General features: G+C 59.7%; 38 protein-coding genes (1 of these 38 cut by a window edge). 20 read left to right on the forward strand and 18 right to left on the reverse strand.

What is annotated here, in order from left to right; all coding sequences use genetic code 11:
* From infB to JMV15_RS17430, 6 genes are all read left to right on the forward strand, one after another.
* On the forward strand, positions 1-1,648 hold the 3' portion of the coding sequence (infB, locus tag JMV15_RS17405; RefSeq protein WP_003194185.1) for a translation initiation factor IF-2. The gene continues 869 nt to the left of window position 1, outside the view; only the last 1,648 of its 2,517 coding nucleotides appear in the window; the start codon falls outside the window, past its left edge; its stop codon occupies positions 1,646-1,648.
* Between the two features lie 159 nt (positions 1,649-1,807).
* Positions 1,808-2,203: a 30S ribosome-binding factor RbfA gene (gene rbfA, locus JMV15_RS17410; RefSeq protein WP_003176137.1), complete on the forward strand. Its 396-nt coding sequence runs from the start codon at positions 1,808-1,810 to the stop codon at positions 2,201-2,203.
* A gap of 3 nt (positions 2,204-2,206) precedes the next feature.
* Positions 2,207-3,124: a tRNA pseudouridine(55) synthase TruB gene (truB, locus tag JMV15_RS17415; RefSeq protein WP_019817949.1), complete on the forward strand. Its 918-nt coding sequence runs from the start codon at positions 2,207-2,209 to the stop codon at positions 3,122-3,124.
* A 116-nt stretch (positions 3,125-3,240) separates the two neighbouring features.
* The gene (rpsO, locus tag JMV15_RS17420) at positions 3,241-3,510 is read left to right on the forward strand and encodes a 30S ribosomal protein S15 (protein WP_003177875.1); all 270 of its coding nucleotides are present in this window, start codon (positions 3,241-3,243) and stop codon (positions 3,508-3,510) included.
* Between the two features lie 195 nt (positions 3,511-3,705).
* On the forward strand, positions 3,706-5,811 hold the full coding sequence (gene pnp, locus JMV15_RS17425; protein ID WP_038451499.1) for a polyribonucleotide nucleotidyltransferase: 2,106 nt from the start codon (positions 3,706-3,708) through the stop codon (positions 5,809-5,811).
* A 294-nt stretch (positions 5,812-6,105) separates the two neighbouring features.
* Positions 6,106-6,726: a BON domain-containing protein gene (locus tag JMV15_RS17430; RefSeq protein WP_014719949.1), complete on the forward strand. Its 621-nt coding sequence runs from the start codon at positions 6,106-6,108 to the stop codon at positions 6,724-6,726.
* A 298-nt stretch (positions 6,727-7,024) separates the two neighbouring features.
* Here JMV15_RS17430 and JMV15_RS17435 read toward each other — a convergent pair whose 3' ends face one another.
* From JMV15_RS17435 to dksA, 13 genes are all read right to left on the reverse strand, one after another.
* On the reverse strand, positions 7,025-9,946 hold the full coding sequence (locus tag JMV15_RS17435) for a DUF748 domain-containing protein (RefSeq protein ID WP_038451497.1): 2,922 nt from the start codon (positions 9,944-9,946) through the stop codon (positions 7,025-7,027).
* An 88-nt stretch (positions 9,947-10,034) separates the two neighbouring features.
* Positions 10,035-11,051, reverse strand: coding sequence for a class I SAM-dependent rRNA methyltransferase (locus JMV15_RS17440; RefSeq protein ID WP_014719947.1), 1,017 nt, complete (start codon positions 11,049-11,051; stop codon positions 10,035-10,037).
* A gap of 92 nt (positions 11,052-11,143) precedes the next feature.
* The gene (gene acs, locus JMV15_RS17445; RefSeq protein WP_038451495.1) at positions 11,144-13,081 is read right to left on the reverse strand and encodes an acetate--CoA ligase; all 1,938 of its coding nucleotides are present in this window, start codon (positions 13,079-13,081) and stop codon (positions 11,144-11,146) included.
* 105 nt (positions 13,082-13,186) lie between these two features.
* On the reverse strand, positions 13,187-14,851 hold the full coding sequence (pgi, locus tag JMV15_RS17450) for a glucose-6-phosphate isomerase (protein WP_003194166.1): 1,665 nt from the start codon (positions 14,849-14,851) through the stop codon (positions 13,187-13,189).
* Positions 14,852-15,075: 224 nt separating this feature from the next.
* Positions 15,076-15,927, reverse strand: a complete 852-nt coding sequence (gene panC / locus JMV15_RS17455; protein WP_014719945.1) for a pantoate--beta-alanine ligase — start codon at positions 15,925-15,927, stop codon at positions 15,076-15,078.
* The gene (gene panB, locus JMV15_RS17460; RefSeq protein WP_014719944.1) at positions 15,924-16,724 is read right to left on the reverse strand and encodes a 3-methyl-2-oxobutanoate hydroxymethyltransferase; all 801 of its coding nucleotides are present in this window, start codon (positions 16,722-16,724) and stop codon (positions 15,924-15,926) included. The genes panC and panB overlap by 4 nt, the downstream gene beginning before the upstream one ends.
* Positions 16,725-17,088: 364 nt before the next feature.
* Entirely contained in the window at positions 17,089-17,574 is a 486-nt protein-coding gene (folK, locus tag JMV15_RS17465) for a 2-amino-4-hydroxy-6-hydroxymethyldihydropteridine diphosphokinase (protein WP_038451493.1), read from the reverse strand.
* A gap of 2 nt (positions 17,575-17,576) precedes the next feature.
* Positions 17,577-18,980: a polynucleotide adenylyltransferase PcnB gene (locus tag JMV15_RS17470; protein WP_003194157.1), complete on the reverse strand. Its 1,404-nt coding sequence runs from the start codon at positions 18,978-18,980 to the stop codon at positions 17,577-17,579.
* Between the two features lie 697 nt (positions 18,981-19,677).
* Complete coding sequence (locus JMV15_RS17475) at positions 19,678-21,114, reverse strand: sigma-54-dependent transcriptional regulator (RefSeq protein ID WP_014719942.1); 1,437 nt, start codon at positions 21,112-21,114, stop codon at positions 19,678-19,680.
* Between the two features lie 22 nt (positions 21,115-21,136).
* Positions 21,137-24,091 carry a sensor histidine kinase gene (locus JMV15_RS17480; protein WP_003194154.1) on the reverse strand — a complete coding sequence of 985 codons (2,955 nt, stop codon included), beginning with the start codon at positions 24,089-24,091 and terminating at the stop codon, positions 21,137-21,139.
* Entirely contained in the window at positions 24,075-24,251 is a 177-nt protein-coding gene (locus JMV15_RS17485; RefSeq protein ID WP_003176118.1) for a hypothetical protein, read from the reverse strand. Before JMV15_RS17485 ends, JMV15_RS17480 begins: the two co-directional genes overlap by 17 nt.
* A gap of 62 nt (positions 24,252-24,313) precedes the next feature.
* Positions 24,314-25,201 carry a tRNA glutamyl-Q(34) synthetase GluQRS gene (gluQRS, locus tag JMV15_RS17490; RefSeq protein ID WP_014719941.1) on the reverse strand — a complete coding sequence of 296 codons (888 nt, stop codon included), beginning with the start codon at positions 25,199-25,201 and terminating at the stop codon, positions 24,314-24,316.
* An 83-nt stretch (positions 25,202-25,284) separates the two neighbouring features.
* On the reverse strand, positions 25,285-25,728 hold the full coding sequence (dksA, locus tag JMV15_RS17495) for an RNA polymerase-binding protein DksA (RefSeq protein ID WP_003194150.1): 444 nt from the start codon (positions 25,726-25,728) through the stop codon (positions 25,285-25,287).
* Positions 25,729-26,048: 320 nt separating this feature from the next.
* On the opposite strand from dksA, the gene JMV15_RS17500 reads away from it, so the two are divergent.
* Both JMV15_RS17500 and sfsA read left to right on the forward strand, forming a co-directional pair.
* On the forward strand, positions 26,049-27,221 hold the full coding sequence (locus JMV15_RS17500; RefSeq protein WP_014719940.1) for a pyridoxal phosphate-dependent aminotransferase: 1,173 nt from the start codon (positions 26,049-26,051) through the stop codon (positions 27,219-27,221).
* A complete protein-coding gene (sfsA, locus tag JMV15_RS17505) occupies positions 27,221-27,934 on the forward strand; it encodes a DNA/RNA nuclease SfsA (protein ID WP_014719939.1) in 714 nt (237 codons plus the stop codon). The genes JMV15_RS17500 and sfsA overlap by 1 nt, the downstream gene beginning before the upstream one ends.
* On the opposite strand, the gene JMV15_RS17510 is transcribed toward sfsA, so the two are convergent.
* Entirely contained in the window at positions 27,931-28,248 is a 318-nt protein-coding gene (locus tag JMV15_RS17510; RefSeq protein WP_014719938.1) for a Rieske (2Fe-2S) protein, read from the reverse strand. The two genes, sfsA and JMV15_RS17510, sit on opposite strands and share 4 nt — an antisense overlap.
* Positions 28,249-28,404: 156 nt before the next feature.
* On the opposite strand from JMV15_RS17510, the gene JMV15_RS17515 reads away from it, so the two are divergent.
* Genes JMV15_RS17515 through JMV15_RS17525 form a run of 3 tightly spaced genes read left to right on the forward strand, consistent with a single transcriptional unit; the run spans position 28,405 to position 31,084 of the window.
* Positions 28,405-29,283: a heme/hemin ABC transporter substrate-binding protein gene (locus JMV15_RS17515; RefSeq protein ID WP_014719937.1), complete on the forward strand. Its 879-nt coding sequence runs from the start codon at positions 28,405-28,407 to the stop codon at positions 29,281-29,283.
* Entirely contained in the window at positions 29,280-30,317 is a 1,038-nt protein-coding gene (locus tag JMV15_RS17520) for a FecCD family ABC transporter permease (RefSeq protein WP_014719936.1), read from the forward strand. Before JMV15_RS17515 ends, JMV15_RS17520 begins: the two co-directional genes overlap by 4 nt.
* The gene (locus tag JMV15_RS17525; RefSeq protein WP_014719935.1) at positions 30,317-31,084 is read left to right on the forward strand and encodes a heme ABC transporter ATP-binding protein; all 768 of its coding nucleotides are present in this window, start codon (positions 30,317-30,319) and stop codon (positions 31,082-31,084) included. Before JMV15_RS17520 ends, JMV15_RS17525 begins: the two co-directional genes overlap by 1 nt.
* A 243-nt stretch (positions 31,085-31,327) precedes the next feature.
* Here JMV15_RS17525 and JMV15_RS17530 read toward each other — a convergent pair whose 3' ends face one another.
* The 3 genes from JMV15_RS17530 to JMV15_RS17540 form a co-directional block, all read right to left on the reverse strand.
* Positions 31,328-31,600: a TfoX/Sxy family protein gene (locus tag JMV15_RS17530; RefSeq protein ID WP_003194139.1), complete on the reverse strand. Its 273-nt coding sequence runs from the start codon at positions 31,598-31,600 to the stop codon at positions 31,328-31,330.
* Positions 31,601-31,804: 204 nt separating this feature from the next.
* Positions 31,805-32,149, reverse strand: a complete 345-nt coding sequence (locus JMV15_RS17535; RefSeq protein ID WP_014719933.1) for a pentapeptide repeat-containing protein — start codon at positions 32,147-32,149, stop codon at positions 31,805-31,807.
* A gap of 92 nt (positions 32,150-32,241) precedes the next feature.
* Positions 32,242-33,798, reverse strand: a complete 1,557-nt coding sequence (locus JMV15_RS17540) for a bifunctional aminoglycoside phosphotransferase/ATP-binding protein (protein ID WP_014719932.1) — start codon at positions 33,796-33,798, stop codon at positions 32,242-32,244.
* A 118-nt stretch (positions 33,799-33,916) separates the two neighbouring features.
* Here JMV15_RS17540 and mrcB point away from each other — a divergent pair, with 118 nt between their 5' ends.
* The 9 genes from mrcB to msrQ all read left to right on the forward strand — a co-directional run bounded on the left by mrcB (position 33,917) and on the right by msrQ (position 43,735).
* The gene (gene mrcB, locus JMV15_RS17545) at positions 33,917-36,241 is read left to right on the forward strand and encodes a penicillin-binding protein 1B (protein WP_014719931.1); all 2,325 of its coding nucleotides are present in this window, start codon (positions 33,917-33,919) and stop codon (positions 36,239-36,241) included.
* Positions 36,242-36,257: 16 nt separating this feature from the next.
* Positions 36,258-36,992: a tetratricopeptide repeat protein gene (locus JMV15_RS17550; protein ID WP_014719930.1), complete on the forward strand. Its 735-nt coding sequence runs from the start codon at positions 36,258-36,260 to the stop codon at positions 36,990-36,992.
* The gene (locus JMV15_RS17555; RefSeq protein WP_014719929.1) at positions 36,992-37,321 is read left to right on the forward strand and encodes a YqcC family protein; all 330 of its coding nucleotides are present in this window, start codon (positions 36,992-36,994) and stop codon (positions 37,319-37,321) included. The genes JMV15_RS17550 and JMV15_RS17555 overlap by 1 nt, the downstream gene beginning before the upstream one ends.
* 432 nt (positions 37,322-37,753) lie before the next feature.
* Positions 37,754-39,478, forward strand: coding sequence for an acetolactate synthase 3 large subunit (locus JMV15_RS17560; RefSeq protein WP_014719928.1), 1,725 nt, complete (start codon positions 37,754-37,756; stop codon positions 39,476-39,478).
* Between the two features lie 2 nt (positions 39,479-39,480).
* The gene (gene ilvN / locus JMV15_RS17565) at positions 39,481-39,972 is read left to right on the forward strand and encodes an acetolactate synthase small subunit (RefSeq protein ID WP_003176102.1); all 492 of its coding nucleotides are present in this window, start codon (positions 39,481-39,483) and stop codon (positions 39,970-39,972) included.
* A gap of 47 nt (positions 39,973-40,019) precedes the next feature.
* Positions 40,020-41,036, forward strand: a complete 1,017-nt coding sequence (gene ilvC / locus JMV15_RS17570) for a ketol-acid reductoisomerase (protein WP_003194132.1) — start codon at positions 40,020-40,022, stop codon at positions 41,034-41,036.
* Positions 41,037-41,180: 144 nt separating this feature from the next.
* The gene (gene pssA / locus JMV15_RS17575; protein ID WP_014719927.1) at positions 41,181-42,038 is read left to right on the forward strand and encodes a CDP-diacylglycerol--serine O-phosphatidyltransferase; all 858 of its coding nucleotides are present in this window, start codon (positions 41,181-41,183) and stop codon (positions 42,036-42,038) included.
* Between the two features lie 63 nt (positions 42,039-42,101).
* A complete protein-coding gene (gene msrP / locus JMV15_RS17580; protein WP_014719926.1) occupies positions 42,102-43,115 on the forward strand; it encodes a protein-methionine-sulfoxide reductase catalytic subunit MsrP in 1,014 nt (337 codons plus the stop codon).
* Positions 43,115-43,735, forward strand: a complete 621-nt coding sequence (msrQ, locus tag JMV15_RS17585) for a protein-methionine-sulfoxide reductase heme-binding subunit MsrQ (RefSeq protein ID WP_014719925.1) — start codon at positions 43,115-43,117, stop codon at positions 43,733-43,735. Before msrP ends, msrQ begins: the two co-directional genes overlap by 1 nt.
* A gap of 28 nt (positions 43,736-43,763) precedes the next feature.
* On the opposite strand, the gene JMV15_RS28395 is transcribed toward msrQ, so the two are convergent.
* Positions 43,764-44,034, reverse strand: a 271-nt coding sequence (locus tag JMV15_RS28395) for a hypothetical protein (protein ID WP_235991958.1), incomplete at its 5' end; no start/stop codon positions are given.

Below are 44,034 nucleotides of genomic sequence, written 5' to 3' on the forward strand. Positions count from 1 at the left end.
TCCGGCCACCATCAACCAGGTACTGGACCAGGAAACTGCCCAGTTGGTTGCTGAAGAGCTGGGCCACAAAGTGACCCTGGTCAGCGACACCGCCCTGGAAGATTCCCTGGCCGAGTCCCTGAAGTTTGAAGGTGAAGCGGTTTCCCGTGCGCCGGTCGTGACCGTAATGGGCCACGTTGACCACGGTAAGACTTCCCTGCTCGACTACATCCGTCGTGCCAAGGTTGCCGCAGGCGAAGCCGGTGGTATTACCCAGCACATCGGTGCATACCACGTTGAAACCGAACGCGGCATGGTCACCTTCCTCGACACCCCAGGTCACGCCGCGTTTACCGCAATGCGTGCCCGTGGTGCCAAGGCGACCGACATCGTCATCCTGGTGGTTGCAGCGGACGACGGCGTAATGCCGCAGACCATTGAAGCCGTCCAGCACGCCAAGGCTGCCGGTGTTCCTCTGGTCGTTGCCGTGAACAAAATCGACAAGCCGGGCGCCGATCTCGATCGCATCCGTAGCGAACTGTCGGTTCACGGCGTGACGTCCGAGGAATGGGGTGGCGAGACGCCATTCGTATCGGTCTCGGCGAAAATGGGTACCGGCGTTGACGAACTGCTCGAAGCGGTCCTGTTGCAAGCCGAAGTCCTGGAACTGACCGCTACTCCATCGGCTCCTGGCCGTGGCGTCGTGGTGGAGTCCCGTCTCGACAAGGGCCGTGGCCCGGTTGCCACCGTGCTGGTCCAAGACGGTACCCTGCGCCAAGGCGACATGGTACTGGTCGGTTCGAACTACGGCCGTGTACGTGCCATGCTCGACGAGAACGGCAAGCCAATCAAGGAAGCAGGCCCTGCTATCCCAGTCGAGATTCTCGGCCTGGACGGTACGCCGGACGCTGGCGACGAGATGAGCGTAGTGGCTGATGAGAAGAAAGCCCGTGAAGTGGCTCTGTTCCGTCAAGGCAAGTTCCGCGAGGTCAAGCTGGCCCGTGCTCACGCCGGCAAGCTGGAAAACATCTTCGAGAACATGGGCCAGGAAGAGAAGAAGACGCTTAACATCGTCCTCAAGTCTGACGTTCGTGGTTCCCTCGAAGCGTTGAACGGCGCCTTGAACGGCCTGGGTAACGACGAAGTGCAAGTGCGCGTTGTCGGTGGCGGTGTCGGTGGTATCACCGAATCCGACGCCAACCTGGCACTGGCTTCCAACGCTGTACTGTTCGGCTTCAACGTGCGTGCCGATGCTGGCGCTCGCAAGATCGTCGAGCAGGAAGGCCTGGACATGCGTTACTACAACGTCATCTACGACATCATCGAAGACGTCAAGAAGGCCCTTACCGGCATGCTTGGCAGTGACGTCCGGGAGAACATCCTGGGTATCGCCGAGGTGCGTGACGTGTTCCGCTCGCCGAAATTCGGCGCGATTGCCGGCTGTATGGTGGTTGAAGGCACTGTGTACCGTAACCGTCCAATCCGTGTACTGCGTGAAGACATCGTTATCTTCGAAGGCGAGCTGGAATCCCTGCGCCGCTTCAAGGATGACGCTGCCGAAGTACGTGCCGGCATGGAATGCGGTATCGGCGTCAAGAGCTACAACGACGTCAAGGTTGGCGACAAGATCGAAGTCTTCGAGAAGGTTCAGGTTGCTCGCAGCCTCTAACTCGCGCACTTCAGGAGCCGCGCAGCGTGTGGGCATGCAGATGCCCCGCGCAGCGTCAGGACTCTAAACGCAACGCCCGGTCTGGCTTTTGTCAGGCCGGGCGTTTGCCGCTTTCAGACCCCACGGGTTTCACCGTGTGGCAGTAACAGGTAACAAGACATGGCAAAAGAATACAGCCGTACCCAGCGTATCGGCGATCAGATGCAGCGTGAGCTGGCCCAACTGATCCGCCGCGAAGTCAAAGACCCACGCGTTGGCCTGGTCACCATTACCGCTGTTGAAGTGAGCCGTGACGTGGGTCACGCCAAGATCTTCATCACCGTAATGGGGCAGGACAACAGCGAAGAAATTGCGCAAAGCATCAAGGTGCTCAACTCTGCTGCAGGTTTCCTGCGTATGCAGTTGGCCCGTGAAATGAAGCTGCGCAGCGTTCCACAGTTGCACTTCCACTACGACGAAAGCGTCGTGCGTGGCGCGCACCTGTCGGCCCTGATCGAGCGCGCCGTGGCTGAAGACAGCCAGCATCCGTCCACACCTGAAGACGCCAAGGAGTAAGCGGTGGCTCAGGTCAAACGTATTCGTCGCAACGTCAGTGGCATCATTCTGCTCGACAAACCCATTGGCTTTACCTCCAATGCCGCGTTGCAGAAGGTTCGCTGGCTGCTCAACGCCGAGAAGGCCGGGCATACCGGCAGCCTTGATCCATTGGCCACCGGTGTATTGCCGTTGTGCTTTGGCGAGGCCACCAAGTTTTCGCAATACCTACTTGATTCCGACAAGGGTTACGAAACCCTGATGCAACTGGGCAAGACCACCACCACGGCGGATGCCGAAGGTGATGTTTTGCGGGTTCGCGACGTGACCGTTGGTCGTGCGGATATCGAAGCTGCCTTACCCGCTTTTCGTGGGCAAATCAGTCAGATACCGCCGATGTACTCGGCACTCAAGCGCGATGGCCAGCCACTTTACAAGCTGGCACGTGCGGGCGAAGTAGTGGAGCGCGAACCGCGTTCTGTTACTATTGCGCGCTTGGAATTGCTCGCTTGTGAAGGCGACACTGCCCGTTTGGCCGTGGACTGCAGCAAAGGCACCTATATCCGTACCCTGGTGGAAGATATTGGTGAAAAGCTCGGTTGCGGCGCGTACGTTGCAGAACTGCGACGCACCCAGGCCGGGCCTTTCAGCCTGGCCCAGACGGTCACGCTGGAAGAGTTGGAAGCGGTACACGCCGAGGGCGGCAATGAAGCGGTTGATCGCTTCCTCATGCCATCGGACAGCGGTTTGCTCGATTGGCCGCTGCTGCACTTCTCGGAGCACAGCGCGTTCTACTGGCTCAACGGCCAGCCGGTACGCGCCCCGGATGCCCCGAAGTTCGGCATGGTGCGAGTACAGGATCATAACGGTCGCTTTATCGGTATCGGTGAAGTGAGCGAAGACGGGCGCATCGCGCCGCGTCGGCTGATTCGGTCAGAATGACCGAACGAGTGTGGCTGTTAACAGGCATGGTCAACACTCATTTTTAGATACAGGGATTTGTCCCTGGCCTGTTGAAACTGCCCTTTGGGTGGTTTCCTTAAAAAAAGGATTGCCTCATGGCTCTCGACGTTCAAGAAAAAGCACAAATCGTAGCTGACTATCAGCAAGCTGTTGGTGACACTGGTTCGCCAGAAGTGCAAGTTGCACTGCTGACCCACAACATCAACAAACTGCAAGGTCACTTCAAGGCCAACGGTAAAGACCACCACTCCCGTCGTGGTCTGATCCGCATGGTAAACCAGCGCCGTAAGCTGCTGGACTACCTGAAAGGCAAGGATCTGGGTCGTTATCAGACTCTGATCGGTCGCCTGGGTCTGCGTCGCTAATAAGCGATTGCGCTAGAGGTTGGTTGTCTGCCGCGTGTCATCGGGATTCCCGGTGGCCCGTGGTAGGCTCCCAGCCTCAAGTTTTATCTGGATACACGTTTTACCCTGGACGAGCGTCGGGCCGATTCCCGGCATTGCCCAAGAATTTCGCAAGAAGACAAGTTCCCCCAAGAGCCACAAAGAAGGTAGGACACCGTGAACCCGGTTATCAAAAAATTCCAGTTCGGTCAGTCGACCGTTACCCTCGAGACAGGCCGTATCGCCCGTCAAGCCTCCGGCGCAGTGCTGGTTACCGTTGACGACGACGTGACCGTACTGGTGACCGTTGTTGGCGCCAAGACCGCTGACCCGAGCAAGGGCTTCTTCCCTCTGTCCGTTCACTACCAGGAAAAGACTTACGCTGCCGGTAAGATCCCTGGCGGTTTCTTCAAGCGCGAAGGCCGTCCTTCCGAGAAAGAAACCCTGACTTCCCGACTGATCGACCGTCCGATCCGTCCGCTGTTCCCAGAAGGCTTCATGAACGAAGTGCAGGTTGTCTGCACCGTCGTTTCCACCAGCAAGAAGACCGATCCGGACATCGCTGCGATGATCGGTACCTCGGCTGCCCTGGCCATCTCCGGTATTCCTTTCGATGGCCCGATCGGCGCTGCCCGCGTTGCGTTCCACGAAAGCACCGGCTACCTGCTGAACCCGACTTACGAGCAACAGAAAGCCTCGAGCCTGGACATGGTCGTTGCCGGTACGTCCGAAGCCGTATTGATGGTTGAATCGGAAGCCAAAGAGCTGACCGAAGACCAGATGCTGGGTGCCGTACTGTTTGCTCACGACGAGTTCCAGGTTGTGATCAACGCGGTTAAAGAACTGGCTGCCGAAGCTGCCAAGCCGACCTGGACCTGGGCTGCTGCCCCGGAAGCCACCGAACTGCTGGGCGCTATCCGCTCCGAGTTCGGCGCTGCCATCTCCGACGCCTACACCATCACCGTCAAGGCCGACCGCTACGCTCGCCTGGGTGAGCTGAAGGACCAGGTCGTTGCCAAGCTGTCCGGTGAAGAAGGCCAGCCTTCTTCCAGCGAAGTCAAAGCTGCTTTCGGTGAGATCGAATACCGCACCGTTCGCGAAAACATCGTTAACGGCAAGCCACGTATCGACGGTCGCGACACCTGCACCGTGCGTCCGCTGAACATCGAAGTCGGCGTACTGCCGAAGACTCACGGTTCGGCGCTGTTCACCCGTGGCGAAACCCAGGCCCTGGTCGTTGCGACCCTGGGTACTGCCCGCGACGCACAACTGCTGGACACCCTGGAAGGCGAGAAAAAAGACCCCTTCATGCTGCACTACAACTTCCCTCCGTTCTCGGTGGGCGAGTGTGGTCGTATGGGCGGCGCGGGTCGTCGTGAAATCGGTCACGGCCGTCTGGCTCGTCGTTCGGTTCAGGCCATGCTGCCTGCCGCTGACGTGTTCCCGTACACCATCCGTGTTGTATCGGAAATCACCGAGTCCAACGGTTCCAGCTCCATGGCTTCGGTCTGCGGTGCTTCCCTGGCGCTGATGGACGCCGGTGTGCCAATGAAGGCACCGGTTGCCGGTATCGCCATGGGCCTGGTTAAAGAAGGCGAGAAGTTCGCCATCCTGACCGACATCCTGGGTGACGAAGACCACCTGGGCGACATGGACTTCAAAGTAGCCGGTACCGCCAAAGGTGTGACCGCGCTGCAGATGGACATCAAGATCAAGGGCATCACCGAAGAGATCATGGAAATCGCCCTGGGCCAAGCCCTGGAAGCGCGCCTGAACATCCTCGGCCAGATGAACCAGATCATTGGTCAGTCCCGCACCGAACTGTCGGAAAATGCTCCGACCATGATCGCGATGAAAATCGACACCGACAAAATCCGTGATGTCATCGGTAAAGGCGGCGCGACCATCCGTGCGATCTGTGAAGAAACCAAGGCTTCGATCGACATCGAGGACGACGGTTCGATCAAGATCTTCGGCGAAACCAAGGAAGCGGCTGAAGCAGCACGCCAGCGCGTACTGGGTATCACTGCTGAGGCCGAGATCGGCAAGATCTACGTAGGCAAGGTTGAGCGCATCGTCGACTTCGGCGCGTTCGTCAACATCCTCCCGGGCAAAGACGGTCTGGTTCACATCTCCATGCTGAGCGATGCTCGCGTTGAGAAAGTGACCGACATTCTGAAAGAAGGCCAGGAAGTGGAAGTGCTGGTACTGGACGTGGACAACCGCGGCCGTATCAAGCTGTCCATCAAGGACGTAGCAGCAGCCAAGGCTTCGGGCGTTTAATCACCCGCAGGCTTCACGCTGAAAAAAGGACTCCTCGGAGTCCTTTTTTTATGGGCGCGAGAAAATGAAGCAGAATCAGCTGTTTAGCGCCGCCCAAAAGCCGCAACTTGCATGCAGGCACGATGAGCTTCATGCAAGTTGCACGATTTCGAAAATTCATGCTTTTCATAAGTCATTGTTTAATAAGGGATTTAATCTGTTCGGCGAGTTGGCACACTGCCTGCAATATCCCTGGTAGCGCTGCAGCATGAAGGTTTACGCCTGCAGACTTTTAATAAAACAGGAGTTACTCGTATGAAGAAGTTCGCTCTCGCTACTGCTACCGCTCTGACCCTGGCCATGGGTGCTAACGTAGCCTTTGCTCAGACTTCCCAAGCCCCTATGACTTTGGCGGCCGGTGAAGCGACCAAGGCTAAGGAAAGCGTTTCGGATACTTGGATCACCACTAAAGTCAAAGCTGACCTGCTGACCGAAAAAGGCATTCCAGGTTCGGACATCAAGGTTGAGACCAACAAAGGTGTGGTTTCCCTGTCCTCCGACGTAGCAGTCTCGGATTCGCAGAAAGCTACTGCTGTAGCCATCACCAAGAAAATCAAAGGTGTGACTGCGGTTTCTGCTGACGGCCTGCTGGCTGGCGGTGCTACCAAAGCTGACGGCATCGACAAAACCAAAGGCGCTGCCCACGACGCTAAAGAGACCACCAGTGATACCTGGATCACTACCAAAGTGAAGGCTGACCTGGTCACTGAAAAAGGCATTCCTGGCACCGACATCAAGGTTGAAACCAACAAAGGTGTTGTATCCCTGTCGTCGCCTACCGCTGTGACCGCTTCGCAGAAAGAAACGGCTGTAGCGATCACCAAGAAGATCAAAGGCGTTAAAGCTGTATCGGCCGATGGCCTGAAAGCAGAGTAACGTTGACGTTTCGTCTGGACTGAATAGCGGCGGCTTAGGGTGAGTTAGATATCCACCTGACGCACCTCTGGAGTTCATGCGACCGACCACACGGATGTGGTCATTACAGGCCCCGGCACTTGTGTCGGGGCCTGTTCTATTTCAGGCTGAAACAGAATGATCAGGTCAAAACACACATACACAAAAAATGTGGGAGCTGGCTTGCCTGCGATGCTGGCACCTCGGTCATTCAGTTGCACCGAGGTGATGCTATCGCAGGCAAGCCAGCTCCCACATTAGGATGGGTAGTGCTTAGAAGTTACTCAGCATCCAGATGCATTGGAGTGATCACCCGGCCATCTTTCTCGGCCTGCCCCAGCTGCGCATCGATGAAGTACACGCGGTCATCTTCCAACTGGCCCTTGTCTACCAGGTAATCCTTGATCGTGCTGGCTCGGTCCTGCCCCAACTGGCGCAGCAGTACATCACTGCCGCTCCAGAACTTGATCACACCGTCCTTGAGTTTCGCCGAGCGCTCATCGCTGCCCAGGTCTTTCCATTCGGCCGGGGGTTGCTGTTTGAGGCGGGTGCGGTAGATGCCTTCCAGCAATGGTGCTTTTTCCTTCTCTGGCACTTCAAGCAGGGAGGCTTGGGCCGGGACCTTGTCGCCACGGCGCTGGAGGATCTTGTAGTAGTTATATTGGTATTCACGCTCCAGTCGCTGTGCGGCCAGGAACGGCCCGTCGCTGCTGGCAGCGGCGGTGCCTTCAATTTCCAGGCGCAGGGCAGGGCGTTCTTTCAGCGCCTTGGCCAGGGTGTTCAGAGCGCCTTCGGCGTCTTTGTTCAGCTCACTGGAGCCTGCGGCGAACGACACATTGCCCAGGTCTTCAGAGCCACCACCGGTGACCAGCCCGCCAATGAACTTGAAGGGCGCGGTTGCCGCGCGTACCACGAGGTTGCGCAGGGTCTGCCACACAATCGGCATCACGCTGAATTGCGGGTTGTTCAGGTCGCCGCTTACTGGCAGTTCGATGGAGATCTTGCCGTCGGAGTCCTTGAGCAGGGCGACAGCCAGGCGAATCGGTAAGTCCACGGCATCGGAGCTGTCGACTTTTTCACCCAACTGCAGTTGCTCGACCACCACTTTGTTTTCAGCCTTCAACTGGCCTTTGGTGATCACGTAGTGCAGATCGAGATTCAGGCGACCCTTGCGGATGCGGAAGCCTGCGAATTTACCTGAGTAAGGTGTCAGGTTGGTCAGCTCGACACGCTTGAAGCTGGTGGCGATGTCCAGCGCGGCCATCGGGTCAAACGGGTTCACGCTGCCTTTGATCGTCACTGGTGCGTATCGGTCCACCTTGCCCTTGATGTCGACGCTGGCCGGTTTGGCCTGGCGACTGTCGATGGTGCCAATCTGGCCGTTGAGCTGTTGAATCGCGGTGGCAAAGTTGGGCGTGAGGCTAAAGTCAGCAAAGTTGGCCGAACCGTCGTTGATCGCGATCTGCCCGATATGAATGCCCAGGGGTTTGTCGTTACTGGCGGCAGGTTTGGCGGCCGACTTGCTGCCACTGTCGGCCGGCTGCGGAATCAGCAGGTCGTCGATGTTGGTGGTGCGATCTTCGTTGATCATGAAGCGCGCATACGGCTGCAACAGGTTGACCTTGTCGATCGACAGGCTTTGGCCGTGCTGGTAGTTCACGCCCTCTAGCACCAGGCGCTGCCACTTGAGGAAGTCGCGGGTCTTCAGGGTGTCCAGGGTATGCAACTGGTCAACCTGGGCGCGGCCGGTGACCTGGAGGGCCAGTGGCTCGGTGCTTTTGAGGTTTACGTCCAGGTTGCTGCCGAGCATGCCGCTGCGCAATTCCAGGCGAATAAACGGGCTGATATAGGCCTGGGCGACCCGCAGGTCGATGTCCTGGGTGTTCACTTTCAGCTTGGCACTGACCGGGTTGAGGTTAACCTCGCCGGTTGCCTGGATCTTGCCTTGCTTACCCAGGCCGGTGTCGACCTTCAAGGCGAAGGGGCTCTGGTTGAGGCTGTCGAAGTTCTGTACGTCGACATTCAACGGGCCCAGTTCCAGCGCGACCGCAGGTTTAGCCTGGCGGTCGGCCAGGTGCACCTGATAGTTACGCAGTTGCACATCCTTGAGCAGCACTTGCCACGGTTTGCTCGGGGCCGCCGGTTGCGCCGACGGCGCGTCGGCAGCGGTTGGTTCCGGTGCCTTGGCCGGTTTGCTCGGTTGGCTGGCGAACAGCTTCTGCCAGTCCAATTGACCATCGGCCTCACGGGCGGCCCAGGTTTCCAGCTTGTTGCTGCGGATCTTGCCGATAATGACCTGCTGCTTGGCCAGGTCTACCGTGGTTTCGCTGACGTCCAGGCGTTCCAGGCGTGCCAGTGGCCGGCCATCGGGGGCCTTTATAGCAAAGGGGGCGATGCTGGCGGCGGTGTTGGTCAGGTTCAGCTCGGTTTCTTTGGCCAGGCTGAATTTGTAGTCAGTGCTGAAGTTGAGCACCCCGTCTTCCAGCACCAGTGGCAGGGCGTCACGTACATACGGCCACCAGGCTTTCATTTTGCCGTCGGTCACCTTCAAGGTGCCTTCGGAGGTGATCGGTACCAGACTGAAGTTGCCTTTCCAGTCGATTTGCCCACCTTCGGGGCCGGCGGCGACCAGGGTCATGTCGGCATTGTCGTCGGGCAAAGTGCTAAGGTTTTTCAGCTCGAAGTCGAGTTCGTCGTAGAGGAATTCGATGGGCTCGCTGGGGCGCAGGTCCTGGAAATGCAGGTTACCACCGGCCAGCTTGATGCTGTCGATACGCAGTGGGAACGGCTTGGCATCAGGATCGGCCGGGGTTGGCTCGCTCGGCGGCAGTTTGAACAACTGCGCCAGGTTCAGTTGGCCGGACTTGTCGAACAGCAGTTCGGTCTTGGGCTTGTCCAGTTGCACATCAGCCAGGTGCAGGGCGCGGGTCCAGAGGCTGTCGATCTGCAGGTTGGCGTAGAGGTGTTCGAAACCTACTTGCTCTTTGCCTGGCTCACCGATCTTCAGGCCCCACAGCGTCAGTTCCAGGCTGAAGGGGTTGAGCTCGATGCGCTCGATTCGCGACGGCACCGTGGCGTAATTGGCCAACTGTTGGTTGGCAATGCGAAGGGCGATGCCGGGTAATATCAGAAAGCCCAGCAAGCTGTACAAAGCAAGGGCGGTCAACAAGGCGCCTACGGCGCGGATCAATCCTTTGGGCATGGGTGAACGCCATCTATGTCGAACGAGAGTGCCTTGGAGTATGGCACGGGAATTCGGTTCCGAAGAACCGTGGGCGCTGGGAAACTTCCTACAAATGCAGGATCAGGGTCTTCAACGGGGGCTGTTGATCCCTGGAAGGAAAGTCGGCCCCAGGTGTCATCACTTGCCACTCGCGTACCGGGCGCCCGGCTTTTTCCGCGCAGCGCAGCACCTGCTCACGCCAGTCCTCCATGCTGACTTTTGCCAGGTTGTTGCAGCAAATCAGTACGCCATTATCGGCGGTGGCCAGCAGTGCGGGTTTGAGCAGGCTTTGATAGTCGCGCAACAAATCGACGGTGCCGAAAGCGCTCTTGGCCCAGGCGGGAGGATCGAGCAGTACCAGGTCGTACTGGCGCTGTTCCAGGCGCGGATAGCTCGGCAGCTTCTGCCCGCGACGCTGGGTGATCGGCAGGCCCGCCAGTTGGCGAATCGCCGGGAAGTAATCGGACTGTACAAACTCCATGCTAGGCAACTGCGGGTTGAGCTGGCCGTTTTCACGCCCCACCGCCAGGTTGCCCTCGGCGAAATCCAGGTTGCACACTTCCCGTGCGCCCCCCGCCGCTGCGCTCAAACCTACCCCACAGGTGTAGGCGAACAGGTTCAGCACGCTTTTGCCGGCGCTGTGGTCCTTGACCCAGCCCCGGGTGTTGCGCAGGTCGAGGAACAGCAGTGGGTCTTGCCCGGCGTGGCGCCCACGCACACGGTAATTGAGGCCCCACTCGTGGCCGACCAGGTCTTCCAATGCGCCAGGCTCGGCGCGGTACACCGTGTCTTCGCGGTCGATGCGCGAGTTGCCGCGGGCACGGTCGTTGTACACCAGCAACAATTCCAGGCCCATGTATTGGTTGATCAGTTGGTGCAGGTCCAGCAGGTCTGCGGTTTCCAGGGACTGGTGGAAGCTTTGTACCAGCAATTGCGGGCCGTAGCGGTCGATGGTCAAGCCCCCGGCGCCTTCCTGGCTGCCGTGAAACAGCCGATAGCAGTCCGTACCCTGGGCGTGCAGCGTGTTGATCAGGTCTTGGCGGTGATCGAGGGCGGCGCGCAGCGCCTGATTCAAGGGAGTCATGGAGCGCGCCTTGCTGGTAGATGAATAAGAAAAAGGGGGCGCGAAGTTTAACAGCTAACCCCGGCCTGCACAGGCCGGGGATAATCCTGGCCCTACCGGTTGAGGCGTTTGTCGATCAAACCGTCCACCACGCTGGGGTCGGCCAGGGTCGAGGTGTCGCCCAGGCTGTCCAGTTCGTTACAGGCGATCTTGCGCAAGATGCGTCGCATGATCTTGCCGGAGCGGGTTTTCGGCAGGGCAGGGGCCCATTGGATCAATTCCGGTTTGGCGAAGCTGCCAATCTCCTTGCTGACCAACTCCAGCAGGTGCTTTTTCAACGCGTCGCTGGGTTCGACGCCATTCATGGGGGTGACAAAGGCGTAGATGCCCTGGCCTTTGACGTCGTGGGGGTAGCCCACCACGGCGGCTTCGGCGACCTGATCATGCAGCACCAGCGCACTTTCCACCTCTGCGGTGCCGATGCGATGGCCGGACACGTTGATCACATCGTCGATCCGCCCGGTGATCCAGTAGTCGCCGTCTTCATCGCGCCGTGCGCCATCCCCGGTGAAGTAGTAGCCGGGGTAGGGCTTGAAGTAGGTGTCGATCATGCGCTGCGGGTCGCCGTAGACGCTGCGAATCTGCCCCGGCCAGCTTGATTTGATGGCGAGTACACCGCTGCCGGCGCCGCTGATTTCCTTGCCTTGTTCATCAAGCAACACCGGTTGTACGCCGAACATGGGCTGTGTCGCGCAGCCCGGTTTGATGCGCTGGGCGCTGACCAGCGGGCTGAGCATGATGCCGCCGGTTTCGGTCTGCCACCAGGTATCAACAATCGGGCAGCGCTGTTCGCCGACGGCGTTGAAATACCAGTCCCAGGCTTCCGGGTTGATCGGCTCACCTACGCTGCCCAGCAGGCGCAGGCTGGCGCGCGATGTACTCTGCAGCGGGCCGTGGCCTTCGCGCATCAGGGCGCGCAGGGCGGTGGGCGCTGTGTAGAAGATATTCACCTTGTGTTTATCGATGACCTGCCAGAAGCGCGAACTGTCCGGATAACTCGGCACGCCTTCGAACATCAGCGAGGTGGCGCCATTGGCCAGCGGGCCATAAACGATATAGCTGTGGCCGGTGACCCAGCCCACGTCGGCGGTGCACCAGAACACTTCGCCTTCTTGGTAATCGAGCACGTACTTGAAGGTCATCGCCGCTTGCAGCAGGTAGCCAGCGGTGGTGTGCAACACGCCTTTGGGTTTGCCGGTGCTGCCGGAGGTATACAGGATAAACAGCGGGTCTTCGGCGTCCATCGGCTCGGGTGGGCAGTTGTCGCTGGCGGCGTCCAGGGCGGCTTGGTATTTGAGGTCGCGGCCCTCGTGCCAATTCACGCCCGCCCCGGTGCGCTCCACCACCAGTACCGTGCTGACATTCGGGCAACTGGCCAGGGCCTTGTCGACGTTCTGTTTCAGCGCCACGGGCTTGCCACCGCGTATGCCTTCGTCGGCGGTGATCACGGTGCGGCAATCGGCGTCGAGGATGCGGTCGCGCAGGGCGTCAGGAGAGAAACCACCAAACACCACCGAGTGCACTGCGCCAATTCGCGTGCAGGCCAGCATGGCGTACGCCGCCTCGGGGATCATCGGCATATAGATGCACACGCGATCACCTTTGTTCACGCCACGGCTTTTCAACACATTGGCCAGGCGGCTGACGTTTTGGTGCAGTTGGCGGTAAGTAATCGTGCAGGATGTTGACGGATCATCGCCTTCCCAGATGAAAGCCGGCTGATCGGCGCGTTGCGCCAGATGGCGGTCGATGCAGTTGTAGCTGACGTTCAACTGGCCACCGGCAAACCATTGGGCGGCACCGGTGTGGATGTCTGACTGCTGGACGCTGTGCCAGGGTTTTATCCAGTCGAGAAAGCCCTTGGCCTGTTCGGCCCAGAAGGTGTCTGGCTGGTCGATGGATTGGCGATAGAGGCGCTGGTAGTCCTCTTGACTGAGCTGCGCAGCCCGGCGGACGGCATCGGCGGTGGGAAAGGTGCTGATATCGAACATGAGCGCTCCTTATTCTTGTTTTTGCGACAAGTCATAAAGATGCACCCTGGGGCGGGAGGGTTCAAGGCCAACGTCCAAACGGACGTTGGCCTTGAATGAACGGCTTCAGCCGCGGTGGCGACCACGGAAGTAGTTGATCAGGCCCTGGGTCGAAGCATCTTCGGCCAAGGTTTCTTCGGCGCCGGTCAGGCGGTTGTACACGCCTTTGCCCAGCTCCTTGCCCAGTTCAACGCCCCATTGGTCGAAGGCATTGATGCCCCACACCACGCTCTGCACGAACACCTTGTGCTCATACATCGCCACCAGCGCACCCAGGCGGCGTGGGCTGATGCGCTCGACCACCAGGGTGTTGCTCGGACGGTTGCCCGGGATCACCTTGTGCGGTGCCAGCTTCTGTACTTCGGCTTCCGGCAAGCCCTTCTCACGCAGCTCGGCTTCGGCCTCGCTGCGGGTCTTGCCGAGCATCAGCGCCTGGCTCTGGGACAGGCAGTTGGCGTACAGCCACTGGTGATGATCAGAGACCGGGTTGAAGCTGACGATCGGCACGATGAAGTCGGCCGGGATCAGTTGAGTCCCTTGGTGCAGCAACTGGTGGTAAGCGTGCTGGCCGTTGCAGCCTACGCCGCCCCAGATCACCGGGCCGGTATCGGTGGACACTGGCGTGCCATCCTGGCGCACGCTCTTGCCGTTGGATTCCATGTCCAGCTGCTGCAAATGTTTGGTGATATTGCGCAGGTAATGGTCGTACGGCAGGATCGCATGGCTCTGCGCACCCCAGAAGTTGCCGTACCACACCCCCAGCAAGCCCAGCAGCACGGGCATGTTGGCTTCGAACGGCGCGTTCAGGAAGTGCTGGTCCATGGTGTAGGCACCCGACAGCAGTTCCTTGAAGTTGGACATGCCGATAGCCAGGGCAATTGGCAAGCCGATGGCAGACCACAGCGAGTAGCGCCCACCGACCCAGTCCCACATGGGGAAGATGTTTTCTTCGCGGATACCGAAGGCCACGGCTGCGGCATTGTTGCTCGAGACGGCGATGAAGTGGCGATACAGTTCGGCTTCCGAGCCTCCCTGGGCCAGGTACCAGGCGCGGGCGGCCTGGGCGTTTTTCAGGGTTTCCAGGGTGTTGAAGGATTTGGACGAGACGATAAACAGCGTGGTCTCGGCGCGCAGCTTCATGGTCAGTTCGTGGAACTCGCTGCCGTCGATGTTCGCCAGGTAGTGGCAACGCACACCTTTATGGGCGTAGGACAGCAAGGCCTCCGAGACCAATTCCGGGCCGAGGAACGAGCCACCGATGCCGATGTTCACCACGTCGGTGATCGGCTTCTCGGTGTAGCCACGCCACAGGCCGTCGTGGATACGGCCGACCAGGTCAGTGATCTGATTCAGCACCTTGTGCACGTCCGGCATGATGTTCACGCCGTTGACCGACAGCTTATCGCCCACCGGGCGGCGCAGGGCGGTGTGCAGGGCAGGGCGGCCCTCAGAGGAGTTGACCGGTTCGCCAGCGTACTGCGCGTCGATCGCCGCCTTGAGATTGACTTCCTTGGCCAGGCCCACCAACAGGTCGCGGGTTTCGCTGGTGATCAGGTTTTTCGAGTAATCGAGGAAAAGTCCGCAGCTGCTCAAGGTGAACTGGGAAAAACGCTGAGGATCGGCATTGAACGCCTCGCGCATGCTGAAATCCTGCATGGCTTGGCGATGTTGAACAAGCGCTTGCCAGGCGGGCAGCGCGGTAACGTCATGAGGGGTGCGGTAGTACGCCATCGCTGCGGGTTTCCTTTTATTACGGGGACTGCCTTTAGGACACTTCAAAGCCCGGAACATCCAGTCTTATCGCAAGGATTGGGTTCCAGACAGCGCTAACCATAGCGCAGGGCAGTTACATTAAACCTAGCGTGTGGATATGTCTTGGCTTTGTCTGCGCTGTGGCCGGTACTTTTTTATACCGGCACAGCCGCCGGGGCAACAGGTTGAGGGTAAAGCGGGGGTCAGGCGAGGTTCAGGTGCAGGTTATCGATGAGGCGTGTTGCCCCCAGATAAGCGGCGACCAGGATCACCACATCACGATCTTCAGCCGTGGCCGGGCGCAGATGTACGCCTTGGCGCACTTCCAGGTAGTCCATGCGCAGCCCAGCGGCTTCAATCTGCTGAATGTGCTCGGCGCGAAGCCTGGCAAAATCATGATCGCCGCCTTGGATGGCCGTGGCGATCTGGCTGAGCGCGCGGTACAGCACTGGTGCGACCGCACGTTGCTCCTCGGTGAGGTAACCGTTGCGTGATGACAGCGCGAGGCCGTCCTCGGCGCGCACGGTAGGCTCGCCGATGATCTGGATCGGCATGTTCAGGTCGCGGACCATGGCGCGGATCACCGCCAACTGCTGGTAGTCCTTCTGGCCGAATACGGCCATGTCCGGCTGGACCATGTTGAACAGCTTGCTGACCACCGTGGCCACGCCTTCGAAGTGCCCTGGGCGGCTGGCGCCGCACAAGCCTTCGGACAGCTGTGGCACGCTGACTCGGGTCTGGCCGTTCATGCCATCGGGGTACATTTCCTCGACCGTGGGCGCAAACAGCAGGTTGCAGCCCGCCTGCAGAAGTTTTTCCTGGTCGGCGGCCAACGTGCGCGGGTATTTGTCCAGGTCTTCGCCCGCGCCGAATTGCAGCGGGTTGACGAAAATGCTCGCCACTACGAAGTCCGCTTGCTGCGCGGCCTTGGTCACCAGGGTGGCGTGGCCGCTGTGCAGGTTACCCATGGTGGGCACAAAGCCGATGCGTTTGCCGGCGCTGCGGGCGTGGGTTACGGCAGCCCGCAGTTCGCGGACGGTTTTAACGGTGTTCATGCCGAGAACCCGTGTTCAATACCTGGGAAAGTTACATTCTTGACTTCGCTGACGTAGGCGCTCAGGGCCGCGTGGATGCTGTCCTGGCCGGCCATGAAGTTCTTCACGAACTTCGGTACGTGGCCAGTGATCGACAGGCCGAGCATGTCGTGCAATACCAGCACTTGGCCGTCGGTGGCGGAACCTGCGCCAATCCCGATCACGGGCACTTTGACGGCCTGGGTGATTTCGGCGGCCAGTTCGCTCGGCACGCACTCCAGCAGAATCATCGCAGCACCGGCTTGTTCCAGTGCAATAGCATCGGCGCGCATCTGGCGGGCCTGGGCTTCATTGCGGCCCTGGACCTTGTAACCACCGAGGATATTGACCGACTGCGGTGTCAGGCCCATGTGCGCGCACACTGGCACGCCGCGCTCGGCCAGCAACCGGATCGACTCGGCCAGCCACACGGCACCTTCGACTTTGATCATATGCGCGCCCGCCTGCATCAGCTTGCCGGCGTTCAGGAAGGTTTGCTCAAGGGTGGCGTAACCCATGAACGGCAGGTCCGCGATGATCAAGGCGCCATCATTGCCACGCTTGACGCTGGCGGTGTGGTAGGCGAGTTCATCGGTGGTCACGGGCAGCGTGCTGTCATTCCCTTGAAGAACCATGCCCAGGGAGTCGCCCACCAGCAGCACTTCGACGCCAGCCTGGCAGCTGGCGTGGGCGAAGGTGGCGTCATAGCAGGTCAGCATGGTGATTTTTTCACCTTTGAGCTTGAGGCTCTGCAAGGTGGTCAGGGTAATGTCTGGCATGAAAGGGTCCTCGTTCAGGCGCTTGGAAACAGCGAGTAACGCGCGTGAGTCTTCGTTTATACAGGCGCACTGTCTTGAAAGCAGTGCTTATAAGGCCTGGATTGCGCCCTGTCGCGCCGGGTTGGCGGCAGCGGGACGCCTATAGTCGTGAGGAGGACACGGGAAGTCAATTGGATGTGTTACCGCATTGTTACGATGGCGGTGTTACCGCTGTTACTGACGCGATTCAGCAAGATGGGCACAGGCTTGGGGCGCACTGAATATCCAATGTGGGAGCTGGCTTGCCTGCGATGGCATCACCTCGGTGTGGCTGATACACCGTGTCGCTTGCATCGCAGGCAAGCCAGCTCCCACATTGACCGGGTCATTCTTGAGGGAGGCGTTCCAGGCCGACGAACGGGCAGGCGGTGAGCAGGTCGCTTAAACGCTGGCCGTCAGGCAGCTGCAGGTCGGCTGGCGCCAACTCAGCCAACGGATACAGTACAAACGCGCGCAGATGCATCTGGTAGTGCGGCACCTTGAGGCGCGGCTCATCGATCAGGCGATCACCGAACAGCAGGATATCCAGGTCCAAGGTGCGCGGGCCCCAGCGTTCCAGGCGTTCGCGGCCCTGATCGTTTTCGATGGCTTGCAGCGCATCGAGCAGGTCCAATGGCGCCAGGTGACTGTCCAGCGCCGCAACGGCGTTGGTGTAGGGCGGCTGGCCGGGCAGCAGTGAATCGCTTTGATAGAAGGCGGACACACCGGCGAGCTGAGTGCCAGGCAATTGCGCCAGCGCCTGGATCGCGCTGCGCAATTGTTCCTCCGGGGTAGCCAGGTTGCTGCCCATGCCGATGTAGATACGTTCCACGTTTATTCGCCCGCAGCGCCCGAGGCATCGGCACTGCTGCGTTTACGCTTGGTGCCGCTGCGGCGACGCTTTTTCGGGCCTTCGCCGGCGCTATCACCTTTGCTGCCCAGTTCACGAATCATTTCGCGGCGCTGGCTGTCATTGGCGTCCTGATAATCGGTCCACCATTCACCCAGGCCATCGGTCTGCTCGCCCGCGCTTTCGCGTAGCAGCAGGAAGTCGTAGCCGGCACGGAAGCGCGGGTTGTCCAGCAACAGATCGGCGCGCTTGCCGCTGCGGCGTGGCAGGCGCTCCTGCATGTCCCAGATTTCGCGGATCGGCATGGTGAAACGTTTGGGGATGGCGATGCGTTGGCACTGTTCGGCGATCAGCTCGTGAGCCGCTTCCTGCATGGCCGGGATCGGCGGCATGCCACGGTCCTGCAGGCGCAGTACGCGTTTGGGCAGGGCCGGCCACAACAAGGCGGCAAACAGGAACGCCGGGGTCACCGGTTTGTTTTGCTTGATGCGCAGGTCGGTGTTGATCAAGGCTTCGCTGATCAAGGTGTGGGTGTACGTCGGGTTGTACTCCAAGGCCTCGGCGCTGGCCGGGAACAGGGGGTCGAACAACTGCAGGTCCACCAGCATTTCAAAGGTGTCGGCGGCGTAGCCCGAAAGGAACAGCTTGAGCACTTCCTCAAACAGGCGTGCCGAGGGGATTTCCCGCAGCATCGGCGCCAGTTCGCGAATCGGTGCGGCGGTGTGTTTTTCGATGCCAAAGTTGAGCTTGGCGGCGAATCGCACGGCACGCAGCATGCGCACCGGGTCTTCCTGGTAGCGCTGCGTCGGGTCGCCGATCAGCCGGATCAGGTTGTTGCGAATGTCGTGTACGCCGTTGGCGTAATCGAGGATGCGCTCGCTGACCGGGTCGTAATACAAGGCGTTGATGGTGAAGTCGCGACGTTGCGCGTCCTCTTCCAGGGTGCCATAGACGTTATCGCGCAGGATGCGCCCGCTCTCGTTGCGGGAAGACTGGTTGGTGTCCTCCTCTTCATCGTTTTGCGGGTGACCGGCGCGGAACGTTGCGACCTCGATGATTTCGCGACCAAAGTGGATATGCACCAGCTTGAAGCGCCGGCCGATGATTCGTGCATTACGAAACTCGGCGCGCACTTGTTCAGGCGTGGCACTGGTGGCGACGTCGAAATCCTTGGGCGTGATGTTGAGCAACATGTCGCGTACGCAGCCACCCACCAGGTAGGCCTGGTAGCCGGCGTTCTGCAAACGTTCGACGATGTTCACTGCATAACGGCTGAATTGAGCGCGCTGCAGCGAATGCTGGCTGCTATTGAGCACTTCAGGCGTGCTGCGTTTGTGTTGCGTTCGACGCAAGGGAGAACGGAATGACTGGAACAACTTCTTCAGCATGGGATGCACTGTTTGAAGGAATGTTCGGCCATAACGAAGAATGACCGCATGATGGGCGGGGATTCTAGCATTTAGTCAGGGGATGGTGTAGGAACAAGCTAAAGGCATTGCGCCATAAGCGTTTGCAGGTCAAATCCCGGAAACTACAAGGGGAGCCGAAGCTCCCCCAGAAGTAGTTGCGTGCTCTATTTTTATTATTGATGTCGGGCTTCTTGTTTTTGTTGATCGCCCTCGCCACGAAGTTTCACCTTCATGACACTCCCAATCGGGAGTCAAGAGCAAACGGATTGCTTTGGTCGCTGTGTTGCTGATCTACGATCCAACCAGTTCAGGCTCTGCCTTAGGGCAGTTTTTGTTGTTCTCGGCCTGGTTGCGGGGCAAGCCCCAAATGCAACGCCTCTCCAAAAGAATCAGTTAGCTGCGCCTCCGCCGTGTTGTTTTTGTTATGCGTGAGTCGATTCGTCTTATTTTTATTGTCTTGTACAAAGCTTGTTATTGTTTTTGTACTGAGCATATAGCAGGGTGCGTGCCAACTTTTGCGCCGTCCAGCAAAACCGGGGGTTTGGGCTGGTTTCGCCAGATTGAGGGCCAAAAAAAAGCCGGGGCTTCGTTACCGTAAGCCCCGGCTTTTGTTACGTGAAAAGTCAGCGGTAACAGTTTTTTCACATCAACAGGTGTTACCTGTGGGGCTGCGCTCTCAGCTTTCGCTGGCCACCCCGGTCTTGCGCCGTGGAATGCCCAGGCGCTGACGCCGTTCCCACAAACACTTGCGACTTACACCCAGTTTGCGGGCCAGTTCGGTCTCGGTCATATGGTCCTGATGCTCGAGCACGAAGTGCTGGAAGTAGTCTTCCAGTGACAAATCTTCCGTCGGCTCATGGCTGGTATTGCTACCGCCGCCCTGCTGCGGGGCCAGGCCGATGAAGTCGTCGTCATCCAGGTCGCTGAGCTCAATGTCGATGCCCAGCAACTCGGCGGAGATCTCCGGGCTCTCCGACAGAATCACGGCGCGCTCGACGGCGTTCTCCAGCTCACGCACGTTCCCAGGCCACGAGTAGTGACGGATCGCCTGCTCGGCGTCCGCGGCAAACTTCAGGTCGGTGCGGTCAATGCGTGCGCCTTGACGCAACAGGAACGCGTTGGCGATTTCGTTGACGTCGGCGCCGCGCTCGCGTAGGGCCGGCAATTTGAGCGCGATGACATGCAGGCGGTAATACAAGTCCTCACGGAACTGGCCGATCTTGGCCAGGCTCTTCAGGTCTCGGTGTGTCGCCGCGATCAATCGAACATCGACCTTCTGCGATTGCACCGAACCCACGCGACGAATTTCGCCTTCCTGCAGCACGCGCAGCAAACGCGCTTGGGCTTCCAGGGGCAGCTCGCCAATTTCATCAAGGAACAAGGTGCCGCCGTCCGCGGCCTCCACCAGGCCCGCACGCCCGGCGCTGGCGCCAGTGAACGCACCTTTCTCGTGGCCGAACAGCTCGGACTCGATCAGGGATTCGGGGATCGCCGCGCAGTTCACCGAGATCATCGGCGCCTTGGCGCGCTTGGACAGGTTGTGCAGGGCGCGGGCCACCAGCTCTTTGCCGGTGCCCGACTCGCCCTGGATCAACACATTGGAGTCAGTCGGCGCCACCTTGCGGATCTTGCTGTACAAGTCCTGCATCGGAGGGCAGGAGCCGATGATGCCGATCTCGCCATTGCTGTTGTTGGCACCTGGTTTTTCGGCGCCGCTGGTCTTGCCGGTGGGGCGTGGCTCGGCAGGCGCACTGCTGGCCGACACACGGTCACGCAGGATGCGGGCCACGGCCTGGAGCATCTCGTCGTGGTCGAAAGGCTTGGCGATGTAGTCCACCGCGCCCATCTTCATCGAGTCCACCGCCGAGCGCAGGCTGGCGTAGCTGGTCATGATCAGCACCGGGGTGCCCTGGCCCAGCTTGATCAGCTCGGTGCCCGGGGCGCCTGGCAGGCGCAGGTCACTGACAATCAGGTCGAACGTGGGAATGCTGAATCGCTCTTGGGCTTCCTGCACCGAGCCGGCTTCGCTGACCTGGTACTGATTACGTTCAAGCAGGCGACGCAAGGCAGAGCGGATAATGGTTTCGTCTTCGACGATCAAAATGTGCGGCATTGATTCAATTCTCTCGACGGTCTCAGTTCACAGCGGACGTCGCTTCGACATGACGCGGCAAGGTCACCCGGATACGGGTGCCGCGTTGGCTTTGTGTGTCAGCCGGGCTGTCGATGGTGATTTGTCCATAATGCTCTTCAACGATGGAATAGACCAGTGCAAGGCCCAGACCGGTACCTTCACCGGGGTCCTTGGTGGTGAAGAAGGGTTCGAACAATCGGTCCATGATGTTCTGTGGAATGCCGCTGCCTTCGTCTTCCACGATCAGGTCGACCGTGTGCTCGAAAGCCTCGCTCTTGACGCGTACAGCACTGCCGGCCGGAGACGCGTCGCGGGCGTTGGACAGCAGGTTGATCAGCACCTGGGCCAGGCGTTGTGAGTCGCCATCGACCCAATGGTCCGGATCGCACAGGTTAAAGAACTGTACTTCGAAATTGCGCCGGTTCAAGGCCAACAGCCCAATGGCATCCTGCGCGACTTCGGCCAGGCACACCGCTTCGTCCTGATTCTGATGGGCGCCGGAGTGGGCAAAGCTCATCAGCGACTGGACGATGCGTGAAACCCGCTTGGTCTGTTCAAGGATCTGCCCGCTGATTTCGGTGATTTCCCCGTCTTCTTCGCGCTCTTCCCGCAGGTTTTGCGCCAGGCAGGCGATACCGGTGATCGGGTTACCGATTTCATGAGCCACGCCGGCCGCCAGGCGCCCAATGCTGGCCAGGCGTTCGGAGTGCACCAGCTTGTCTTCGAGCATCTGTGTATCGGTCAAGTCTTCTACCAGCAGCACCAGGCCGCTGTTACCCGGCGCCAGAGGTTCGTCGATGGCCGCTTTGTGCAAGTTGAGCCAGCGGGTCTGGCCGTCGAGGGCCAAGTGCTGTTTGTGCAAGTGCTCGTCCGGCAGGTTGATGAAACCCTGCAGCAGCTCTTTCCAGGGATCGCCCAGTGTATTGAGGCGCGAACCCACCACCCGCTGGGCGGCGATGCCGGTGAGTTCTTCCATGGCTTTGTTCCACATCAGGATTTCCTGGTCCTTGGCCAGGGAACACACGCCCATCGGCAGTTCCTGCAGGGTCTGGCGGTGGTAACGGCGCAGGGCGTCGAGTTCGGCGGCCAGGCCTGTGAGGCGCGAGTGGTAGTCCTCCAGCCGGCTTTCGATGAAGTGGATGTCTTCGGTGACGTAGTTTTCGCCACCGGCCTTGTAGGGCAAGAAGGTTTCCACCATGTCCTGGGACACGCTCGGCCCCATCAAACCGGACAGGTTGGCTTCGATACGGTCACGCAGGCGGCGCAGGGCATAGGGGCGGCGCTCGTCAAATGGCAGGTAGAGGTCGCGCAGCGCCTGTTCGACTTCCTTTTGTGCGGCCTTGGCGCCCAGGGGCTTGGCCAGTTGCGTGGCGAACTCTTGGGGCGATGCCGCATGCAGTTCGCGGCGTTGCGGGCGGCGTACGTTGTCTACCGCACAGGCTTCTGCGGCGCTGGTTTCTTCGGCGCTGGCGTTAGTGAACAGCGAGATCAGGGTGAACATCAGTACGTTGGCGGCCAGCGAGGCGATGGCCGCCATGTGCCAGCTGGTGTCGTCCAGCACGTAAATCATGTTCAGCAACGGGATATAGAAGCCCTGCAGATTGCCGACCAGCGGTAGCAGCATGGTCACGGTCCACACCAGGATCCCGGCCAGCAGCCCTGCAATAAAGCCACGGCGATTGGCAGTCGGCCAGTACAGCACCGACAACACGCCCGGCAGAAATTGCAAGGTGGCGACAAACGCGACGATGCCGAGGTTGGCCAGGTCTTGCCCGGCGCCCAGCAGCAGATAAAACGCGTAACCGGCCATGATGATCGCGACGATCAGCGCGCGTCGGGTCCATTTCAACCAACGGTAGATATTGCCCTCGGCCGGCGGCTGGTACAGCGGCAGTACCAAGTGGTTGAGCGCCATGCCCGAGAGTGCCAGGGTGGTGACGATGATCAACCCGCTGGCGGCCGACAACCCCCCGACATACGCCAGTAGCGCCAGGGCCGGGCTGTTGGCAGCAATACCGATGCCCAGGGTGAAATACTCGGGGTTGGTGGTGGCCCCCAGTTTCAGGCCAGCCCACAGGATCAGCGGCACCGCCAGGCTCATCAGCAACAGGAACAGCGGCAAGCCCCAGCTGGCGCTGACCAGCGAGCGCGGGTTGAGGTTCTCGGTGAAGGTCATGTGGTACATGTGCGGCATCACGATCGCCGAGGCGAAGAACACCAGCAGCAGCGTACGCCATGGTCCCTCCTGCAAGGGGGTATGCAAGGCGGCGAGGGCGGTCTGGTTTTGCAGCAGCCACAGCTCCAGCTGTTGCGGCCCGTCGAACACGCCGTAAAGCGCATAAAGGCCGACGCCGCCGATGGCGATCAGCTTGATGACCGACTCAAAGGCAATCGCAAACACCAGGCCCTGGTGTTTCTCGCGGGTGGCGATATGGCGAGAGCCAAAGAAGATGGTGAACAAGGTGATCAGCGCGCAAAACGCCAGGGCAACCCGATGTTGCACGGGCTCTCGGGTCAGAATGCTGATGGAGTCGGCCACCGCCTGGATCTGCAGGGCCAGCAACGGCAGCACGCCGATCAACATGAAGATGGTGGTCAGCGCGCCGGCCCAGGTGCTGCGAAAGCGAAAGGCAAACAGGTCCGCCAGGGAAGACAGCTGGTACGTCCGGGTGATTTTCAGGATCGGGTACAGCAGCACCGGCGCCAGCAGGAACGCGCCGGACACCCCCAGGTAACTGGAGAGAAAGCCGTAGCCGTACTGATAGGCCAGCCCCACCGTGCCGTAGAACGCCCAGGCACTGGCGTACACGCCCAGGGACAAGGTGTAGGTCAACGGATGGCGAATGATCGCCCGCGGAATCATTCCGCGCTCACTGATCCAGGCCACGCCGAATAACGCAGCCAGGTAGGCGGCGCTGATCAGCAGCATCTGGGTGAGACTAAAGCTCATCGGCATCTTTTTGGCTCTGCAGGATGAAGGTCACGACGATCAGGATCAGCCATAGCAGATAAGGGCGATACCAGGCGCCCGTGGCGTCGATCCACCAATCCATGATGGCGGGGGAGAACAGGTAGATCCCGACGACCAGCAGCAGGACCAAACGATAGATGTACATGTTGGCCTCTGATTAAAAATCTGCCGCGATGTTAACGGATGGCTGGCAACCTGCAAGCGCCTTCAACTCAATTGCGCTTCGGCCAGGGTCAGCGTGCGCGGGATGCGGGTGGCGTCCCAGTGTGCAATGCCCCAATCCAGCAGTTCTCGTGGGCTGGCGTACAGCAGTTGCGCGTCGGGCTGTTGGCCAAGGGCGCGCAGTGCTCTGAGCAGCAAAGGCGTGGCCTGGTCGGCTGTCAACGGTGGAGAGCGGTAGGACTTGCCCAGCTTGTTGCCGTCTGGCTGCACGATCAGCGGTACATGCAAGTAACGTGGCTGGCGCAGGCCAAGCAGCTCTTGCAGGTACAGCTGGCGCGGTGTGGAGTCGAGCAGGTCGGCGCCGCGCACGATATCGGTTATCCCTTGCCAGGCGTCGTCGAGCACCACCGCCAGTTGGTAGGCGTAGAGGCCGTCGCGGCGACGGATGATGAAGTCGCCGGCATCGCGGCCCAGATGCTGCCGGAACTCGCCCTGCACACGGTCGGTAAAGTGGTATTCCAGCTCGGGCACGCGCAGGCGGATGGCGGCGTCTTGCTGGTCGTGGCCGGCATTGCGGCACAAGCCTGGGTAAACCCCGTTGTAGGGCTCCAACTGCTTGCGCGAGCAGGTGCAGGCGTAGGCCAGGCCGTGGTTGAACATATCGTTCAGTACTTTGGCGTAGGCATCATGCCGCTCGCTCTGGCGAACCAGTGCGCCATCCCATTCAAAGCCGTAGCTTTCCAGCGCATGCAGAATCGCCGCCTGGGCGCCGGGCTCTTCACGCGGAGGGTCAAGGTCTTCCATGCGCATCAACCAACGGCCCTGGTGGGCGCGCGCATCGAGGTAGGAGGCAAGGGCGGCAACCAGGGAGCCGAAGTGCAAATGGCCGCTGGGTGTGGGGGCGAAACGCCCAATATAGGTAGAGGCTGTCATGGCCCGGATACTACTGCATAACCGATAAACGCCAGAAACAAAAATGGAGCGTTCGCACGCTCCATTCGTTCAACTCGGCAACGTTACTTGCCGACCTGTTTTTCCTTGATTTCAGCCAAGGTCTTGCAGTCTACGCACAGGTCTGCGGTTGGGCGGGCTTCCAGTCGGCGAATACCGATTTCGACGCCGCAGGATTCGCACCAGCCGTATTCTTCGTCTTTGATCAGTTGCAGGGTCTTGTCGATCTTCTTGATCAACTTGCGCTCGCGATCGCGGGCGCGCAGTTCGAGGGCGAACTCTTCTTCCTGGCTGGCACGATCGGCCGGGTCAGGGAAGTTGGCCGCTTCATCCTTCATATGGTCAACCGTACGGTCGACTTCCTGCATCAAGTCCTGTTTCCACTTGTTGAGGATCTTGGTGAAGTGCTCGCGCATGGGCTCGCCCATGTACTCCTCGCCCTTTTTTTCGACATAGGGTTCGAAGCCGCCGAGGCCTTGAGTCTGCTGTTGCTTTGCTTGGGTGGACATGAATAGACCGCCTCTCACTCTTCTAATCCATTGCGCAGGATTGCAACGTCACCGACACCTGCCGGCCCTGCGGCTGCAAGCGGGCGAACTTACCAGATAGATTCAGGGTGCGCTACTCCCGGTTGTCGAGGCCCAGGGCAAAGGGGTTGCAAACCGCAGCAGCCCGCCATGACTGGGTATGTATCGCCTCGAATATTGATTTTAGCTGTTTTACGAGCGTGCGCAGGGTGCACTTGCAGCCCCAATCAGGCAATAGAGCATGTTTTACCGTGAGGGTTCGGTAGAATCCAGATTTTGTCCTCACCGTCTAAGGAAGGCTAATGGCTCAGCCCTACAGTGCGCGTAGTCGCGCCATCGAACCCTTTCATGTCATGGCGTTACTGGCGCGTGCCAATGAGCTGCAGGCCGCCGGTCACGACGTGATCCACCTGGAAATCGGCGAGCCGGATTTCACCACCGCCGAGCCGATCATCCAGGCCGGCCAAGCCGCGTTGGCAAACGGTAAGACGCGCTACACCGCCGCCCGCGGCTTGCCCGAATTGCGCGAAGCCATCAGTGGTTTCTACCAGCAACGCTACGGTTTGAGCATCGACCCGCAACGCATTCTGATCACCCCCGGTGGCTCCGGCGCATTGTTGCTGGCCAGCAGTTTGCTGGTGGATCCGGGTAAACATTGGCTGCTGGCGGACCCAGGCTACCCCTGCAACCGACACTTCCTGCGCCTTGTGGAAGGCGCGGCGCAGTTGGTGCCGGTCGGCCCAGACGTACGCTACCAGTTGACCGCCGATCTGGTGGCCAGGCATTGGGACCAGGACAGTGTCGGCGCACTGGTGGCATCGCCCGCCAACCCCACCGGCACGATCCTCACCCGGGACGAGCTGGCTGGGCTGTCGGGCGCCATCAAGGCGCGCAACGGTCATTTGGTGGTCGACGAGATTTATCACGGCCTCACCTACGGCACCGACGCGGCCAGCGTGCTGGAAGTCGATGATGACGCCTTTGTTCTGAATAGTTTTTCGAAGTATTTCGGCATGACCGGCTGGCGCCTCGGTTGGCTGGTGGCGCCCCCTGAAGCGGTGGGTGAACTGGAGAAATTGGCGCAGAACCTCTACATCAGTGCGCCAAGCATGGCTCAGCATGCCGCGTTAGCCTGTTTCACCCCGCAAACCCTGGAGATTCTGGAGCAGCGCCGTGCCGAATTTGGCCGCCGCCGTGACTTCCTGCTGCCGGCCCTGCGTGAGCTGGGGTTCGGTATCGCCGTGGAGCCCGAAGGTGCTTTTTATCTGTATGCCGATATCAGCGCGTTCGGCGGCGATGCCTTCGCGTTTTGCCGGCATTTCCTCGAAACCGAACATGTGGCCTTTACGCCCGGGTTGGATTTCGGTCGCTACCAGGCGGGGCACCATGTGCGTTTTGCCTACACGCAAAACCTTGATCGGCTGCAAGAAGCGGTGGAGCGGATTGCCCGTGGTTTGCGGAGTTGGCAAGGCTGATGCGTTTTAATCCTCCTCTTGAAGAAGGGCGGCTGATCCGCCGCTACAAGCGCTTTCTCACCGATATCGAAACCGTTACCGGCGAGTTGCTCACCATTCACTGCCCTAACACCGGTTCGATGCTCAACTGCATGGTCGAAGGTGGCCAGGTCTGGTTCAGCCGTTCTACGGATCCCAAGCGCAAGCTGCCGGGCACGTGGGAAATTGCCGAAACGCCCCAGGGCCGGCTGGCGTGCGTCAACACCGCGCGTGCCAATCAATTGGTGGAAGAAGCCCTGCTGGCCGGTGTAATCACTGAACTCAACGGCTTTACCGCGTTGAAGCGTGAGGTGCCTTATGGCCAGGAGAAAAGCCGCATCGACTTTCGCCTGGATTACCCCCAGGGCGCTGCGTTTGTCGAGGTCAAAAGCGTCACCCTGGGCTTTGATGGCAGCTCAGTGGCGGCTTTCCCCGATGCGGTGACGCAGCGCGGTGCCAAGCACTTGCGTGAGCTGGCCCACCTGGCGCGCGACGGTATACGGGCGGTGCAGTTGTATTGCGTGAACCTGTCGGGGATCGACGCGGTGCGCCCGGCTGTGGAAATCGACGCCGGTTATGCGGCGGCGCTACGTGAGGCCAAGGCTGCAGGTGTGGAGGTGCTCGCCTACGGCGTACGGGTCACGCCGCAGGAGATTTACGTCGAGCGTCGGTTGAAGGTGCTGCTGGGCGACTAGAGATCGACCCACAATCCCTGTTCGTCTTCGCGACCGGGCAGGGCAGTGAGGTGTTGGCCTGCGCAGGGCCCGGCGATGCACTCGCCGCTTTCAATCAGGAACAACGCGCCATGGGTGGCGCATTGGATCAGGCTGGCGCTGTCGTCGAGGAAGCGATCAGGTTGCCATTCCAGTGGGATCCCACGATGGGGGCAGCGGTTGAGATAGAAGTACGCAGTGCCGTCCCGACGCACCGCCAACAGCCTGTGGCCATCGATATCAAAACCGCGGCTGCTGTTGGGGGTGAGGTCGCCTGAGGCGCAGAGAAACTTCATTTCAATCCTTAAGTGCCTTGACGTTCAAATGCAAACAATTATCAAATGCCTGCTTCGCCCGTCAGCTGACTGGGTGCTCAATACGATGCCTGGCAGGGGTTATCTGTCACATCAATGAGTGCTTGAGTGGCCCTGCCCTAGGAAGGAAACCCTGTTATGCGCCTGAGTACCAGCGCTATTGCGCTTGTTGCTTCACTGCTGGTCAACCCTGGGGTGCACGCCTCTGAACTGCCGCAACGCTGGGTCAGTGCTGGCGGGGCGCTGTCGGAGTGGGTGACGGCTCTGGGCGGTGAATCGAAGTTGGTGGGAGTGGATACCACCAGTCAGCATCCCGCCTCGCTCAAGGCCTTGCCAAGCATTGGTTATCAGCGACAGTTGTCAGCCGAAGGCATTCTCAGCCTGCGCCCGCAAATCCTTGTGGGCACGGAGGAAATGGGACCACCGCCGGTGCTGGCACAGATTCGCAGTGCCGGGGTGCAGGTGGATATGTTCTCGGCCCAGCCGGATTTGCCCACGCTCAAAGGCAACCTCGAACACTTGGGGAAACTGCTCGGCAGTGAGGCCCAGGCTGATGCCCTGTTTGCCGGGTATGAGCAGGCGCTGGCACAGCAAAAAAATTGGGTGGTCAAGGCCCAGGCCACGCAAAAAGCTCCAGGCGTGCTGTTGCTGCTCGGCCATGCCGGTGGCAAGCCGCTGATCGCGGGCAAGGACACGGCCGCTGATTGGATGTTGCAGCAGGCTGGAGGGCGTAATCTGGCCACGCACACCGGCTATAAACCGTTTTCCGTCGAGTCGCTGGCGGGGTTGAGCCCTGAGGTGCTGGTGTTTGCCGATCGCGCCCTGACCGGTGACGCGGCACGTGCTGCCTTGTTCAAGGAAAATCCGATCCTTGCCTCTACGCCGGCAGCCAAGAACGGCCGCGTCTTTGAGCTGGATCCGACCTTGCTGGTAGGTGGCCTTGGGCCCCGATTGCCGCAAAGCCTGGAGAAACTGTCTGCCGGTTTTTATCCGTCCCAGCCTAAGCCTGCTCCATGACCACTCTGGTTAAGCCAAAAACGCTGTTTATTGGGCTGTCGCTGCTGTGTGTATTGGCGATCTGGCTTTCATTGGCACTGGGGCCGGTCAGCCTGCCGTTAGTGGACACGCTCAGGGCTGCGCTAAAACTGATGGGCGTACCGATAGAGGCCCAGGGGTTGGAGCAGGCCGAGTTGATCCTGGGGCAGATTCGCCTGCCGCGGACCCTGTTGGGGCTGGCGGTCGGCGGTGTGCTGGCATTGTCGGGCGTGGCGATGCAGGGGTTGTTCCGCAACCCGCTGGCCGATCCTGGCTTGGTCGGCGTGTCCAGCGGGGCAGCGCTGGGAGCGGCGGTGGCGATTGTCGGTGGCTCGCTATTTGGCGGGCTGCCGGATGCTTTCGGGCCGTACCTGTTGTCGCTGTGCGCCTTCCTCGGTGGCCTGGGCGTCACGGCACTGGTCTATCGCCTGGGGCGTCGCAATGGCCAGACCAATGTCGCGACGATGTTGCTTGCCGGTATTGCGCTGACGGCCCTGGCCAGTTCGACCGTGGGCCTGTTTACCTATCTGGCAGACGATGCCACCTTGCGCACCCTGACGTTCTGGAACCTGGGCAGCCTCAATGGTGCAAGTTATTCGCGGTTGTGGCCCTTGTTGCTGGTGAGTGCGGGCGTGGCGCTATGGTTGCCGCGCCGGGCCAAGGCGCTGAACGCGCTGTTGCTGGGTGAGTCCGAGGCCAAGCATCTGGGTGTTGATGTCGAGGGGCTCAAGCGCGAGTTGGTGTTCTGCACGGCCTTGGGCGTTGGCGCCGCAGTGGCAGCGGCGGGCATGATTGGTTTTGTCGGGTTGGTGGTACCGCATCTGGTGCGGCTGCTGGCTGGGCCGGATCATCGGGTGTTGTTACCGGCCTCGGTGTTGGCGGGTGCGAGCCTGCTGCTGTTTGCGGACCTGGTGGCGCGCCTGGCGTTAGCGCCGGCGGAACTGCCGATCGGTATTGTCACCGCGTTTATCGGTGCGCCGTTTTTCCTCTATTTATTGTTACGAGGGCGCGCCTGATGTTGCGGGTAGAAGCGTTGCAGATCCGGCGCGGTGGTAAGACCGTGCTCGCCGATATCACCTTGGACCTATTGCCGGGCGAAGTGCTGGGCGTTCTGGGCCCCAATGGCGCCGGCAAAAGTACCTTGCTTGGAGCGCTGTGCGGGGAGTTGCAGCCGGATCAGGGCAAGGTGTGGCTGGATCAGCAGGCGCTCAAGCACATGACAGGTGTGCAGCGTGCCCAGCGCCTGGCGGTGCTGCCACAATCCTCCACCCTGGACTTTGCCTTTCGTGTCGAAGAGGTGGTGGGCATGGGCCGCTTGCCTCATCAGACCGGGCGAGTGCGCGACGACGAAATCATCAACGCCGCGCTGCAGGCTGCTGATGTAGGCCACCTGAGTGGCCGCAGTTACCTAGCCTTGTCGGGCGGCGAGCGGCAGCGTGTGCACCTGGCACGGGTATTGGCGCAGTTATGGCCGGGTGAGGCAGGGCAGACGTTGTTGCTGGATGAGCCCACATCGATGCTCGACCCTCTGCACCAACACACCACCTTGCAAGCTATCCGGCATTTTGCCGACAGAGGCGCTGCGGTGCTGGTCATCCTGCATGACTTGAACCTGGCGGCGCGTTACTGCGACCGGATCCTGTTGCTGGAAAACGGCCGCCCCCACGCGCTGGATACGCCCTCTAACGTCCTGCAACCAGAGCCGCTCAAGGCTGTATTCGGTCTGGATGTATTGGTACAGCCGCATCCGGAGCGTGGGCATCCGTTGATCATTGCGCGCTGAGGCCGGTTAATTCGCGGGCAAAAAAAGACCCGGCAAGAGCCGGGTCAAATAACCGTGATTAGCCTGATGAGGAGATAATCTGAGAGTCCGAACCAATGGTCTTTCAGTTATCGGCTGATCTCGCGACCAGTTGTGATAATCATAACGATTCTCATTTGAGAGTCAACATCTGTTTTTCTGCTTCATCCATTTTTCTCAAACGCTCGTTTGTAATGCCCGTAAACACTGGGTTTGAGTGCCACTCTAGTTCTTCTGATGCACTGAGATCGCTTCAAGCTGACGGTTCAAGGCCTCCTTGCGCTCCGTGGGTATGTCGTTCCAGTGCACATCCATCAATGCCCCTTCAATCGCATACAGCAGAACCTTCGAGGCTCGAAACCCGCGCGTGCGCACGGCTCGGTAGGCATCGACCGCCCCCAGCCGACGCAAGTCGGACGCGCTGTGGATGCCCACCGCATGCAGCCACTGCGCTGACGTCTTGCCAAGGTTTTTCAGGTGTTGCAGCTCATCGTTCATCAAGCCTCCTTGCGTTGGCCGAATGGTGCGGTGGGTGTCGTGACCAGGCAGCCTGAAAATGAGTGTAGCGCTCAGTAGGAAAAGCGTGGTTCTTTGGTCAGGAAGGGCTGAAAAGCTTATAAGAATGGCGCGACGGCGCTTACTCGCAGGCAGGCGCAAAGTGCCCGGCAGGCAGGGGATGTGGCAGGAACTCGGTGTGTGGCGTTACTTGGTGCGGTAGCGCAGGCGAGTACCGAAATTGACCGACATGAGTATTTCGTCAGCCGTGAGTTCGGGCGGGAAATAAGCCCCCGATATCTGCGCATGGGCCAGGCTGGCGCCTTCCAGTGAGCAGCCACGCAAGTCCAGGCCGCGCAGGTCGGCAGAGCGAAAATAGGCGTCGGTGAAGTCAATACCGGTGGCGTTCAGGTCGCGCAGGTCCAGCCCTCGAAAGTCGCCACCGCGCATGTCGATGGGGCCATTTTCAGGGCGCTCCTGGTTGAAGCCGCGGATGTCGTCCTTGTGCAGGAGGGCGTAGAGCGGGGTATCAAGAAGCTTTGGCTGACTCATGATCGCGACTCTGGCTGGCGTTATGGAGCCAGTATAGTGCCACTATCGCTGGGTCGCGCGCCGAAGACGACGACGCGACCAAGAAATATTTCTTACAGGCCCGGCAGGTGTTGACGGATATGCCCGACCAACGCGTCGAGCGTCCCGCTTTCATTGGTCTCCACACGCTTGCTGAGCAGCAGCTCCTCGGTAGTCAGCGGGTCACGACTGGCTTGTTGCTCTTCGATAACGGCCAGGGTGGCGTCAGACGGATCGTTTTTATCCGCCTGGCGTTGTGCCAGCCAACTGGTGATAACGGCTTGCGGGGCGTTGCAGTCGAGGATCAGGAACGGCGCGCCAGTGGCTTCGGCAACCTGGGCGGCGGCGTCACGCTGCGCGCGTTTCAAGAACGTGGCGTCCAGCACCACCGGGTAGCCGGCGCGCAGCACGGTGTCGGCAATCTCGTTCAGGCGTGCGTAGGTGGCAGCGCTGGCGTCCTGATTGTAGATACCGGCCTGCAGGGTGTTCTCTACCTGTTGTTCGCCAAACAGGCGCTTGCGCTCTACGTCCGAACGCAGGCGTACCGCGCCCAGGGCTTCGACCAGGCGCATGGCCACGTGGCTCTTGCCCACGGCTGAAACGCCATGGGTGATTGCCAGGAAGCGCGAAGGGATAGTGCTGTAGCTTTCCGCCAGGTTGGCGTAGTTGCGGTACTGGCGCAGGGTGGTAGCGCGTTGCACCGGGTTGGCTTCGCTGGGCATGCTGAACAGCGCAACCTTGGCGCGTACCAATGCACGGTAGGCTTTATAGAAGTTCAGAAGCTCCAGGCCCTGGTAGTCGCCGGTCAGCTCCAAATACTGGCTTATGAAGCGCCGTGCCAGGCATTTCAGGCCGCGATCTTCCAGGTCCATCGCCAAAAAAGCGGTGTCGGCGTACACGTCGGTAAAGCGGAAAGGCTCGTTGAACTCAATGCAGTCGAAGATCACCACGCGGCCATCGATCAGCGTGGCGTTGCCCAGATGGATATCGCCGTGGCATTCACGGGTATAACCGTCGAGCTTGCGCTGCGCAAGCAGAGGCTTGAGGCGTTCGAAGCTGCTTTCAGCCCAGGCTTGCAGAGCCTCCAGCTGAGTCAGGTCGGCCTTGTCGCTGAGGAATGGGCGGATTTGGTCGAAGTTCTGGCGTACCGGAGCCATCACCTCTTCCGGCGTGCCGGCGGGGTGATCTTGCGGGACTTTGGGGGCGCTGAGGTGGAATTGCGCAATCTGCTTGGCCATCTCATCGATGTGCGCGCTGGTCAGTTCGCCGTTGGCTTGCAGGGTGCTGAGCATCTGGCTTTGCGGGAACTGGCGCATTTTCAGCGCGTACTCGATGGCTGGGCCGTCGCCACCCAGTTGCGGCGCCTCGGCAGTGCCGGTAATCGGCAACACTTCAAGATACAAATCTTCGGTCAGGCGCTGGTTGAGGCGCAGTTCCTCGCGGCAGAAATGCCCGCGGTCGTCCAGATTGGTGAAGTCCAGGAAGCCGAAGTTCATCGGTTTCTTCAGCTTATATGCATAGGGGCCCGTCAGTATCACCCAGGAAATATGGGTCTCGATGACTTGAAACGCGTCAACCGGATGAGGGTACAAGGCCGGGTTTTGCAGGGCAGCGATCAGGGTCTGGCTCACGGGCGATCCTTCAAAGTCGGGGGAAAATCATGGGGGGCATTATGGCTGCTGATGCCAGTCGTGCAAACCGCTGTCCGGCTCATGTTGATCATCAATAAAGTGCGTATAATCCGCCGCCATGACTCGAACCCGATCTCCCCGTTCCCGTAAAAAACCTCCTTCCCGCGGCCCGCGCCCTTGGCTGGGCTGGGTGATCAAGCTTGGCCTGGTGGGCCTTGTGGCGGTCGCCGGCCTTGCGGTGTACCTCGATGCCGTGGTGCAGGAAAAATTCTCCGGCAAGCGCTGGACGATTCCGGCCAAGGTGTATGCACGCCCGCTGGAGCTGTTCTCTGGTCAGAAGCTGAGCAAGGAAGACTTCCTTACCGAGCTCGATGCGCTGGGCTACCGCCGCGAACCCGTGAGCAATGGCCCTGGCGCTGCGGCGGTCAGCGGTAATACCGTCGACCTGAACACCCGTGGCTTCCAGTTCTACGAAGGCCTGGAAAAAGCCCAGCCGGTGCGCGTGCGTTTCTCTGGCGATTATGTGGCTGAGCTGTCCTCGCTCAATGGCTCCAAGCTGCCGGTGGTGCGTCTTGAACCGTTGCTGATCGGCGGTATTTACCCGAAGAACCTTGAAGATCGCATCCTGATCAAGCTCGATCAGGTACCGCCGTATCTGCTGGAAACCCTGGTCGCTGTCGAAGACCGCGATTTCTATAGCCACTGGGGTGTTTCTCCGAAGTCGATTGCCCGCGCTATCTGGGTCAACACTTCCGGCGGCAAGATGACTCAGGGCGGCAGTACGCTGACGCAGCAACTGGTCAAGAACTTCTACCTGACCAACGAGCGCAGCCTGACCCGTAAACTCACCGAAGCCATGATGGCGATGTTGCTGGAGCTGCATTACAGCAAGCAGGAAATCCTCGAGGCTTACCTCAACGAGGTATTCGTCGGGCAGGATGGCCAGCGCGCCGTGCACGGTTTTGGCCTGGCCAGCCAGTTCTTCTTCGGGCAGCCGTTGTCCGAATTGAAATTGCATCAGGTTGCGTTGCTGGTGGGGATGGTCAAGGGGCCGTCCTATTACAACCCGCGCCGCAACCCGGAGCGTGCGCTTGAACGTCGCAACCTGGTGCTCGATGTACTGGAGCAGCAGGGTGTGGCCACCGCTGAACAAGTGGCTGCTGCGAAAAAAATGCCACTGGGTGTGACAACCCGCGGCAAGCTGGCGGATAGCTCGTTCCCGGGCTTTATCGACCTGGTCAAGCGCCAACTGCGCGAAGACTACCGCGACGAAGACTTGACCGAAGAGGGGCTGCGGATCTTCACCAGCTTCGACCCCATCCTGCAGATGAAGGCCGAAGCATCGGTCAACGACACCTTCAAGCGCCTGACTGGCCGTAAAGGCTCGGATGAAGTCGAAGCCGCCATGGTCGTGACCAACCCGGAAACCGGCGAGGTCCAGGCCATGATCGGCAGCCGCCAGGCCAGTTTTGCAGGCTTTAACCGCGCACTGGATGCCGTGCGGCCGATTGGCTCGCTGGTCAAGCCCGCGGTCTATCTCACGGCACTGGAAAAACCCAGCAAGTACACGCTGACCAGTTGGCTGTCCGATGACCCGCTGTCGATCAAAGGTGCGGATGGCCAGGTATGGACGCCCAAGAACTTCGACCGCCGCTCTCATGGCACGGTGTTCCTGTATCAAGGATTGGCGCATTCCTACAACATCTCGACCTCGCGCCTGGGGCTTGAAGTCGGTGTGCCGAATGTGCTGAAGACCCTGGCGCGACTAGGGATCGAACGTGAGTTCCCGGCGTTCCCGTCCATGCTTCTGGGCGCTGCGGCCATGACGCCGATGGAAGTGACCACCATGTACCAGACCCTGGCCAATGGTGGCTTCAATACGCCGATGCGCGGTATTCGCAGTGTGCTGACCGCCGATGGCGAACCGCTCAAGCGCTACCCGTTCCAGATTCAGCAGCGCTTCGACGCCGGCTCCATCTACCTGATCCAGAACGCCATGCAGCGCGTGATGCGCGAGGGTACGGGGCGTTCGGTCTACAGCGTGCTGCCGTCGAACCTGACCCTGGCGGGCAAGACCGGTACCAGTAACGACTCCCGCGACAGCTGGTTCGCAGGTTTCGGCCAGGATGTATTGGCCGTGGTATGGCTGGGGCGCGACGACAATGGCAAGACGCCGTTCACCGGTGCCACCGGCGCGCTGCAGGTATGGACCAGTTTCATGCGCAAGGCTGACCCGTTGCCGCTCAACATGCCGCAGCCGGACAATATCGTGCAGGCCTGGATTGATCCGCACACCGGCCAAGGCTCCGATGCCAACTGTCCGGGCGCGGTGCAGATGCCGTATATTCGCGGCAGCGAACCACCACCCGGCGCCGCGTGCAGTGGCAGTGCCCCTGCTGACGCGGATTCGGTGATGGATTGGGTCAAGGGCTGGATGAATTAAGCAAAGAGGGTTTCAAGTGAACAAGTTGTGGATTCCAGCCATTACGGCTCTGGCTTTGCTCGGCGGTTGCTCCAGCGTGCAGCGCGGCTCTATCCCTGTGGTGGACTCAAGCACGTCCGTCTCCAATAACGACCGCATTTCGGCCAATGGTGGCTTCCGTCAGACCGTAGTCAAACGGCCTGCCCAAGCTGCAACCCAGGCAATTCCCCAGGATTCCGGCGTCGTGGTGATGGTGCCCGGCAGTGGGGCTGCAACCTCGGCGCCTATCAGTGCCGAACCATGGACCCCAGGCCCGAGCACTTCCGGGCCGGTGAACTCCACGCCGATTCAAACCGCGCCGGTCAACCAGGGCACCTACTACATGCCTTCTACGCCGAGCGGTATTCCGTCATCGTCCAATGCGGGCGGGTTGTCGGCTGACGAACAACTCGATGGCCCGGTGCTGGCGTTGCTCACAACCGCACAGCAGCAGCAGGCGGGTGGCGATTTGAATGGCGCCTCGTCGAGCCTTGAACGTGCCCAGCGCGTGGCGCCGCGTGAGCCACAAGTGCTCTATCGTCTGGCCCAGGTGCGCATGGCCCAGGGCGATGCGCCCCAGGCGGAGCAGTTCGCTCGCCGTGGCCTGAGCCTGGCCAATGGGCGCCCAGACCTGCAAGCCAGCCTGTGGGCCTTGATCGGGGATGCGCGTGCAGCCCAAGGCGATGCAGCGGGTGCTGCGCAGGCACGGCAAAAAGCCAAGGTCAGCCTCTGATGGATGCGCGTTTTCCCGCGATTGCCGAGCAGTTATTGCTGATCGAGCGCGAACTGCGCGTTCAGGGCTGGTGGGATGAAGTCTCCCCCAGTGCTGAAGCGCTCAGCAGTGTCGAGCCCTTTTCCGTCGATACCCTGGACTTCCACCAGTGGCTGCAGTGGATCTTCCTTGCGCGTATGAAGCAGATCCTGGAACAGGACCTGCCCTTGCCGAATGCGTCGGGGATCCTGGAAATGGCCGAGATGGTCTACGCCGACCGGCCGCGGGAGAGCCTCGGCTTGCGTAACGCGCTGAAAAAGTTCGATCAATTGATCGTCGACGCTCGTTAATTGCCTGACTGCCGGTTTTTCCGGCAGTCTTGCGCACATTTCTACCGCTTGACGACATTCAGGCGAGTTTTATCCCTCCTCAAAGCCCTTTCTTCTACGTTCTCATGCGCTTAGTTGGAAAAAAGCGCAATTATTGCTTGACTTGAAGGGCGTGAAACAGAAGAATCCAAAGTCCGCTGTATCGGGACTGCCAGAAGCAGGCCCGCTCAGCAGATCATGAGGCGCACATCCGCGCCGACCTGTAACACCCGCAACGCGTTACCTCGCGCTGGGTGGGAAAAGCCCGCAACACTTGGGACGATCCCAATACTTGCTCAGTCAGTGCTGACGTAGTCGGCGACCACCGTCGCTCATGCTCTGTTGAGAAGTAAACCTATTAAGACCCGTCGGTTTTTTAACGGACGGTATTCTGGCGTTTTAGAGGTGAACAACGTGGAGCTTTTATCTGGCGGTGAGATGCTCGTCCGCTTTTTGCGTGACGAAGGCGTCGACTATATCTACGGGTACCCAGGTGGTGCTCTGCTGCATGTCTACGACGCACTGTTCAAGGAACCGGCTGTTACCCACATCCTGGTTCGCCACGAACAGGCCGCGACCCATATGGCTGACGGTTACGCCCGTGCCACCGGTAAAGCCGGCGTGGTACTGGTAACGTCCGGCCCAGGCGCAACCAATGCCATTACCGGCATCGCGACTGCGTATATGGACTCCATCCCGATGGTGATCATCTCTGGCCAGGTGCCTAGCACCATGGTCGGTACCGACGCTTTCCAGGAAACCGACATGATCGGTATTTCCCGCCCGATCGTGAAACACAGCTTCATGATCAAGCACGCGTCGGAAATCCCGGAAGTCATGAAAAAGGCGTTCTACCTCGCCCAGTCCGGTCGCCCGGGCCCTGTGGTGGTTGATATCCCGAAAGACATGACCAACCCGGCCGAAAAATTCGAATATGTTTTTCCCAAGAAAGCCAAGCTGCGTTCCTACAGCCCGGCCGTCCGCGGGCACTCGGGGCAAATCCGCAAGGCGGCAGAAATGCTCCTGGCGGCCAAGCGCCCCGTGTTGTACTCCGGCGGTGGCGTGATTCTGGGCGGCGGTTCCGCTCCGTTGACCGAACTGGCCAAGTTGCTCAACCTGCCGGTGACCAACACCCTGATGGGCCTCGGCGCATTCCCGGGTTCGGACCGTCAGTTCGTCGGCATGCTCGGTATGCACGGCAGCTACACCGCCAACCTCACCATGCACCACGCCGATGTGATCCTGGCCGTGGGCGCGCGGTTCGATGACCGAGTGATCAACGGCGCGAGCAAATTCTGCCCGAATGCCAAGATCATCCACATCGACATCGACCCTGCGTCCATCTCCAAGACCATCAAGGCCGATGTGCCAATCGTGGGTCCTGTAGAGAGCGTATTGACCGAAATGGTCGCTGCGCTCAAGGACATCGGCGAAACGCCGAACAAGGAATCCGTTGCCAGCTGGTGGAAGCAGATCGACGAATGGCGCGGTGATCGCGGTCTGTTTCCTTATGACAAGGGTGACGGCAGCATCATCAAGCCACAAACCGTGATCGAAACCCTGTGCGAAGTGACCAAGGGCGACGCCTTTGTGACCTCCGACGTGGGCCAGCACCAGATGTTCGCGGCGCAGTACTACAAGTTCGACAAGCCTAACCGCTGGATCAACTCCGGTGGCCTGGGCACGATGGGCTTTGGTTTCCCTGCGGCCATGGGTGTGAAACTGAGCTTCCCGGATGCCGACGTTGCCTGCGTCACCGGCGAAGGCAGCATCCAGATGAACATCCAGGAACTGTCGACGTGCCTGCAATACGGTCTTCCGGTGAAGATCGTCTGCTTGAACAACGGCGTGCTCGGCATGGTTCGTCAATGGCAGGACATGAGCTACGGTAGCCGTCACTCCCATTCCTACATGGAATCGTTGCCGGACTTCATCAAGTTGGTTGAAGCCTATGGCCACGTCGGCATTCGCATCACTGATTTGAAAGATCTGAAGCCGAAGATGGAAGAAGCGTTTGCCATGAAGGACCGTCTGGTGTTCATCGATATTCAGGTCGATACCAGCGAGCACGTCTATCCGATGCAAATCAAAGACGGCTCTATGCGCGACATGTGGCTGAACAAGACGGAGCGTACTTAATCATGCGGCATATTATCTCCCTGCTTCTGGAGAACGAACCCGGCGCCTTGTCCCGTGTTGTCGGCCTGTTTTCGCAACGCAACTACAACATTGAAAGCCTGACCGTGGCCCCGACCGAAGACCCGACCCTGTCGCGCCTGACGTTGACTACTGTGGGCCACGATGAGGTGATCGAGCAGATCACCAAGAACCTCAACAAGCTGATCGAAGTGGTCAAGCTGGTCGACCTGTCGGAAAGCGCCCACATCGAGCGCGAACTGATGCTGGTCAAGGTCAAGGCCACGGGTGCCCAACGTGCCGAGATCAAGCGCACTACCGATATTTATCGCGGGCAGATCGTCGATGTGAGCGCCAGCGTTTATACCGTTCAACTGACCGGTACAAGCGACAAGCTGGACAGCTTCATCCAGTCGATCGGGACGGCCTCGATTCTGGAAACCGTACGCAGTGGTGTCACCGGGATTGCCCGTGGCGACAAAGTACTCAGCATCTAACCCAAATTAGCGAATGGCCTCACGGCCTGGATATATAGAGGAACCTCATGAAAGTTTATTACGATAAAGATTGTGACCTGTCGATCATCCAGGGCAAGAAAGTCGCCATCATCGGCTACGGTTCCCAGGGCCACGCCCAAGCGTGCAACCTGAAAGACTCCGGCGTTGACGTCACCGTTGGCCTGCGCAAAGGTTCGGCCACCGTAGCCAAGGCTGAAGCCCATGGCCTGAAAGTGACCGACGTTGCTTCTGCTGTGGCGGCTGCCGACCTGGTCATGATTCTGACCCCGGACGAGTTCCAGTCCTCGCTGTACAAGAACGAAATCGAGCCGAACATCAAGAAGGGCGCTACCCTGGCCTTCTCCCACGGCTTCGCGATTCACTACAACCAGGTTGTGCCGCGTGCTGACCTCGACGTGATCATGATCGCGCCGAAAGCACCGGGCCACACCGTGCGTTCCGAGTTCGTCAAAGGCGGCGGTATCCCCGACCTGATCGCGATCTACCAGGATGCGTCGGGCAACGCCAAGAACGTTGCACTGTCCTACGCTGCTGGCGTGGGTGGCGGTCGTACCGGCATCATCGAAACCACGTTCAAGGACGAGACCGAAACCGACCTGTTCGGCGAACAAGCCGTTCTGTGCGGCGGTACCGTTGAGCTGGTAAAAGCCGGTTTCGAAACCCTGGTTGAAGCTGGCTACGCGCCGGAAATGGCCTACTTCGAATGCCTGCACGAACTGAAGCTGATCGTTGACCTCATGTACGAAGGCGGCATCGCCAACATGAACTACTCGATCTCCAACAACGCCGAATACGGCGAGTACGTGACGGGCCCTGAAGTGATCAACGCCGAGTCCCGCCAGGCCATGCGCAACGCCCTGAAACGTATTCAGGACGGCGAATACGCCAAAATGTTCATCAGCGAAGGCGCTACCGGCTACCCTTCGATGACCGCCAAGCGTCGTAACAACGCCGCTCACGGTATCGAAGTCATCGGCGAGCAACTGCGCTCCATGATGCCGTGGATCGGTGCCAACAAGATCGTCGACAAAGCCAAGAACTAAGTCGTACGCATCAAGGGAAAACGCGGCTTAGGCCGCGTTTTTTCGTTTGAGGGGTTGGTTCTGGTATAAAGCTGCATCGTTTGCAGGCGAACACTCGCTGCAAGTATCTGTCGAATTTTTTCACACCGTTGCAAGGTAAAGTCCATGAGCGAACGTCCCGAAGAGCCAAACCAGGCTTCCGACGCCGAAAGCATGCTGCCGATCGATGAACATGTCGAAGAAGGGCATGACGCCGAAGGCCGCAAGGTCCGGCATCGTGGCATCTATCTGCTGCCCAACCTGTTCACCACGGCGAACCTGTTCGCCGGCTTCTACTCCATCATCAACTCCATGAGTGCCCAGAGCGCGCTGGCGGCGGGTGATGCGGCGAGTGCCAGCAAATACTTTGGCTTTGCTGCTATCGCAATTTTCGTGGCCATGGTGCTCGACGGCCTGGATGGTCGCGTGGCGCGCATGACCAATACTCAAAGCGCTTTTGGCGCCGAGTACGACTCGCTGTCGGACATGGTCGCCTTCGGTGTTGCCCCCGCATTGCTGGCATTTGCCTGGGCATTGGGTGACATGGGCAAGGTTGGCTGGATGGTTGCCTTCATCTATGTCGCGGGTGCCGCTTTGCGCCTGGCGCGCTTCAACACCCAGGTGGGGACTGCCGACAAGCGCTACTTCATCGGCCTTGCCAGCCCGGCAGCGGCGGGTGTTGTCGCGGGGATTGTCTGGGCGTTCAGTGATTACGGGATTCAGGGATCGAAGATGTCGTTCCTGGTTGCCCTGATGGTGGCAGCGGCCGGCATGCTGATGGTCAGCAACATCAAGTACAACAGCTTCAAGGAATTTGACCTCAAAGGGCGCGTGCCTTTCGTGGCCATCCTTGTGGTGGTGCTGGTGTTCGCGGTCGTGTTCAGTGATCCACCGCGTATCCTGCTGCTGGCGTTCCTGGCCTACGCCGCTTCGGGGCCGATTCAGTACTTGTTGCGTCTGCGTCGGGACAAAACATTGTCTTAATGTAATTTCCCCCATACTCCGCAGTCTATTGGTGCATCAGTTCTCCAACGCTGCGGAGTTACCATGTTAATCAAATTACCCAAAGCGTCCGATTGTCACGAATCGGACGTCACGCCTGAATCCTTCTATCTCTCTCGCCGCAGCCTGCTCGGTGGTGCGCTTGCTGGTATTGCCGCCAGCAGCTTGCCGCGTTGGGCCAGTGCGAGCGATGCTTCGCGGTATGCCGACGTCGAGCCGGGCAGCGCGCCCAACTGGTTTACGGAAAAACTTCCGAACACGAAGTGGCAATCGGTGACGGTCAAAGATGAGGCCATCACGCCATTCAAGGATGCAACTCACTACAACAACTTCTATGAGTTCGGGACAGGCAAGGGCGACCCGGCAACGAATGCGGGCTCGCTCAAGACGCAGCCCTGGAGTGTGGTGATTGATGGTGAAGTCGCAAAACCTGGGCGCTATGCCCTGGAGGACTTCATGAAACCCTATGCGCTGGAAGAGCGCATCTACCGTCTGCGTTGCGTCGAGGCATGGTCCATGGTGATTCCGTGGATAGGCTTTCCCATCTCGGCGTTGCTCAAGCAGGTCGAGCCAACCTCCAAAGCCAAGTACATCCGTTTTGAAACCCTCCAGGATCCCAAGAGCATGCCTGGGCAACGCTCAAGTTTCGGCTTGATCGACTGGCCTTATGTGGAAGGGCTGCGCCTGGATGAGGCGATGAATCCTTTGGCGATCCTCGCTGTGGGCATGTATGGGCGGGAGTTGCCTAACCAGAACGGCGCGCCGTTGCGCTTGGTGGTGCCGTGGAAGTATGGCTTCAAGAGTGTGAAGTCCATCGTACGTATCAGTCTGGTCAGTGAGCAGCCGAAAACGACCTGGCAAAGTATTGCTGCCGATGAGTATGGGTTTTATGCGAATGTGAATCCTACGGTCGATCATCCGCGCTGGACCCAGGCGCGGGAGCGCCGCCTGCCGAGCGGCCTGTTCAGCCCGAATGTGCGCCAGACGCAGATGTTCAATGGCTATTCGGATGAGGTCGCTTCTTTATATACAGGCCTCGATCTGCGGAAGAACTACTGATGCGCTACCCCATCTGGCGCATCGGCGTGTTTGTAGCCGCAGCAGTGTGGCCATTGCTCTGGCTGTATGAAGCGTGGAGCTCTGCGCTGGGGCCTGATCCAGGCAAGGTGCTCGTTGATCGCCTGGGTTTGGGGACGCTCATTTTATTGCTGATCACGCTTGTTATGACGCCGCTGCAGAAATTGAGCGGTTGGGCGGGGTGGATAGCGGTGCGGCGACAGTTGGGGCTGTGGTGCTTTGCTTATGTTGTGCTGCACCTGGCGGCCTATTGTGTGTTTGTCCTGGGGCTGGATTGGTCGCAGCTCGGTGTAGAGTTGAGCAAGCGGCCCTACATCATTGTGGGGGCGCTGGGGTTTGTTGCTCTCCTTATCTTGGCCGTCACGTCGAACCGCTATAGCCAGCGTCGGTTGGGGAGTCGATGGAAGAAACTGCATCGTCTGGTCTATGTGATTCTTGGGCTCGGTTTGCTGCACATGCTATGGATAGTGCGGGCGGACCTGAAGGAGTGGGCCATCTACGCGTCTATAGGTGCGCTACTTCTGTTGATGCGGGTGCCGCCGGTAATGCGTCGAATCCCTCGCCTTATTGCTAAAAAAGCGCCTTCTGCCACAAAAGCGTAATTAAGCCTTGACGGCAGATTCTGGAAGCCTATAATTCGCCCCACTTCCGGCGCAGTCGAAACGGAAAACTCCTTGGTAGACAATGAGTTACGCAGTTCTCGACAGCAAGTTGCTTCAGTTCATCGAAGCCAAAAGGAAGTTGAAAAAGAGGTGTTGACAGCAGCGTGTAACGCTGTAGAATTCGCCTCCCGCTTACGAGAGATCGCAAGCGCAAGTGGTTGAAGTTGTTGAAGAAATCTTCGAAAACTTCTGGAAATAACCACTTGACAGCAAATGAGGCTGCTGTAGAATGCGCGCCT

The sequence above is a fragment of the Pseudomonas paracarnis genome (genome assembly GCF_904063055.1).
GTDB lineage: Bacteria > Pseudomonadota > Gammaproteobacteria > Pseudomonadales > Pseudomonadaceae > Aquipseudomonas > Aquipseudomonas paracarnis.

Bases quoted from the DNA above. Each gene is read 5' to 3' on its own strand.
- rbfA (WP_003176137.1), top strand. From the start codon at position 1,808: ATGGCAAAAGAATACAGCCGTACCCAGCGTATCGGCGATCAGATGCAG.
- rpsO (WP_003177875.1), top strand. From the start codon at position 3,241: ATGGCTCTCGACGTTCAAGAAAAAGCACAAATCGTAGCTGACTATCAG.
- JMV15_RS17430 (WP_014719949.1), top strand. From the start codon at position 6,106: ATGAAGAAGTTCGCTCTCGCTACTGCTACCGCTCTGACCCTGGCCATG.
- JMV15_RS17435 (WP_038451497.1), bottom strand. From the start codon at position 9,946: ATGCCCAAAGGATTGATCCGCGCCGTAGGCGCCTTGTTGACCGCCCTT.
- JMV15_RS17440 (WP_014719947.1), bottom strand. From the start codon at position 11,051: ATGACTCCCTTGAATCAGGCGCTGCGCGCCGCCCTCGATCACCGCCAA.
- acs (WP_038451495.1), bottom strand. From the start codon at position 13,081: ATGTTCGATATCAGCACCTTTCCCACCGCCGATGCCGTCCGCCGGGCT.
- pgi (WP_003194166.1), bottom strand. From the start codon at position 14,851: ATGGCGTACTACCGCACCCCTCATGACGTTACCGCGCTGCCCGCCTGG.
- panC (WP_014719945.1), bottom strand. From the start codon at position 15,927: ATGAACACCGTTAAAACCGTCCGCGAACTGCGGGCTGCCGTAACCCAC.
- panB (WP_014719944.1), bottom strand. From the start codon at position 16,724: ATGCCAGACATTACCCTGACCACCTTGCAGAGCCTCAAGCTCAAAGGT.
- JMV15_RS17470 (WP_003194157.1), bottom strand. From the start codon at position 18,980: ATGCTGAAGAAGTTGTTCCAGTCATTCCGTTCTCCCTTGCGTCGAACG.
- JMV15_RS17475 (WP_014719942.1), bottom strand. From the start codon at position 21,114: ATGCCGCACATTTTGATCGTCGAAGACGAAACCATTATCCGCTCTGCC.
- JMV15_RS17480 (WP_003194154.1), bottom strand. From the start codon at position 24,091: ATGCCGATGAGCTTTAGTCTCACCCAGATGCTGCTGATCAGCGCCGCC.
- JMV15_RS17485 (WP_003176118.1), bottom strand. From the start codon at position 24,251: ATGTACATCTATCGTTTGGTCCTGCTGCTGGTCGTCGGGATCTACCTG.
- gluQRS (WP_014719941.1), bottom strand. From the start codon at position 25,201: ATGACAGCCTCTACCTATATTGGGCGTTTCGCCCCCACACCCAGCGGC.
- dksA (WP_003194150.1), bottom strand. From the start codon at position 25,728: ATGTCCACCCAAGCAAAGCAACAGCAGACTCAAGGCCTCGGCGGCTTC.
- JMV15_RS17500 (WP_014719940.1), top strand. From the start codon at position 26,049: ATGGCTCAGCCCTACAGTGCGCGTAGTCGCGCCATCGAACCCTTTCAT.
- sfsA (WP_014719939.1), top strand. From the start codon at position 27,221: ATGCGTTTTAATCCTCCTCTTGAAGAAGGGCGGCTGATCCGCCGCTAC.
- JMV15_RS17510 (WP_014719938.1), bottom strand. From the start codon at position 28,248: ATGAAGTTTCTCTGCGCCTCAGGCGACCTCACCCCCAACAGCAGCCGC.
- JMV15_RS17515 (WP_014719937.1), top strand. From the start codon at position 28,405: ATGCGCCTGAGTACCAGCGCTATTGCGCTTGTTGCTTCACTGCTGGTC.
- JMV15_RS17520 (WP_014719936.1), top strand. From the start codon at position 29,280: ATGACCACTCTGGTTAAGCCAAAAACGCTGTTTATTGGGCTGTCGCTG.
- JMV15_RS17525 (WP_014719935.1), top strand. From the start codon at position 30,317: ATGTTGCGGGTAGAAGCGTTGCAGATCCGGCGCGGTGGTAAGACCGTG.
- JMV15_RS17530 (WP_003194139.1), bottom strand. From the start codon at position 31,600: ATGAACGATGAGCTGCAACACCTGAAAAACCTTGGCAAGACGTCAGCG.
- JMV15_RS17535 (WP_014719933.1), bottom strand. From the start codon at position 32,149: ATGAGTCAGCCAAAGCTTCTTGATACCCCGCTCTACGCCCTCCTGCAC.
- mrcB (WP_014719931.1), top strand. From the start codon at position 33,917: ATGACTCGAACCCGATCTCCCCGTTCCCGTAAAAAACCTCCTTCCCGC.
- JMV15_RS17555 (WP_014719929.1), top strand. From the start codon at position 36,992: ATGGATGCGCGTTTTCCCGCGATTGCCGAGCAGTTATTGCTGATCGAG.
- ilvN (WP_003176102.1), top strand. From the start codon at position 39,481: ATGCGGCATATTATCTCCCTGCTTCTGGAGAACGAACCCGGCGCCTTG.
- ilvC (WP_003194132.1), top strand. From the start codon at position 40,020: ATGAAAGTTTATTACGATAAAGATTGTGACCTGTCGATCATCCAGGGC.
- pssA (WP_014719927.1), top strand. From the start codon at position 41,181: ATGAGCGAACGTCCCGAAGAGCCAAACCAGGCTTCCGACGCCGAAAGC.
- msrP (WP_014719926.1), top strand. From the start codon at position 42,102: ATGTTAATCAAATTACCCAAAGCGTCCGATTGTCACGAATCGGACGTC.
- msrQ (WP_014719925.1), top strand. From the start codon at position 43,115: ATGCGCTACCCCATCTGGCGCATCGGCGTGTTTGTAGCCGCAGCAGTG.